At 49.2% G+C, this 57,671-nt stretch carries 50 protein-coding genes, 1 pseudogene and 1 riboswitch (2 of these 52 running past the window's edge); of the genes and pseudogenes, 40 read left to right on the top strand and 11 right to left on the bottom strand.

Features of this window, described 5'->3' with window-relative positions:
- The 4 genes and pseudogenes from mttB to BLT15_RS00760 form a co-directional block, all read right to left on the bottom strand.
- Positions 1-502 (bottom strand): annotated as a pseudogene (gene mttB, locus BLT15_RS13475) ([trimethylamine--corrinoid protein] Co-methyltransferase) (it extends 971 nt beyond the left edge of the window).
- Between the two features lie 371 nt (positions 503-873).
- The gene (locus BLT15_RS00770) at positions 874-2,427 is read right to left on the bottom strand and encodes a glutathione ABC transporter substrate-binding protein (protein WP_089757699.1); all 1,554 of its coding nucleotides are present in this window, start codon (positions 2,425-2,427) and stop codon (positions 874-876) included.
- An 84-nt stretch (positions 2,428-2,511) separates the two neighbouring features.
- Positions 2,512-3,321, bottom strand: a complete 810-nt coding sequence (locus tag BLT15_RS00765; RefSeq protein ID WP_234985447.1) for a metal ABC transporter permease — start codon at positions 3,319-3,321, stop codon at positions 2,512-2,514.
- Positions 3,322-3,380: 59 nt separating this feature from the next.
- Entirely contained in the window at positions 3,381-4,133 is a 753-nt protein-coding gene (locus BLT15_RS00760) for a metal ABC transporter ATP-binding protein (RefSeq protein WP_200769654.1), read from the bottom strand.
- 745 nt (positions 4,134-4,878) lie between these two features.
- On the opposite strand from BLT15_RS00760, the gene BLT15_RS00755 reads away from it, so the two are divergent.
- The 12 genes from BLT15_RS00755 (at position 4,879) to thiM (ending at position 15,680) form a co-directional block, all read left to right on the top strand.
- The gene (locus BLT15_RS00755) at positions 4,879-6,201 is read left to right on the top strand and encodes an extracellular solute-binding protein (protein ID WP_089757695.1); all 1,323 of its coding nucleotides are present in this window, start codon (positions 4,879-4,881) and stop codon (positions 6,199-6,201) included.
- Between the two features lie 102 nt (positions 6,202-6,303).
- Positions 6,304-7,182: a carbohydrate ABC transporter permease gene (locus BLT15_RS00750; RefSeq protein ID WP_089757692.1), complete on the top strand. Its 879-nt coding sequence runs from the start codon at positions 6,304-6,306 to the stop codon at positions 7,180-7,182.
- The gene (locus tag BLT15_RS00745; RefSeq protein ID WP_089757690.1) at positions 7,175-8,011 is read left to right on the top strand and encodes an ABC transporter permease subunit; all 837 of its coding nucleotides are present in this window, start codon (positions 7,175-7,177) and stop codon (positions 8,009-8,011) included. The genes BLT15_RS00750 and BLT15_RS00745 overlap by 8 nt, the downstream gene beginning before the upstream one ends.
- A gap of 65 nt (positions 8,012-8,076) precedes the next feature.
- Positions 8,077-8,982, top strand: coding sequence for a cobamide remodeling phosphodiesterase CbiR (gene cbiR / locus BLT15_RS00740; RefSeq protein WP_089757688.1), 906 nt, complete (start codon positions 8,077-8,079; stop codon positions 8,980-8,982).
- Positions 8,983-8,997: 15 nt separating this feature from the next.
- Positions 8,998-10,278 (top strand): MFS transporter, encoded by a 1,281-nt coding sequence (locus tag BLT15_RS00735; protein WP_089757686.1) that lies wholly within the window; start codon positions 8,998-9,000, stop codon positions 10,276-10,278.
- 160 nt (positions 10,279-10,438) lie between these two features.
- Positions 10,439-11,170 carry a glycerophosphodiester phosphodiesterase gene (locus BLT15_RS00730; protein ID WP_089757684.1) on the top strand — a complete coding sequence of 244 codons (732 nt, stop codon included), beginning with the start codon at positions 10,439-10,441 and terminating at the stop codon, positions 11,168-11,170.
- Between the two features lie 31 nt (positions 11,171-11,201).
- Entirely contained in the window at positions 11,202-11,765 is a 564-nt protein-coding gene (locus BLT15_RS00725) for a glycerol-3-phosphate responsive antiterminator (protein WP_089757683.1), read from the top strand.
- A gap of 216 nt (positions 11,766-11,981) precedes the next feature.
- Positions 11,982-12,188, top strand: a complete 207-nt coding sequence (locus tag BLT15_RS00720; protein ID WP_089757681.1) for a tautomerase family protein — start codon at positions 11,982-11,984, stop codon at positions 12,186-12,188.
- Positions 12,189-12,254: 66 nt separating this feature from the next.
- The gene (locus BLT15_RS00715) at positions 12,255-13,016 is read left to right on the top strand and encodes an HAD family hydrolase (protein ID WP_159429746.1); all 762 of its coding nucleotides are present in this window, start codon (positions 12,255-12,257) and stop codon (positions 13,014-13,016) included.
- 30 nt (positions 13,017-13,046) lie between these two features.
- Positions 13,047-13,155: riboswitch (TPP riboswitch) on the top strand.
- A 137-nt stretch (positions 13,156-13,292) separates the two neighbouring features.
- Positions 13,293-14,165 (top strand): bifunctional hydroxymethylpyrimidine kinase/phosphomethylpyrimidine kinase, encoded by an 873-nt coding sequence (thiD, locus tag BLT15_RS00710; RefSeq protein WP_089757677.1) that lies wholly within the window; start codon positions 13,293-13,295, stop codon positions 14,163-14,165.
- On the top strand, positions 14,162-14,827 hold the full coding sequence (thiE, locus tag BLT15_RS00705; RefSeq protein ID WP_089757674.1) for a thiamine phosphate synthase: 666 nt from the start codon (positions 14,162-14,164) through the stop codon (positions 14,825-14,827). Before thiD ends, thiE begins: the two co-directional genes overlap by 4 nt.
- Positions 14,808-15,680, top strand: a complete 873-nt coding sequence (thiM, locus tag BLT15_RS00700) for a hydroxyethylthiazole kinase (RefSeq protein WP_089757672.1) — start codon at positions 14,808-14,810, stop codon at positions 15,678-15,680. Before thiE ends, thiM begins: the two co-directional genes overlap by 20 nt.
- A gap of 233 nt (positions 15,681-15,913) precedes the next feature.
- Here thiM and BLT15_RS00695 read toward each other — a convergent pair whose 3' ends face one another.
- Positions 15,914-16,609, bottom strand: a complete 696-nt coding sequence (locus tag BLT15_RS00695) for a class I SAM-dependent methyltransferase (protein WP_089757671.1) — start codon at positions 16,607-16,609, stop codon at positions 15,914-15,916.
- A 195-nt stretch (positions 16,610-16,804) separates the two neighbouring features.
- Here BLT15_RS00695 and BLT15_RS00690 point away from each other — a divergent pair, with 195 nt between their 5' ends.
- The 10 genes from BLT15_RS00690 to BLT15_RS00645 all read left to right on the top strand — a co-directional run bounded on the left by BLT15_RS00690 (position 16,805) and on the right by BLT15_RS00645 (position 28,824).
- Positions 16,805-17,554 carry a DeoR/GlpR family DNA-binding transcription regulator gene (locus tag BLT15_RS00690; RefSeq protein ID WP_143422983.1) on the top strand — a complete coding sequence of 250 codons (750 nt, stop codon included), beginning with the start codon at positions 16,805-16,807 and terminating at the stop codon, positions 17,552-17,554.
- Between the two features lie 116 nt (positions 17,555-17,670).
- Positions 17,671-18,819: a glycerate kinase gene (locus BLT15_RS00685; protein ID WP_089757667.1), complete on the top strand. Its 1,149-nt coding sequence runs from the start codon at positions 17,671-17,673 to the stop codon at positions 18,817-18,819.
- A 46-nt stretch (positions 18,820-18,865) separates the two neighbouring features.
- Positions 18,866-20,557 carry a dihydroxy-acid dehydratase gene (gene ilvD / locus BLT15_RS00680; protein WP_089757666.1) on the top strand — a complete coding sequence of 564 codons (1,692 nt, stop codon included), beginning with the start codon at positions 18,866-18,868 and terminating at the stop codon, positions 20,555-20,557.
- 101 nt (positions 20,558-20,658) lie between these two features.
- Positions 20,659-21,171 carry a flavin reductase family protein gene (locus BLT15_RS00675; RefSeq protein ID WP_234985446.1) on the top strand — a complete coding sequence of 171 codons (513 nt, stop codon included), beginning with the start codon at positions 20,659-20,661 and terminating at the stop codon, positions 21,169-21,171.
- Positions 21,172-21,279: 108 nt separating this feature from the next.
- Positions 21,280-22,614 (top strand): GntP family permease, encoded by a 1,335-nt coding sequence (locus BLT15_RS00670; protein WP_089757664.1) that lies wholly within the window; start codon positions 21,280-21,282, stop codon positions 22,612-22,614.
- A gap of 172 nt (positions 22,615-22,786) precedes the next feature.
- The gene (gene ilvD / locus BLT15_RS00665) at positions 22,787-24,448 is read left to right on the top strand and encodes a dihydroxy-acid dehydratase (RefSeq protein WP_089757661.1); all 1,662 of its coding nucleotides are present in this window, start codon (positions 22,787-22,789) and stop codon (positions 24,446-24,448) included.
- Positions 24,449-24,504: 56 nt separating this feature from the next.
- Complete coding sequence (locus tag BLT15_RS00660; RefSeq protein ID WP_089757659.1) at positions 24,505-25,836, top strand: four-carbon acid sugar kinase family protein; 1,332 nt, start codon at positions 24,505-24,507, stop codon at positions 25,834-25,836.
- Positions 25,837-25,839: 3 nt separating this feature from the next.
- Positions 25,840-26,853 (top strand): 4-hydroxythreonine-4-phosphate dehydrogenase PdxA, encoded by a 1,014-nt coding sequence (pdxA, locus tag BLT15_RS00655; protein WP_089757657.1) that lies wholly within the window; start codon positions 25,840-25,842, stop codon positions 26,851-26,853.
- A 321-nt stretch (positions 26,854-27,174) separates the two neighbouring features.
- The gene (locus BLT15_RS00650; protein ID WP_089757655.1) at positions 27,175-28,152 is read left to right on the top strand and encodes a TGS domain-containing protein; all 978 of its coding nucleotides are present in this window, start codon (positions 27,175-27,177) and stop codon (positions 28,150-28,152) included.
- 42 nt (positions 28,153-28,194) lie between these two features.
- The gene (locus tag BLT15_RS00645) at positions 28,195-28,824 is read left to right on the top strand and encodes an HAD family hydrolase (protein ID WP_089757653.1); all 630 of its coding nucleotides are present in this window, start codon (positions 28,195-28,197) and stop codon (positions 28,822-28,824) included.
- A gap of 29 nt (positions 28,825-28,853) precedes the next feature.
- Here the strand turns inward: BLT15_RS00645 and BLT15_RS00640 are convergent, their stop codons facing one another.
- Both BLT15_RS00640 and BLT15_RS00635 read right to left on the bottom strand, forming a co-directional pair.
- Positions 28,854-29,993: a site-2 protease family protein gene (locus BLT15_RS00640; protein WP_089757652.1), complete on the bottom strand. Its 1,140-nt coding sequence runs from the start codon at positions 29,991-29,993 to the stop codon at positions 28,854-28,856.
- Positions 29,994-30,024: 31 nt separating this feature from the next.
- Positions 30,025-31,944 (bottom strand): LTA synthase family protein, encoded by a 1,920-nt coding sequence (locus BLT15_RS00635; protein WP_159429744.1) that lies wholly within the window; start codon positions 31,942-31,944, stop codon positions 30,025-30,027.
- Positions 31,945-32,167: 223 nt separating this feature from the next.
- On the opposite strand from BLT15_RS00635, the gene BLT15_RS00630 reads away from it, so the two are divergent.
- The 3 genes from BLT15_RS00630 (at position 32,168) to BLT15_RS00620 (ending at position 37,884) form a co-directional block, all read left to right on the top strand.
- Positions 32,168-33,619, top strand: a complete 1,452-nt coding sequence (locus BLT15_RS00630; RefSeq protein WP_089757648.1) for a metallophosphoesterase family protein — start codon at positions 32,168-32,170, stop codon at positions 33,617-33,619.
- A gap of 20 nt (positions 33,620-33,639) precedes the next feature.
- A complete protein-coding gene (locus tag BLT15_RS00625; protein ID WP_089757646.1) occupies positions 33,640-36,549 on the top strand; it encodes an AAA family ATPase in 2,910 nt (969 codons plus the stop codon).
- A 189-nt stretch (positions 36,550-36,738) separates the two neighbouring features.
- Positions 36,739-37,884: a pyridoxal phosphate-dependent aminotransferase gene (locus BLT15_RS00620; protein ID WP_089757644.1), complete on the top strand. Its 1,146-nt coding sequence runs from the start codon at positions 36,739-36,741 to the stop codon at positions 37,882-37,884.
- 24 nt (positions 37,885-37,908) lie between these two features.
- Here the strand turns inward: BLT15_RS00620 and BLT15_RS00615 are convergent, their stop codons facing one another.
- Positions 37,909-38,961: a PTS sugar transporter subunit IIC gene (locus tag BLT15_RS00615; protein ID WP_089757642.1), complete on the bottom strand. Its 1,053-nt coding sequence runs from the start codon at positions 38,959-38,961 to the stop codon at positions 37,909-37,911.
- A gap of 137 nt (positions 38,962-39,098) precedes the next feature.
- Between BLT15_RS00615 and BLT15_RS00610 the strand changes: the two genes are divergently transcribed.
- Both BLT15_RS00610 and BLT15_RS00605 read left to right on the top strand, forming a co-directional pair.
- On the top strand, positions 39,099-39,914 hold the full coding sequence (locus BLT15_RS00610; RefSeq protein ID WP_089757640.1) for an alpha/beta fold hydrolase: 816 nt from the start codon (positions 39,099-39,101) through the stop codon (positions 39,912-39,914).
- On the top strand, positions 39,911-40,816 hold the full coding sequence (locus BLT15_RS00605; RefSeq protein WP_089757638.1) for an MBL fold metallo-hydrolase: 906 nt from the start codon (positions 39,911-39,913) through the stop codon (positions 40,814-40,816). Before BLT15_RS00610 ends, BLT15_RS00605 begins: the two co-directional genes overlap by 4 nt.
- Positions 40,817-40,819: 3 nt before the next feature.
- On the opposite strand, the gene BLT15_RS00600 is transcribed toward BLT15_RS00605, so the two are convergent.
- Positions 40,820-41,371: an ECF transporter S component gene (locus BLT15_RS00600; protein ID WP_089757636.1), complete on the bottom strand. Its 552-nt coding sequence runs from the start codon at positions 41,369-41,371 to the stop codon at positions 40,820-40,822.
- A gap of 71 nt (positions 41,372-41,442) precedes the next feature.
- Complete coding sequence (locus tag BLT15_RS00595) at positions 41,443-42,090, bottom strand: class I SAM-dependent methyltransferase (RefSeq protein ID WP_089757634.1); 648 nt, start codon at positions 42,088-42,090, stop codon at positions 41,443-41,445.
- Positions 42,091-42,394: 304 nt separating this feature from the next.
- On the opposite strand from BLT15_RS00595, the gene BLT15_RS00590 reads away from it, so the two are divergent.
- The 5 genes from BLT15_RS00590 (at position 42,395) to BLT15_RS00570 (ending at position 46,954) form a co-directional block, all read left to right on the top strand.
- Entirely contained in the window at positions 42,395-43,660 is a 1,266-nt protein-coding gene (locus tag BLT15_RS00590; protein ID WP_159429743.1) for an MFS transporter, read from the top strand.
- Between the two features lie 23 nt (positions 43,661-43,683).
- Positions 43,684-44,982, top strand: a complete 1,299-nt coding sequence (lysA, locus tag BLT15_RS00585) for a diaminopimelate decarboxylase (protein WP_089757786.1) — start codon at positions 43,684-43,686, stop codon at positions 44,980-44,982.
- Between the two features lie 474 nt (positions 44,983-45,456).
- Entirely contained in the window at positions 45,457-46,071 is a 615-nt protein-coding gene (locus BLT15_RS00580; protein WP_089757631.1) for a hypothetical protein, read from the top strand.
- A 111-nt stretch (positions 46,072-46,182) separates the two neighbouring features.
- Positions 46,183-46,623: a NusG domain II-containing protein gene (locus tag BLT15_RS00575; RefSeq protein ID WP_089757629.1), complete on the top strand. Its 441-nt coding sequence runs from the start codon at positions 46,183-46,185 to the stop codon at positions 46,621-46,623.
- A 55-nt stretch (positions 46,624-46,678) separates the two neighbouring features.
- On the top strand, positions 46,679-46,954 hold the full coding sequence (locus tag BLT15_RS00570; RefSeq protein WP_089757627.1) for a hypothetical protein: 276 nt from the start codon (positions 46,679-46,681) through the stop codon (positions 46,952-46,954).
- 6 nt (positions 46,955-46,960) lie between these two features.
- On the opposite strand, the gene cls is transcribed toward BLT15_RS00570, so the two are convergent.
- Positions 46,961-48,379: a cardiolipin synthase gene (gene cls / locus BLT15_RS00565; protein ID WP_089757624.1), complete on the bottom strand. Its 1,419-nt coding sequence runs from the start codon at positions 48,377-48,379 to the stop codon at positions 46,961-46,963.
- Positions 48,380-48,639: 260 nt separating this feature from the next.
- On the opposite strand from cls, the gene BLT15_RS00560 reads away from it, so the two are divergent.
- From BLT15_RS00560 to acsC, 8 genes are all read left to right on the top strand, one after another.
- Entirely contained in the window at positions 48,640-49,179 is a 540-nt protein-coding gene (locus tag BLT15_RS00560; RefSeq protein ID WP_089757622.1) for a nitroreductase family protein, read from the top strand.
- A gap of 29 nt (positions 49,180-49,208) precedes the next feature.
- The gene (locus BLT15_RS00555) at positions 49,209-50,159 is read left to right on the top strand and encodes a helix-turn-helix transcriptional regulator (RefSeq protein WP_089757620.1); all 951 of its coding nucleotides are present in this window, start codon (positions 49,209-49,211) and stop codon (positions 50,157-50,159) included.
- A gap of 2 nt (positions 50,160-50,161) precedes the next feature.
- Entirely contained in the window at positions 50,162-50,323 is a 162-nt protein-coding gene (locus tag BLT15_RS13155; protein ID WP_159429742.1) for a hypothetical protein, read from the top strand.
- A 56-nt stretch (positions 50,324-50,379) separates the two neighbouring features.
- Positions 50,380-51,291 carry a bifunctional enoyl-CoA hydratase/phosphate acetyltransferase gene (locus tag BLT15_RS00550; protein ID WP_089757618.1) on the top strand — a complete coding sequence of 304 codons (912 nt, stop codon included), beginning with the start codon at positions 50,380-50,382 and terminating at the stop codon, positions 51,289-51,291.
- A gap of 516 nt (positions 51,292-51,807) precedes the next feature.
- The gene (locus BLT15_RS00540; protein WP_089757614.1) at positions 51,808-52,560 is read left to right on the top strand and encodes an ATP-binding protein; all 753 of its coding nucleotides are present in this window, start codon (positions 51,808-51,810) and stop codon (positions 52,558-52,560) included.
- Positions 52,561-52,715: 155 nt separating this feature from the next.
- Positions 52,716-54,707: an anaerobic carbon-monoxide dehydrogenase catalytic subunit gene (gene cooS / locus BLT15_RS00535; RefSeq protein WP_089757612.1), complete on the top strand. Its 1,992-nt coding sequence runs from the start codon at positions 52,716-52,718 to the stop codon at positions 54,705-54,707.
- 55 nt (positions 54,708-54,762) lie between these two features.
- A complete protein-coding gene (gene acsB, locus BLT15_RS00530; RefSeq protein ID WP_089757610.1) occupies positions 54,763-57,003 on the top strand; it encodes an acetyl-CoA decarbonylase/synthase complex subunit alpha/beta in 2,241 nt (746 codons plus the stop codon).
- 201 nt (positions 57,004-57,204) lie between these two features.
- Positions 57,205-57,671: the start of an acetyl-CoA decarbonylase/synthase complex subunit gamma gene (gene acsC / locus BLT15_RS00525; RefSeq protein WP_089757608.1), read on the top strand. It continues 895 nt past the right edge of the window; the window shows 467 of its 1,362 coding nt (coding positions 1-467); it begins with the start codon at positions 57,205-57,207; its stop codon lies off the right edge, out of view.

The raw sequence follows: 57,671 nt of genomic DNA, 5'->3' as shown, positions 1-57,671 counted from the left end.
AGGCTTCGGCTTCATGCAGGTCTACATTGTCACTGGGGCAATCACCACCGGTGACAGCATGTGAGTAGACATCGACCTGATCGAGATAATCGGCCAGAAGGGCTGTATCGGCCACATCCTGCTTGGTAGTGTCGCGAAACTCCCCCGTCTCGTGATCGATGATGTGAACGCCGGCTCCGAAGGTGGTGAAGTTAACCCGGCTGTCTCCAACCACAACGTCGTTTTCCGGATCGCGGCCGGCTAAAAGCACTTCCGGCGGCGCCGAGCGCAGCGCGTCATCTATCATATAAGGTGGAATCTTGACCCTTCCGCTGTCTCTATCGACATCAGCGCCGGCATCGGCAAAAATGTCAAGAGCTTCGTCATTGGTGATGTGCATACCCATCTCCGTCAAAGTTTCCAGAGTGGCGTTGTGTATCTGTCTTATTTCCGCATCGGAAAACATATCCACACTGAACCCGTTCTTGACGGGATAGTCACTTTGAGGATTTCTGGTGCTCATAAAAATTACTCATCCTTTCCCCTACTGTTGGTTGTTTTTTTATTTGTTTTTTTCCGGTTTACAGCAATTTCAGTCATTTAAAAGCTTCCGTTTTTTCTGACTGTTATTTTGGTACCACCCCCTTTGCCCCATGAAGCGGGCGGGATAATCATGATTATCACAAAGGATAAAAAAGCAATGGAGACAGCAGCATAAAACTACCTCAACTTAATTAATTGCCTCCACTTAATAAATTTGATATTCAGCTCAAAAATCCTCCTCCGCTAAAAAAAAAGAGGCGGCCGGAAGCCGGCCTCAACCACCCTGAAATCGGGAAATGATAGAAAAGTTGCTGGCTGCGGCCGCCCTGTTCCCGGGATAATTTTCTGAAGTCACTCGCTCAGATAGGCATCTATAGCTATAATATTTTCGCGGGGATGATGTACCAGCCCTTCTACACCTTCGCGTACGGCATTGATCTGCACTTCGCTGTGCAGAAAGAGCCAGGGAACTTCATCCCAGATGATTTCAATGGCATCGGCGTAAAACTCCTCGCGCAGTTCGGGCTCAGGATTGAGTCTGGCTTTTTCGAGCAGCTCATCAACTTCGGGATGGTCGAGATAGGAAAGATCCCAGCCGTAAGGAGCCATCTGTGAACTGTGAAACATGGGATAGAGCCCATAATCGGCATCACCGGTGACAGCACCCCAGCCCATCATATAAAGCTCGTGCTCGGCCTCCTCCGGGGCGACCTGCAGGGTTTCCAGATAGGTTGCCCATTCCATGGTGATAAGCTCAGCTTCGACTCCGACATCGTCCAGTTGACTTTGTATGGCCTGAGCTATTGTATCATCCATCATATAGCGGCCGACAGGGTGATGGAAGGTTGTTTCAAAACCGTCCTCGTATCCGGCTTCAGCCAGCAGTTCCCGAGCTCGATCTGGATCGTATTCATATTTTTCCTGGCCTGAATGACCGAATATATCGGGGGAAATAGGTGCGTCCGAAGGTCGGCCGGCTCCCTCCAGAATCTGTTCGACAATAGCGTCGTTGTCGACAGCATAGTTGAGAGCTTTTCTGACCCTTACATCATCGTAAGGTTCTACCTCGATATTGAAGCCGGTGTAAATCGTTCGGAGACTGGTAGCCTGCACTGTATTCACCTCGTCCACCTCATCCAGACGAGACTGTTCCCGGGGCGGTACGAACATGGCGGCGTCGGTCTCTCCGGTTTCTACCTGCACGACCCGGGTGGAGTCTTCGGGAACAATACTGAAGTTGAGGCGATCGAGATAGGCGTTTTCGCCCCAGTAATTCTCGTTGCGCTCCATGACTATTTTATCGCCGCGGGTCCACTCTACAAACTCGAATGCTCCGGTACCGACAGGATTGACGGCAAAATCCTCACCGTATTCCTCCACCGCCGACGGGCTGGCCATGGCCACCAGCTCGTGCGAAAGATGATTGATGAGTGGGGCGAAGGGCTCCTCGGTGTGGAGTCTGACGGTATAATCGTCGACGATCTCGATTTCGGTGACCTCGTCGATTAAAAAAGAAAAAGGGGCTTCTTCGTCCAGAAAGCGCTCCAGATTGAACTTTACAGCTTCGGCATCGAAATAGGAGCCGTCATGGAATTCGATGCCTTCCCGGATATAAATATCGTACTCCAGCCCATCTTCAGAGACTTCATAACCTTCAGCAAGCAGCGGCTCAATCTCACCTTCGGGTGTCATACTGAAAAGCGATTCCATGGTATGCAGCATGGCCATCGAAGCCGGTGCTGATGAAGCTTCGATCGGGTCCATGGCTTCCGGATCTGCTCCCATGGCGATGGTTAGTTCGCCGCCTTCTCTGGCTTCACGCGCCTGGATAGTGCCTGCGGTGATGGTCAGAGCCAGCATTAAGATTAGAATTAGAACGGATAAAGATCTTCTATCTGCTCGCATAATTTGCTGATACTCCCTTCAAAAATTATTTTTCAGGCTCATCATTATTCTGATGCTTGATATTTAATTCCCGACTGCAATGATTTATTCCTGCAGGCGCTGCCAGCTCAAAACTGCTGCCAGCAGCATAACGCTGACCAGAATTATGGTTCCGCCGGGAGCAATATCGAGCTGGAAAGAGAAAATCAATCCCAGATTGACGGAGATTATACCGGCTGCGATGCTGATGATCACCGTCCGCTGGAAACTGCTGCCGATTAGCATGCCGGTTGCTACGGGTATTGTTATGAGCGAGGAGATGAGCAGGGCGCCGACTATCCGGATCGACAGCGCCACCGTAATCGAGACTATAATCATAAACACTGTATTCAGAAAGCCCACTGGAACTCCGGCCAGCCGGGCTTCCTCTTCATCGAAAGCCAGATAGAAGAAACCGTAGTAATATCGGGCTATAACAGCCAGGATGAGGAAGAAAAGAGGAATTATGGTATAGATATCTCGACTGGCCACAAGCGAGATACTGCCGAAGAGATAACTATGTATACCGGCAGTCTGTTCGGCCGCCGAGATAAGAATCACAGCCAGCCCCAGACCGGTGGCCAGCACCACCGCCAGGGCGAGTTCGGCATAATTTTGATAATCCCGCCGCAGTTTTTCCACCGCCAGAGCGGCGATGATGGAAATAATGATGGCGGTATAAATAGGATATACGCCCAGATATATGCCCAGAGCTACTCCGGCCAGTGCCACATGTGATAGGGTGTGGCCCAGCAGCGACAGCCGGCGTAGATTTAAGAATACTCCTACCAGCGGCGCTATTATGCCGATCAGATTGCCGGCCAGAAGAGCCCGGCGCATGAAACTGAAGGCAAGTATTTCTGTGATAAAATTCATCCTGTCATCCTCCCGGAGCCTTAATTTCTGCCGAAAGATTTTTGGCGCTTTTTCTGCTTTTAGTGATCATGATCGGGTACGATTTGCAGGCTGGAATCCCGAATTTCATCCAGATAGCTGTCATAATTAAATTCGTCGGATCTGTGCAGATGAGCCCGCCCATTCTCAAAGCAGACCACGTAGTTGGCATGGCTGCTGATAACGTTTACATCGTGGGAAACCATTATGACTGTCTTATTCAGCTCGGAATTTATATCGCCTATTATACGGTAAAACTCATCCTGGGTTTTGATATCCACACCGGAAAGAGGTTCATCCAGCAGAATCAGTTCGGGATCGTTGACCATCATGCGGGCGATAAATACCCTCTGCTGCTGGCCGCCGGAAAGGTTGCCGATGCGCCGGCCCCTGAAATTTTCCATATCGACGAGTTTCAGAGCCCGATGGATTTTTTCTTCCAGCCGGTCGTTGAGAAAGCGAAAAAATCCCATCTCATTATATAGATTGCTGCCAACTATTTCTCTGACGGTGGCCGGAAAGCTCTGATTGAACTCCCTTACTTCCTGAGAGATGTAACCTATATCTGTCCAGTCTCTGAGTCGGGTTACATCCTTTTCCAGGACTTCAACCCGGCCTTCATCCGGTTCCAGCGCGCCCATCAACATTTTGATGACGGTGCTTTTGCCCGAACCATTGGGTCCGATGAAGGCGGCAAAATCTCCTTTTTCCAGTTTTAAGTTTACATCTCTAACTGCTTTCTCCTCTTCGTAAGAAAATCTCACATTTCTCAGCCTGACCGCCTCCACGCTCATCCCTCCCTAAATCGTTCTGACCGAATCCAATTCTTTTCTTTTACATTATCATGTTTATACTTAGTTGTAAATTATATGAATTGCAGGCCCAAAATGAATTTGACAGCTTGAAAAGCATTAGGTATAATTAAAATTGCAAAAATTTATATTATAAAGCTGAGAGTTAGAGAACTCAAGAGATAACTCCGCAGTCGCTCATACTTCACCACCGGTATGTCAATTTTGATGAGGAATGGGCCTGGCTGCTTCATTTTTTATGTCTTTTACTTTTTGGGATCTTCTTGTTTTCAGTTGTTTTCAGTTGATGGATATCGTATAAGATCACTATCATGAAAATAATGGCTGGAAGATATAAAGCAAAGTGATGCTCGAAATTTTTCCAAACTCAGGTTAAGTCCATGGCCAAAAAATAGTGTCCCCGGCTCAGGATGTGCCGGGCTGAGCGTGTGCTCAGGGATAAGCTTTTGCGAATTTGCGAAGGAAGCGCAATTTTTAGGCCGAAAACTAAACTTAAACCGGGGAAAATTTCATTGTGTCATTGTGAACGAAGCTTTATATCTTACACTACAACTAAACGAGGTTTTTTACACACCTTTTAATCAACTGAATACAAGAAGGTCCTAAAATAACAGCGGCATAAGGGGGGATAAAAACTTCTTTAAGCCGTCAATCCGATCATAATTCATCAAATAGTGGCTTTTTGAAATTGGCATCAATATTTAAAATTAATGGGGGTATTTAAGTGATGAGAAACATATTTAAAATTTCAATTGCTCTTGGTCTGGCTCTGATGCTGGTCTTTTCCGGTGTGCAGCTGGACGATATGACGGCCGAATCAACAGTAGAGGCTGCAGAAGTCGAGATAGACTTCTGGTATGCTCTGGGCGGAGATCTGCGCGAGCGAACTGAAGAGCTAATCGATGACTTTATGGCGGAACATCCTGAGGTTTATGTTGATAAAGTCCATCGGGGATCATATGCTGAAGCACTGACCACTGCCATTGCTTCCTATCGAGGCGGTTCCCCTCCATATCTGACACAGGTTTATGAAGTCGGCACCATGACCATGCTTGATAGCGGAGCCATCAACCCGGTTTATGAACTGATCGATATTGACCCGGAGGAATTTATCGGTCCGGTCACCGAATACTATTCAGTCGACGGCAATCTTTATTCGCTGCCCTTTAACTCATCAAACCCCATTATGTATTACAACAAAGATATGTTCGAAGAAGCCGGTCTGGATCCGGAAGATCCTCCTGAAACTTTTGCCGAGGTGGAGGAATACAGCCGGCAGATCATAGAGAACACCGACGCCGAAGCTGGCTTTTCCACAGCCTGGCCTTCCTGGGTGCTGCTGGAGAATATGCACACCTGGCACGATCAGCCCATAGCCAATCAGGCCAACGGCATGGAAGGTCTTGCAACTGAACTTTACTGGGATGAAGATTTTGGCATTGAACTATTGGAGCAGCTGGGCGAGTGGAATGAAGAAGATATATTCACCTATGAAGGACGTGAGGGCGATCCTGATCCGGTCTTTCTGGGAGAACAGGTAGGCATGTATATGCAGTCGACCGCGACGCTGGCAGGCTTTATGGAAGACGCCGACTTCGAAGTCGGTACAGCCATGCTCCCTCATATGGGCGGAGAATACGAAGTAGGCAATGCCCTAATCGGAGGCGGAACCATCTGGGCTTATGACGGTCACAGCGAAGAGGAATTTGCAGCTATGTCCGATATGCTCAATTTCATCTCCCAGCCCGAAAATCAGGCCTGGTGGCACAGAAATACCGGTTATCTGCCTGTAACTTACGAAGCAGTTGAAATGCTGGAAGAAGAGGGCTGGTTTGAAGAGAATCCTCAATTTGAAACTGCTATCGAGCAGTCTACAACCTATGACGAATTCAGCGGCCTGCGTCTGGGCAATTACACCGAAATAAGAGATATTAATCTGGAAGAGCTGGAAAACTTCTTTGCCGGCGATCAAACGGCTCAGGAGACAGCAGAGAATATGGTCAGAAGAGGCAATCGAGTGTTAGAGCGTTACGAACGAGCTCAGCAGTAAATGAATTTTGAGATTATAGGTTAAACTGTCACTTCCCCTGGCTGAGAGATTTACATCAGCCAGGGGCTAGTTCTTTTAAACTCTGTTGAGGAGGAATATTGAATGGATCGGGATAAATTTAAATTTCCCAATCAAATCTTGCCTTACCTTCTGGTCTTACCTCAGGTAGTAGTGGTCCTTATTTTTATCGTCTTTCCCACCTTTGAATCCTTTCGAATGAGTACTTATATGAGCGATGCTTTTGGTCATGGTCGCGTATTTGTGGGCCTGGAAAATTATATCGATCTTCTAACTTCAACGGAATATCAGCAGACCATCATTGTCACCCTGATATTTACCCTGGCGGTCACTTTTATAGGTCTGGCTCTGGGGCTTATGATAAGTCTTCTGCTCAACCGCAAAATAAAAGGCCTGTCATTTTACCGTACCGCTCTCATCTGGCCTTACGCACTCTCTCCGGCCGTTGTGGGCGCTATCTGGATGTTTTTATTTCATCCCTCCTATGGTGTGTTAACCTACATCTCACCTCTTTATCTAAACTGGCTGGAACGGGGATCTCATGCTCTAATTCTGCTTATAATTGCCGCTATCTGGAGAAATTTGGGCTACAATATTGCTTTTTATCTGGCCGGGCTGCAGAATATCCCCCAGAATTTGCTCGAGGCTGCTTCGATAGACGGTGCGGGGGCTATAGGACGTTTTCGCAAAATAATTTTTCCGCTTATCTCCCCGACCACCTTCTTTCTCTTCACCATGAATTTAATTTATGCCTTCTATCAGATTTTTGGCCTGGTTCATACTGTCACCAAAGGAGGTCCCGGCGGGGCTACCAACGTCATGGTTTATTCAGCCTATCGCGACGGAGTTACCCATCTGATGCCGGGCTTTTCCGCAGCTCAGTCGGTGATTATGTTTGTAATAGCAGTTGGTCTGGTCTATCTGCAATTTAAATACGCGCAGAGGGGAGTCTATTATGCTTGATAGACTTAATGCCATAATTGAGAGCAATATATTTGTTCATATTCTTTTGATATTGCTGTTGATTGTCATAATTTTTCCGGTTTATTACTCTTTTATCGTCAGCAGTTCAGAGAGAGTTGAAGTTTATGAGAGGCCGCCGACCTTCACCCCCGGTGATCAGCTGGTGACCAATTTTTACAGAGTATGGCATGGGACTGATCTTCCCCGGGCTCTTTTCAACAGTACAGTATTCTCTCTGTCTGTGACCTTCGGGAAATTGATAATATCGCTGATGACGGCTTATGCCATCGTGTTTTTCGATTTCAAGCTGGCGGCTCCGGTATTCTTCCTGACTCTTTTTACTCTTATGATGCCGGTTCCGGTCAGGCTGATGTCAACTTATGAGGTGGTATCATCGCTGGGAATGATTGACACCTATCAGGGTTTGATACTGCCGATGATAGCTTCGGCAACCGGAACATTTTTGTTCCGGCAGATATTCAAGACAATACCCAACGAGCTGGCTGAAGCCACTGTTATTGATGGAGGCGGGCCGCTTCAATTTTTCTTTCACGTTCTCCTGCCCCTCATCAAAACCAATGCCGCAGCTCTTTTTGTCATCCTCTTCATCTGGACCTGGAATCAGTATCTCTGGCCGCTTTTGATAACGACCAGTTCTGAGATGAGGGTGGTTCAGCTCGGAATAGAAGGGCTGATTCCAGGAGGCGGTCAGCTGCCGGACTGGACTTTGATTATGCCCTATGTGGTTTCGGCCATGGTGCCTCCGCTGGTAGTTATTTTAGGTTTGCAGCGTTATTTCGTTAAAGGACTTATCGAACCCAACAAATAAAAGATAGGCTCTTCGCAGCGCCAGGAGATTTCACAGCTATCTGGAAAGTAGATGGTGATTTTGATATGCTAAAAGAACTGGAAGCAAGGATGGGAGTTAACGACTGTTTTACATTCGATAGACTGCGCCGGGAAGGCGGCGAGGAATACAGGCTTGAGCCGGCCGATTATCTGGCCGGCCTGGAAAATATGATCGAGCTGGGTTTTGAACAGGTCGAGATTTTAAGCGATACTCTGCGCCATACAATGTCAAAAGCTGACCGGGAAGAATTATTTTCCCGGCTGGCCGGCTACCGGCAGGAGAATGATATCAGTTTTTCCCTGCACCTGCCTTTCTGGTGGACCGATATCGACAATCCCGATAAAAGAGTCAGGAAAGGTGCTCTAGAGGCCATAAGGCGGAGTATAGCCATAGCTGAACCGGCTGAACCCGAACAGCTGGTGCTGCATGTCTTTCAGAATATGGAAGAAAGGGCGCAGGGGCTGGTTTCCGACATCAGCGTCAGGCAGAGTTTTCTTAAGCGTGTTATGGAAGCAGCTTCCAGAAGTATAGCCGGGATAACCGCCGATCTTGATAAAAGTCGCCGGCTCTGCCTGGAGAATCTGGTAAAAACGGACCCGGATCGTCTGCTCGAGCTGAGCAGGCGTCATGATACTTCTCTGACCTATGATGTCGGCCACGAATTCATCAGGGATGAAAATATTAAACATTATTTTCAGCAGCATCAGAGGCGGATAGCTTCTCTGCACATTCACAACATAAAAGCGGGTGAAAGGCTGCCGGACCGCCCTAAAACCTGCCAGATGCAGGACCACCGGCCGCTGGAGCAGGGTCTGATCGATTATGAGGAGTTTTTATCGTTCCTGGCCGATCTGAGCTTCTCAGGATCGCTGATTACTGAGGTGACAGGCTTAAAACCGGCCTCAGCTTCGGCTGAATACCTCAAGAAGCTGGGACTTATCGGTCCGTGAGGACGGTGAAGTCAGGTGCAGGAATTTAAAAATATCTGCCGCCGCCACCCGGATAAATTGATTTTGTTTGTTATTCTTGCTTTTTCACTGCTCGGAGATTCGATGCTGTATGCTGTCCTGCCTGCTCAGGCCGGCATTATAGGTCTTTCTGTGGGCCAGGTAGGAATTTTACTCAGCATCAACCGGATTATCAGATTTGGTTCTAACTTCTGGGCTGCCTCAATATTCCGGCGCTTCGGAACTGAGATACCTTTTGCCGGGGCGGTTGTGGCCGGCACGGCTACCACAGTGCTGTACGGCTTTCATCAGGGATTTTTGTATCTTCTGGCGATGAGACTTATCTGGGGAATCAGTTATTCTCTGATGAGATTAAAAATTCTTGTCGACATTTTTTCGGAAGATGAATCCGATAGCCGGTCTTCGCAGGAGAGTTCAAAGCCTGAGGAAAATAAAAGTAAAGAGGGCAGGCTTTCAGGTCTATTTCAATCGGTGACCCGAACTGGCGGCCTGGCCGGAATGATTTTAGGCGGTTTTCTGGCCGGTGGTTTTAATTTTACTCTGGCTGCTTACCTGCTGGGAGCTGTCAGCGTGGTAGGTGCGGCACTGCTGCTCTATTTTTACTTTCGCTTTTATGGTGGTGAAGTAAATGATGAAGAAAAGGGTGAGGTGGTGGTCCCGGAAAAAAGTGGTCTGACCTCTCTTTTAAACCTCATTCGCGATCCATCCTTCGCTGCCCTGCTGGCAGCCGGTCTGGCCGTACATTTTACCGCCAGAGGTGTGATAAATTCCAGCTACGGTTTTTATCTGAACCAGCTTTATGGCGATGAAATCGGTATATTAGTCTGGACTGTGAGTATTGCTGCTGTCAGCGGCATGGTGCTATCTTCCCGCTATCTTTTTGATATAGTTTTCAGCCCGTTTATGGGTTATCTCAGCGATATTCTCGACTCCCGGGCACTGCTGAAAATAGCTCTGATCGCACAGGGTATTCTGCTGTTTATCTTTGCCCTGGTCGATATACCATTGGTTGTGCTGTTACTGCCCGGCGCTATTTTTTTGCTGACCAGTCTGCTGGTGGTTCTGCTGTATGTCAACACTGGTAAATTTACGGGTTACAGCCTGCGCAGCCGGATGGCGGGGCTGACTACTGCTGGTGATGTAGGAGCTGCCCTGGGGCCGCTGGCTCTTAACCTGGTCGGACTGGGACTGCCGGTGCAGCGCCTTTATATTCTATGCGCCCTTTTTCTTCTGGGAGCGGCAGCACTTTATCATAGAGATTCGCGACCTGACGGCTGAAAAACTTTGTTTCTTCTTATCAGTTGATAGATATCGCATAAGATCACTATCATGCCTATTTACCGGCCGAAGACAGGGAAAATCAAAATTTTTTTGTGAGTTTGAGTTTACAGAGCTTTAAGAAGTTAATCATAACGATAATGGAGGTTTCACAATAAAAATGAGTTCAAAGATAATTTATCACAGGGGCGATGAGAACAATGCACCGGCCAATACAATTCTGGCCTTTGAGCAGGCGGCTAAAGGCGATGGAGATGGAGTAGAGCTGGATGTGCAGTTTACAGAAGATAACGAGCTGGTCGTTTTCCATGATCAAAAGATCGACAATCATACTAAAGGCAGCGGTTATGTGAGCGATTACAGCCTGAGCGAGCTAAAAAAGATCAAGCTGGAAACGGGCAGCACTGAAAACGGCGAACAATATATCCCCACTCTGGAAGAGACTCTGGCCGTGGTGGAAAATATGGACATGATCAATATTGAGCTAAAACAGCGCGACGGCGATGATCTTGAGCAAGAAAAGAAGCTGGTTCAAGCTCTGGCGGCCCGGGGATTGGAAGAGAAAACCCTGGTTACCAGCTTCAATCACTATACCATCCATAATCTACATGAGATAGCTCCTGATATTAAAAAGGGCATCTTATACTATTCCCGGCTTTACAGGCCCTGGGATTATGCGCGTCAGCTCGGTGCCGACCATCTTATCCCTATGCACAGAACGGTGACCGAAAAAATGCTGTCCGGTGCTCACCGCAACGGGCTGAAAGTCGCTGCTTACGGAACCAATGACCATGACCGCATCGAAAAATTGATCGAGCTGGGTGTCGATATGATCATCACCGATGAGGCGGAGGCTGCCCTTTCACTGCGCGAGGAGTTGACCGGAGAATAAATTTTGCTCGAGCAAAGCGGGAGGAGATAGCATGCAGCATCTCAGTAATTATCTGGAGGATCACCCCGTGATAGCAGGCGTGCGGGGAGAGCAGGCTTTAAAAAGAGCTTTAAATAGCGATGTGATCATTATATTTTTGCTCGAGGCCGATCTTATAAATATACCGGAGATGGTCCGGCGCATTAAAGAAAACGATCAGCTTGTTTTTATTCATCTCGATCTGGTCAAGGGATTGGCCAATGACAGGCAGGCTGTTGATTATCTGGCCGAAAAAGAGCTCTGCGATGGTCTGGTCTCCACCCGGGGCAACGTGATCAGGGCGGCCCGGGAAAAAGATCTTATGGCCGTGCAGAGGCTGTTTTTGCTTGATTCGGCAGCTATCAAAAGCGGCCGGGATATGTTAAATAGCAACAGACCTGACGCGGTAGAAATTTTACCGGGGATAGCCGCTCCCTACTTCATCGAAAGCGTCAAAAAATCCTGTCCCGTAATTGGCGGAGGGCTGATACGAACAAAGGATGAAGTTCAGGAGCTCGTGGATGAAGGTTTATTCGCTGTTTCGACCAGCAAACAAAAACTCTGGCATAAGGACTGATCGACCTGAATTTTTTGCTGATTTTTTGCTGGAACAAGCCGGAGGGCGATAGATCAGGATGTCAGCTTGCAAATTTTACCTAAAATTTATATAATACCCACCGCAGGCAGGTCAGCCTGGCAGCTTTTAGAAGTGGGTAATAGAAGTGGGTAAAAAAGCAGGTAAAAGAACCGGAGAAGCGCTCCTGATAAAAACAGCGATAAGGAGGCTAAAAATATGCCAACTATTCATTTTTACTGCCCTGAGCTGGACGAGGAACAAAAACAGGAGGCCATCGAAGGGCTTACCGAGGTTGGAAGCGAGGTTACCGGCATAGATGAGGATAATTTTGTTGTTTATCTGGAAGAGCGCACGCCGGATATGGTAGGTGTGGGCGGTCAGAAGCTGTCGGATATGCTGGCCGCACAGGAGGAACAGGACTGACTTCTGAGCATTTTCCGGAATCTTTTCGGTTTAAACTTCAGTATTTGTCTACAGGAGGTTTTTGCTTTGTCCGACATCAAGGGAATAGTCTTCGATAAAGATGGTACCATAATAGATTTTTATACCCTCTGGCTGCCCATGGTGGAAAAGACCGCCGAAAAAATCATAGCTGAATTCACCCCGGTAGAGCCCGGCGCGTCTGAATACGAGCGGCTGGAAGCAGGGATTATGGACATTTTCGGTATAGAGACCGATGAAAGCTATATCGATCCCGACGGCAATCTTGCCCAGGCCACGGTTGACCGATCGGCCCGGCAGCTTACTGATTATCTGCTGGAGCAGGATTTTCAGGTCGGATGGTCCAGAATAGAGCTGGAGGATAGAATTTACGGGATAATGGAAAACAGCGTCGATGAGGTAGATTATACTGAAAACCTGCGCGAAACAGCCGATCTGCATGAGCTTTTTTTCAAACTGAAGGAGCGCGGTTATCGGCTGGGACTGGCCACAGCTGATACCAGACCTTCAACTCTGACCATAATGAAAGAGCTGGATATTACCGATTATTTTGAATATATAGCCTGCGGCGATGATGAGATCCCTGACAAGCCCGATCCGGCTGTTCTGGAGAATTTCTGTTCTGAGACGTCTCTGGAATGTTCAGAGGTCGCGATGGTCGGAGATACTCCCACCGATCTAAAAACCGGCCGCCGGGCCGGAGCCGGTCTGGTAGTCGGGGTTTTATGCGGAGTGGGAACCCGGGAAGATCTGGAAGAGCTGGCCGATGAGCTGATTGAAACTCCCAAACGGATTCTGGACGTTATTTGAATCGCTGAAAAGCAAATAAATTTTATATTTGAGCATGACTGGGGGAGCCGGATGATCTGACGGCTGAGACGGGAATTTACCCGATCCCCTCGAACCTGAACAGGATAATGCCTGCGCAGGGAAGTTATGTCCCGGCTTCTGAGATCATCAGCCGGACGGTGAAAATCACGGGGACATAGCCCACCTGCACGGGTTTACAGGGCTGTGTCCCCGTTTTTAAATGTGCATAATGATTTCAGGTTTTTTAACCGGTAAAATCAAAGGGAGGAGATATTCATGGCTGAAACATCCGGATTGAAGAAAGATCCACCCAGAATCCTGACCATTGCCGGGTCTGACTCAGGCGGCGGGGCCGGAATTCAGGCCGATCTTAAGACAATGACAGTACTCAATACTTATGGCATGTCGGTGATAACTGCGGTCACCGCCCAGAACACGCTGGGAGTGCAGGCTGTCAGATCTCTTTCTCCAGAATTTGTAAAGGAGCAGCTGGATTCGGTTTTTTCCGACCTGAACCCAAAAGCCGGTAAGACAGGCATGCTGGCCGATGCGGATATAGTGGAGGTTGTGGCCGATAAATTGAGTGAGTATGATCAATTCGATCTGGTGGTCGATCCGGTCATGGTGGCCACCAGCGGAGATCTGCTGCTGGCAGAGGAGGCGGTGGAAACAGTCCGCCAGAAACTTCTGCCGCAGGCAGCGGTCATAACACCCAATCTGCAGGAGGCCAGAGTACTTTTGTACGGCCAGAAAAAAGCGAAAAAAGAATTTTCGCCGGATAAACTGACCGCCCGGGAAGAACGGGATCTGCTGGCAGAACTGGCCCGGGGACTTTTTGAGATGGGGCCGGGGGCGGTGCTGGTCAAAGGCGGCCATCTGGGAGGAGATGAGGCTTTTGACCTTCTTTTTGATGGAGAAAAAACCGGGGTATTTTCCGCTCCCAGGCTGCCTTCTAACAACACTCACGGAACAGGCTGCACCTATTCTGCCGCCATAGCTGCCTATCTGGCCCGGGGACTGGAGCTGGAAAAAGCGGTGGCGAAGTCCAAAGAATTTATCACCAGCGCTATCAGAACAGGTTTTGAACTGGGCGCGGGTATCGATCCAGTCAACCATCTGGCTGCAGGTGAGGAGGTGGATAAAATATGAGCTCGATTGCCGACCGGGATCTTTATTTGATCACGGAATCGGTTCTGGCTCCTGAGTATACCAGCGTCGACGTGGTGAAAAAGTCTCTGGCCGGCGGGGTGCGTATGGTTCAGCTGCGGGAGAAGGATCTGAATCTGCGCAGTCGTTATCAGCTGGGTCAGAAGCTGCGAAAGATCACCCGGGAGCAGGGGGCCGCTCTGGTAATCAATGACAGGGTCGATCTGGCTATGGCGCTGGAAGCTGACGGCGTGCATCTAGGCCAGCAGGATCTGCCCTATCAGGAGGCCAGAAAATTGCTCGGCCCGGATAAAATCATCGGGGTTTCTGCTTCCAGTCCGGAACAGGTAAAGAAGCTGAATGAGGAGATAGTGGACTATATAGGATTTGGCTCTGTCTTTTCCACGAAATCCAAGCGCCTGGATGCAGAGAGGCAGGCGGTAGGCCTGAAAAAACTCAAAAGAGCAGTTCAGCTCACCGATCTGCCGGTAATGGCTATTGGCGGAATAGCCCCCGATAATGTCGGGGAGGTCGTCCGGGCTGGGGCCACAGGAGCGGCCGTGATAAGTGCTCTCAACCAGGCTGATGATGTGAAAAAGACGGCTGAAGAGATGATCGATAGGATTAACAGGGCCGGGAAAGGGGATGAAGCCGATGTCAGCTGAAGGTGGTTCGAATATCATCGCCGAAAAACTGCTGAAAATTTTGGAAGTTGAGAATCCGCTGGTACACGCTATAACCAATTATGTGACGGTGGCAGATGTGGCCGAGGTGATCAGACTCTGGGGAGCTCTGCCTGTAATGGCTCACTCCCCTCAGGAAAGCGGTGAGATGGCCGCCTCGGCTGAAGCGCTGGTTCTCAATACCGGCACGATAGATGAGAATACCTGTGCCGGCATGCACCGGGCTGCCGAAAGCGCGGCCGCAGAAGATATTCCGATAGTTCTTGATCCTGTAGGAGTCGGATCTACCTCCTATAGAACGGATTTTGTGCGAGAGCTTTTACAGACCCATCACCCGGATATAATCAAGGGAAATGCGGGCGAGATAAGTACTCTGGCCGGCAGGAAAGCCCGGGTAAGAGGGGTTGAATCTCTGGGCGAACATCAGGAGCTGGAAAAAAGTGCCCTTTCTCTGGCGGAAGAATTCAGCTGCGCTGTACTGGTCACGGGGGGTATGGATCTGGCAGTTGATGAGGATTACATATGCCGGCTGGAGGCCGGCAGTCCCCTTCTGGGAAGGATAGTGGGAACAGGCTGTATGCTGGCCGGCACGCTGGGGGCAATGGCAGCTGCTCAAAAAATCCAGAGTGAAAGAGAAAAGAACCGACAGAGAGAAAATTCAAATCTCAGAACAGCTCTTACCGGGGCTGCTGCATTTGCGGCCGCGGCTGATTTGGCTGCAGAAGAAGAGAGCAGTCCGGCCTCGTTCCGCCGGGCTCTGCTGGATAGGATTTATGAGGTCGAGCCCGCGGAGATCAAAAAGTTATCCGAAGTGACCATAATTTCCGGCCCATAATTTCCGTCGACAGGTTTAAGAATTTACAAACGAGCTCAGGGTTATTCTGAGGACAAAAAAGTTCCCGGGAAAAGGGGGCAGTTATTTCCCGGGGTGGTAAGGTCGTAATAGCTGTGCTGCAAAGGAAGTTCGGAGGCACCTCCCCCGACAACTTCCCTCAACTTAATTATACCATAAATTTTAGAGCAGGGGGAGGTATTTTTCAATTTTTTCGGAAACTTCCATCATGGTTTTCAACAGCCGGGTTTTTGCCAGAGCGAACAGAAAAAGCCTCCTCTGACTTCTCTTTTGGCCAGTTCGTTTTCGCGCTCTAAAGAGATCTCCTGGCTTTCGGCATCAGGAGGGATGAAAAGGCATTCCCTGCTTTCCTGAAGAAGCTCTTTTTCTATTTCATTGAGTTCTTCGGGCGAGGTGAAATGAGCCTCGGAGAAAATTGAATCCCGCTTTTGAGCTCTTTCTCTGTAGGCCTCTCCCCAGGCGGAATTTTTATTGATCGTGCCGATCAAAACTTCACCGCCGGGCTTGACCGTTTTCAGCAGTTCCCGCACGAACTTTTCCTTGCTGTCGTCCTCAATGAACTCCACAGCCGCCATGGAAATAGCATGATCGAAACTTTCCGCCGGAAACTCCAGATCGATTGCGTCCATCCTGGCGAATTCGATATCCAGATCTTCATCCAGTCTTTCAACTTTATTCCGGGCTTTTTCGAGCATGGACGCGGAAACATCGACGCCGACCACGCTCAGACCGCGGCGGGCTAATTTTATGCTGAAATTCCCCGTGCCGCAGCCAGCATCGAGCACTCTGCTGCCGGCCTCAGGTTCGAAGAGAGAAAAAGCCAGCCGGGTTTCTACTTTATCAGCAAAAGCCCCCAGTTCGGTCTCGTACCAATCATCATATTCTTCAGCTTCTTCGTCGTCAAATATCATAATCTCCTCCTTTGCTTTATTATTCGTGATTGAAGCTGGATGTGCCTGCCAGAAAATCCGGAAAAGTAAATCCTCTTCAATCTCAAACTTTTTAAGCAGTTAAAGTATGAGCACTTGACAGTAAAATTAAAAATTTTTATAATAAACATATATTGTTTTTGCAGAAAACATGATATTTCAGTCCGGGGTGATATTATGGGCAAAACGAACAGGCGAAAGAGTATTCTGGAGAAATTAAAAACGGATGGCAGGGTCAGAGTCAAAGAGCTGGCCGAAGAATTTCAGGTTTCCGAGATGACCATAAGGAGAGATCTGGAGTATCTGGAGGATAAAAATGAGATACTCCGGACCAGGGGAGGGGCAGTCAGCCGGAGCGAGACGCCTTTTCCCAGAAAACGCATCCGCAATATGGATAAAAAAAGGCAGATAGCCGATAAAGCCCGGGATTTCATAGCCTCCGGTCAAACTCTCATTCTGGACGCCGGCACAACCACTTTAGCTCTGGCGCAAAATATAAAGTTCAGCCAGGAGCTGACGGTAATAACAAATGATCTCAATATAGCGGGGGAGCTTTTCAGCTTTGCCAACATAACTCTCTACTTTGCCGGAGGATTGATACAGACGGAAGTGGGTTCGGCCATCGGACCTCATGCCGAGAAATTTTTTGATGAATTTTACGTCGATTTAGCCTTTATCGGCACTTCTTCTCTGACGGAGGATTTTGATCTCACCACTCCCACGCCCGAAAAAGCAGCTCTCAAAAGAAAGATGATAGATTCGGCGGACAGATCTTTTCTGCTGGCTGATCATACCAAATACAGAAAGAAATCGGTGCACAGGGTGTGTCATCTGAGCAGTCTGGATTATTTTATCTGCGATGATGAGAAAACGGAACTTTTAGAGAAGAGAATAGCAGATGAGGCCCCGGAAATTGAATTGAATTAAAGTTGAACTTGATTTATAAATCATAAAAAATTAAAAATATTACAAATTAGAGCCCCTTCTTCTTATCAGTTGATAGATATCGTGAAAGATCACTATCACAGAGGAGATGATAACAGGTGAAAATTGTGATTGCTCCCGATTCTTTTAAAGGAAGTCTAACAGCTCTCGAGGCCGCCCGGGCTGTCAGTGAGGGCATAAACCGGGTCGAGCCCGAAGCAGAATGTATAGAAGTTCCGATGGCTGATGGCGGCGAAGGCACCGTACAGGCTCTGGTCGATGCCCATCAGGGCGAAATCGTTCACAGAGAAGTTACCGGTCCGACCGGAGAACGGGTAAAAGCCCATTTTGGCGACCTGGGCGATGGTCGTGCGGTTATAGAGATGGCGGCCGCGTCCGGAATAACCTACGTCGATGTCGAAAGCGTCGATCCCGGGCGAACTACCACTTATGGCACCGGCGAGCTCATTGCCGCGGCTCTGGACAGAGGTGCTGAACATATTATCGTCGGCATTGGCGGCAGCGCCACCATGGATGCCGGGGTGGGTATGCTGCAGGCTCTGGGTTATGAGTTTAAGACCGAGAGCGGCGAAGAAGCAGAATTTGGCGGCGGCGAGCTGGGCAAAATAGTCGAAGTAAAGACCGGAAACGTCGATGAAAGGCTTGCCGGAACAAAGATAGAAGTTGCCTGCGATGTCTCCAATCCTCTTTACGGACCTGAGGGAGCCGCCCGGGTTTACGGCCCCCAGAAAGGGGCCATCCCTGAAATGGTGGAAGAAATAGATGAGAACATGAAAAAATTTAACGAGAGAATTTTTAAGGAGGAGTTTGGAATCGACGCTCAGCAGGTATCCGGAGCCGGAGCGGCCGGCGGATTGGGGGCAGGATTTTCCTGTGTGCTGGAGGCTGAAATGAGGCTGGGTGCTGAGATTGTGAGCGAAGCCAATGAGCTGAAAAAATATCTGGAGAGCGCAGAGCTGGTGATCACCGGTGAGGGTCAGATAGACAGTCAGACCGTACATGATAAAGCTCCCAGACATGTCACCGAGACGGCGAAGGAAGACAGACCCGGGCGGCCTGTGATCTGTATAGCCGGATCGCTGGGGGAGGGATACAGGAAGAATTACGAGTACGGTCTGGAGGCGATTTTTTCTATCATAGACAGACCGGACAGCCTCGAATCGATAGGCGTCCGGGCTGAAAAACTTCTGGCCGACACGGCTGAAAATGTCATGCGTCTGGTCGGCCTCAGCCGGGAACAGGTTTGAAATTTCAGGGGTTTGAATAGGATTTCAATAACAGAGGAGTGATAGCATGAAAAGGCGCAGCGATGAAGTGACCAGCATACCGGAGAATTCGATGCAGCGCGGACTCTTTAAATCGATGGGATTTGACGATGAAGCACTGGAGCGTCCCCTGATCGGGGTGGCCAACAGCTGGAATCAGCTGGTGCCGGGCTCATATAATCTCGATCGGGTGGCAGAAGCGGTTAAGGACGGCATCTGGCAGGCCGGCGGGACGCCGCTGGAATTCGGAGTTATCTCCGCCTGTGATGGCATAGCGCAGGGCAATGATGGCATGCATTATATTCTGCCGACCCGGGAGGTGATCGCCAACAGCGTCGAGCTCATGGTTCAGGCCCATAGGCTTGATGCGGTGGTGCTTCTGGGTTCCTGTGATAAAATCGTACCGGGTATGCTGATGGCGGCCGCCCGGCTGGAGATCCCCTCCATCCTGCTGCCCGGAGGTCCCATGGAGGGAGGCATGTGTTTTGACGGCCGCACATCGGATATCACCTCGCTGACCGAGGCTCTGGGCATGCTAGAAAACGGCGAGATAACTCTGGAGGAGTACCGGGAGCTGGAGGATAAAGCCGGCCCCACCTGCGGTTCCTGTTCTTTTCTGGGCACAGCCAACACCATGTCGGCTCTGGCCGAGGCACTGGGCATGACGGTGCCCGGCGGCGGGACAGCGCTGGCGACCTCGGCCCGGCGGACGAGGCTGGCCCGTAAGACCGGCCGCAATATCGTCGATCAGGTGGAAGAGGACATAACTTCTGACGAGATCATCACCGAGAAATCTTTAAAAAACGCGGTGCGGACCATTATAGCTTTCGGCGGGTCGACGAATGCCGTTCTGCACCTGATGGCGCTGGCCAGCGAGGCCGGGGTCGACCTCTCTATCGATGTATTCGAAAAGTACAGCCGTGAAACTCCCTATCTGGCCAGAATCTATCCCTCGACCGATGAATACAATGTTCCTGATTTTGAGCGAGCCGGCGGAGTTCAGGCACTTTATAAGAGTCTGCAGGATTATCTGGATGGCGATGCTCTCGCCGTCAACGGCTGCACTGTGGAGGAGAATTTTCGGGGAGCGGAAATAGAGAATGAAGATTTGATTCGGACGCCTGACAACCCTCATGAAGGAGAGGGGGGAGTGGCGATACTTCGGGGCAATATCGCCCCCAACACCGGCGTTTCCAAGCCTTCGGCCATACATCCTGATATGCATAAATTTACCGGCCGGGCCAGGGTATTCAACTCTGAAGAGGAGGCCAATCAGGCCATCAGCGGGGACGAGATAGAATCTGGCGATGTGCTGGTCATAAAGTACGAAGGGCCTAAAGGTGGACCCGGCATGAGGGAGATGTATAAGCCGCTCAAGCTGCTTTACGGTAAGGGGCTGGCTCTAAAGACAGCTCTGATCACCGACGGACGTTTTTCCGGGACCAACAACGGCTGTTTTGTCGGCCATATCTCTCCCGAGGCCTATGAAGGTGGGCCGCTGGCCGCCGTGCAGGAAGGCGACAAAATAACCATAGATATTCCAGAACGCTCACTCCATCTGCATGTTGATGATGAGGAGATTTCCCGCCGGCTGGAGGAGTGGGAGCGTCCCTCCCTCAAAATAGATAGTGGTTATCTGGCCACCTACGCTTCGCTGGCCGAATCGGCTGATAAAGGAGCGGTCATCCGACCTGAAACATCCACGGAAGGCGGCAGCTGAGAGATTTAAAATTTCTGCTGCTCGCTTCTTGCCGGGATTGATGGCTTTTAATTCCGGCAGAAAAAGCCGAAAGAATCTGCAGCGGGAAAGGAGGTGAGAGATTGCAGCTGACCGAAATCGAATACAATGAATATCTGACTGAGGTGACAGAAGCCCTGGACAGCGGAGGCTTTCTGACGGTTCAGAACAGCGGCGAACTCAACACAATGACCATAGGCTGGGCTTCTCTGGGAATCATCTGGCGGGTTCCGATGCTGCTGGTTCTGGTGAGAGAGTCGCGTCACACTTTTAAACTGATCGAAAAAGCCGATGAATTCACCGTCAGCATACCATTTTCCGGCCTGGAGGAGGAGCTTGAGTTTTGCGGTTCCCGTTCCGGCCGCAATTATGACAAGTTCGCTGAATGTGACCTGGAAAAACTTTCAGGAAATGAGGTACATACTCCGCTCATCGGTGGCTGTGATGTTCATTATGAATGTTCGCTGGAATACAGTCAGAGCATGGATAAGGAGCTTGTTAAAAGCGAGGTGCTGGAAGATTGTTATCCAGACTGGGATATGCACACGCTTTATTTTGGCAGAATACTCAATTGCCTGCGCGAAGAGACCGGTTAAAACTTTAAGCAGCTGTCAGCTGATTGCGACAGGATCATAAGTCCTCTTTTTGAGAAGAGCGCAGTAAAAATGTCGGATTTATAATTCAACGAGGGGTGTAATTAAATAATGCTGCTTTTACACGTTGGAATTGCGGTTTTCATAATTCTTATTTTGATAATGAAGTTCGAGCTCAATCCTGCCATGACCCTGATCATAGCCTCGATCTATTATGGTCTGGCAGTAGGACTGGGTTTTGAAGCGACTGTAGACGCCATCGGCACCGGTTTCGGGGATATGATGGCATCCATCGGCCTTCCCATCGGTTTCGGTATCATGCTCGGTCAGCTGCTGGCAGCCTGCGGTGGAATTCATTCCATCGCCAATAAGCTTCTGGATATTTTTGGCGAGGATAAGGCTTCCTTTGCCACCGCCGGCACCGGATTTATAGGATCAATTCCTGTATTTTACGATGTTGTTTATGTTATAATTATTCCCATCGCCCGCAGTATGTCCAAGCTGACAGGCAGGACCATCGCTCTTTTTGTAGCAGCTCTGGTTTCCGGAGCGCTCGCAACTCATATGCTGGTTCCACCTACTCCCGGTCCGCTGGCTCTGGCCGAGATGCTGGAGATAGACCTGGGTCTGATGATAGGAGTCGGCGCGGTGGCCGGCGTGCTGCTGGTCATTCTCTCTGTTTATATCTACAAAATTTTCTTTCTGGACAGAGGCTTTTTCAATCCTGAGAAGGATCTCGATCATGCCGCCATCGAAGATATGGAAGAAGCTGATGATATGAGACCTGAAGAGCTGCCCGGATTTGCCAGCTCCATGCTGCCGATTTTAGCTCCGGTACTCCTGATTCTGACAGGTACTGTGAGCGAGGCTGTTTACGGGGAGACACCTCCTTTCATTCACTTCATCTCCAGTTCGACCATAGCTCTGCTGATAGGTGCTCTCCTGGCCTATATGGTGGCCTCCTCTCATCTGGATAAAGATGCTGTCAATCAGGCGCTCTCAAAGGCTATGTCTTCCGCTGGTCTGGTGCTTTTGATAACAGGTGCCGGCGGCAGCTTCGCCGAAATGCTCGATGTTTCGGGAGTAGCAGAAGTTATAGAATCCACAGCGGAAGGATTTGGTATTAATCTTATCCTTCTGGCCTGGTTGACCGCATTTTTGCTCAGAATCGCCCAGGGATCTGGTACCGTCGCCATACTGACTGCCGGCGGACTGATGGCACCGGTTATCGGCGGTACAGACGTCAGCCCCATCTGGGTGGCTATGGCCATAGGTACCGGCGGTCTCTGTCTCGGGCATGTCAATGACAGCGGTTTCTGGATAACCACCAAACTTTCCGGTCTGACCACCCGGGGAGGTCTCAAAACCTACACGGTTGTGACGGGAATCATAGGTGTGCTAGGTCTGATTATTGCATTTTTGGGATCGCTTATTATCCCTATTTGATCACAGTTTGGAGCTGAGATAATCTCAGGTCAGGCGCGGTTCGCAAATTGAAATTCGGCAGAAAATAGCTTAATCAGGCAGCCCGGAATTTGCAGATCATCTGAGTTTATCAGGGTCTGCTGAACGAATTTCGGGCTGCCCCAAAATTTTGTCACCAGGGAGATGATAAACAGTGCGCAGTGATAAAGTTAAAAAGGGAGTGGAGAGAGCTCCTCACCGCAGTCTGCTCAAAGCTTCCGGTTACAGTCAGGAGGAGATTTCCCGCCCTTTTATCGGTGTTGTAAATTCTCACAATGAGATAGTTCCCGGTCACGTTCATCTCGACCAGATCGTGGACGCGGTGAAAAATGGCGTCCGGGCCAGCGGAGGAACGCCGCTGGAATTTCCCACCATAGCGATCTGTGATGGCATAGCCATGAATCACAGGGGAATGCTGTATTCGCTTCCCAGCCGCGAGCTGATAGCGGATACGATCGAAGCTATGACCTTAGCTCACGGTTTTGATGCTCTGGTCATGGTGCCCAACTGCGATAAGGTGATACCGGGTATGCTGATAGCAGCAGCCCGCCTCAATATACCGGCCCTGCTGGTCAGCGGCGGTCCCATGTTGGCCGGTAAATGGAAGGGGCAGCGGCGGGATTTAAAAGATGTGTTTGAGGCTGTCGGCCAGGCCAAGGTCGGAGAAATCGATGAAGAGGAGCTCAAAGAGATCGAGAGCCATTCCTGTCCCGGCTGCGGTTCCTGTGCCGGCATGTTTACCGCCAACACGATGAACTGTCTGACCGAGGTTTTGGGTATGGGGCTGCCCGGCAACGGCAGCATACCGGCTGTCATGGCCGAAAGAAAGCGGCTTGCTACCCGGGCAGGAGGTCGAATAATGGATCTGCTGGAAAAGGATTTAAAGCCCCGAGACATAATGCAGAAGGAAGCGTTTGAGAACGCCATCGCTGTAGATCTGGCCCTGGGCGGATCGACCAATTCTGTGCTGCATCTACCCGCCATAGCAGCTGAAGCAGAGGTGGATCTCGATATATCTCGCTTCGATGAGATCGGGCGAGAAGTTCCCCACCTCTGTAACATGAGTCCCGGCGGTTCGCATTACATGGAGGACATTTACTATGCCGGCGGCGTCCAGGCTGTAATCAAGAGGCTTACAAAGCTGGAGGTCATCGATGAAGAGACCAGAACGGTTAGCGGTCAGACTCTGGGCGAGATTGCCGACGAAGCCGAGGTGCTGGATGAAGATGTGATCCGCTCAGCCGATAACCCTTATCACGAGGAGGGGGGGCTGGCAATTCTCGAAGGCAATATAGCCCCGGACGGCTGTGTGGTAAAACAATCGGCTGTAGCCGAGGAAATGCTGACCCATAGCGGACCGGCCCGGGTTTTCGAGAGCGAAGAGGAAGCTGTGGAAGCCATGTACGAAGGCGAGATAGAGGCCGGCGATGTGGTTGTGATTAAATACGAAGGACCCAAAGGCGGTCCCGGAATGCGCGAAATGCTCGGACCTACCTCGGTTATAGCTGGCATCGGCCTCGATAAAGAGGTGGCGCTCATAACCGACGGCCGTTTTTCGGGAGCTTCCCGGGGAGCTTCGATAGGCCATATATCACCCGAAGCCATGGAGGGCGGTCCGATTGCCGCCGTCGAAGAAGGAGATGAGATAGAGATAAATATTCCGGAACGCGAGATAAATCTGCTGGTCGAAGATGAGGAACTGCAGAGCAGGCTGGAGCAGCTGGAAACAATCGAGCCCAAAGTCAAAGAAGGCTATCTGGCCCGCTATTCCCGGTTTGTTACCTCCGGGGACAGGGGAGCTGTTTATGAAAAATAGTCTCGGACTGTCGGCAGCTGTAGATTTTGTCCCGCCTGGTGCCGGGAGGTGATTGTATGGTTGAGGTGCTGGTTATTGCCGATGACCTGACCGGGGCCAACGCCACCGGAGTTCTGCTCTCTAAAGAGGGTTTTCGCACCGCTTCTTTTGATTATCCGCTCCCGGATTTTGAATCGGAGCTGGCTGATTTTGCAGCTGCTGCTGTGAATACTGCCAGCAGAGGCATTGCTGCCGGGAAGGCACGTGAAAGGGTTGAAAAGACGGCTGCTGATATTCTTGAAAGCGGTGAACTGCCCGAATTGATAAACAAGCGTCTGGACAGCACATTGCGCGGCAATATTGGCGCTGAACTTGACGGGCTGCTCGCCGCTCTGGGGGATGATTATGCGGCGGTGGTTGTGCCGGCCTTTCCCTCATCCGGCCGCATCTGTGTGGGCGGGTATCTGCTGGTAAATTCACGCCCGCTGGAGAGAACCGGGGCGGCTGAGGATCCTAAAACTCCGGTAAATAAAAGTTTCGTTCCAGAGATTATCTCGCGGCAGACGGGCCGTCAGATAGGCCGGGTGGAGCTCCGCGAGGTTCTAGCCGGCGGTTACCGGCTTGAAGAGGCTTTAAGGCGGCGCCGACAGGAGGGCTGTGAGATAATTGTCTGTGATGCCGTGGAGGAAGAGGATATAGATGTTATTGCCCGGGCTCTGCAGAATATAGAATTTAATTTTGTCACTGCCGATCCCGGGCCTTTCACCCGGGCTGCTGCCAGCCTGCTGCCGGGCAGAAAGAAAGCCCCCTCTTCTAAAAAGGTGGTTATGGCAGTCGGCAGCGCCACCGAAATTACCAGAGAACAGCTTGATTATCTGGAGGTTAACCGAGATCCAGCTCTGGTGAAAGCGGATGTTAAAAAGCTCCTGCAGCCGGAGCTGAGAAAGGAGGAGATCAGCCGCTGTCAGAATGATCTGCGGAAGAGAGCGGGAGAAAGCTCTATTATAGGAGTCGTGAGCGCCCGTACCCGCGACGATGTTCTGAGCGATGAGGAGCTCGAAACTTTTGCTGATTTTGATGAAGATATAAACCAGCTCGAGCCGGGAGAAGAGGAAGAAATTATGGAACGGGTCACTTCCGGGATAGCTGAGATTGCTGCCGGGCTACTGGCCGGGCTCGAGGAGCCAGCCGGAATTTTTGTCAGCGGTGGTGACAATGTCAAAGCTATGCTCGAGCGTTTGAACGCCCGGGGCATCGAGGTTGAAGAAGAAATTATTCCCCTGGCTGTTCGCGGACGTCTGATAGGGGGAGAATTTGCCGGACTTTCCTTTGTCAGCAAAGGAGGTCTAATCGGAGACGAGGATGCTATGGAGCTCTGTATAGATAAAATTAAGGCGGAGGAGGAATGATCTGTGAAGCACAGAATAGGTTTAACCATGGGCGATCCGGCCGGCATAGGCCCGGAAATAACGGTGGAAACACTGGCTGACAGCGAAATAGCCGAAATGGCGGAACTGATAGTTTTTGGTGACAGAGAGGTGCTGGAAAAAGCCCGCGAAATCGCTGAAGTCGATAAGGAGATCAGGGAACTTGACGAGGAATTTGCAGATTATGATTCCGATTATATAAATCTTTACGATATGGATAATATCGATATAGAAGAGATAGAATTCGGTCAGATCAGCGGCGGAGCCGGACAGGCCTCCTTTGAATATATAGAGAGAGCCTGTCAACTCGCTTTAGAAGGTCGGCTTGATGGAATTGTCACCGGCCCGATAAATAAAGAGTCATTAAAAGCCGGGGGAGTCGATTATATAGGGCATACGGAGATGCTGGGTGATCTTACTGATACTGATTATCCCCTGACCATGTTCGAAGTTCACGATCTGAGAATTTTCTTTTTGACCCGCCATTTATCGCTCAGAGAAGCCTGCGATCAAATAACTGAAGAGAGGGTTTATGAGAATATCGTCGAAAGCAATCAGGCTCTGGAAAGGCTGGGAATATATGAGGCCAATCTGGCCGTAGCCGCGCTAAATCCTCATGGAGGTGAAAGAGGACTTTTCGGCACCGAGGAGATGGAGGAGATAAAACCTGCGGTCGAAAGAGCACGACAGCAGGGTTATGATGTAGAGGGCCCTCTGCCGGCTGACAGTGTTTTTCATTTTGCCCTGCAGGGACAATATGATGCGGTGATCTCTCTTTATCATGACCAGGGACATATAGCGGCCAAAATGGTCGATTTTGAGCGCACAGTTTCCCTGACCAACAACCTGCCTTTTCTGAGAACTTCGGTAGATCACGGTACAGCCTTCGATATCGCCGGAGAGGGTATCGCCAGCCCCGTGAGCCTGAAAGAGGCTATCAGGGTGGGTGCTCGTTATATACCCTGTTTTCAGGAAAAAGAAGAAAACTGTCACCTATAAAGAACAATGGTAAAAATTTCTTGCAGGAGTTTTAATGCTGAACCAGAAATATTATTTTAGAGTCCGGCAGAAAACGGGCTCTAAACCCCTTCAGATATTAGCTGCCCCCCCGGTAGCCGTCTGGATAGGGGTAAATTTTCAGCCCGGCGTCTGATCTCCTATCAGGCGGCGGGCTGAACATTTTCAAGAAAACTTTTGCGAAGCTTATAGAGATATGTTGTTTGGTGCTAACGGATCCTGCGGCTGAAAGGCGGATGTGATGTTTTTTGAAGACTGTGTTATAATAATTTATGATAAAATTTATGGGAGGTTTTAAAATAGATGCCTGCCAATCTTCCGCCGGAATATTATGAAGCTGAAAAAGTCTATCAGGAAGCCAGCTCTCCCGATGAAAAGCTGGCTGCATTGAGGGAAATGCTGGCCGTTATGCCCAAACATAAGGGCACAGATAAACTTCAGGCCGAGCTGAGAAGCAAGATATCCAATATCAAAGAGCAGAAAGAGAAGAGCGATGAGAAGGCCCAATATAACCCCTACAAGATCAAAAAAGAAGGGGCCGGGCAGATAATCGTGCTGGGTTATCCCAATACCGGCAAATCTTCGCTGCTGGCATCTCTCAGCAACGCACCCGTCGAAGTGGCAAATTATCCTTTTGCAACCAATAAACCTCAGGCTGGAATGGTTAAATATGAAGATGTACAGATCCAGGTGATAGATACACCTCCACTGGTACCCGAGGATGTTCCCGGGCCCATGATCGGCGCTATCCAGCGGGCTGCCTTTCCGGTTATAATGATAGATGCTGCTTCGGAGAATTGCCTTGATCAGATTTCCGGCACCCTCGATTTTTTGCGCAGCAAGCGCATAGTTCTGGATGAAGTACCTGAGGGTGTTAAAGCCTTCACTCCTTCGGAACTGACCATCTTTGCCAGCAAGGTAGATCTGGAAGGAGCAGAGGAGAACCTGCAGGTCGTTCGCGAACTTTTTCCCCAGGTGGAGATAAAACCTGTTTCCTTCGAGGACGGTACAAATGTCGATAGGATACCGGAGATGTTTTATGAGAGGCTTAATATAATCAGAGTATACAGCAAAGAGCCCGGCAAAGAACCCGAGCCCGATCCTTTCACCCTCGATAGAGGAAGCACGGTCAGGGAGTTTGCCCGTTCTATTCACAAAGATCTGGCTGCTAATCTGAAGAAAGCGCGGCTCTGGGGTTCGGCTCGTTTTCCCGGCCAGCCGGTGCCTCAGGATTATGAGCTAGAGGATGAGGATACGGTGGAAATCCATGCTGAAACTTAAAAACTATACCAGGTCAGGTTTAACTGCAGGGAGGTATAAATAGTGAAAGAAACCGAAGAGGGAGTTTTGATCAAAAATATCGTGTTCGATGTAGGCGGTGTCCTTCTGGAATATCCCCCCGTAGATTATTACGGCAGATATGTCGATTCGGAAGAAAAGGCCCGGGAGCTGGCTAATAAGACTTTTTTCTCGGATGACTGGGAAAAGCTGGACAGAGGACTTCTGGAGAGGCGAGAGATTATCAGGATTTTTTGTGATAAATATTCCGATGAATCTGAAACTATTAGAAAAGCAATCGGCAGCTGGTCTAAAATGATGAGGCCGATCGAAGAAAATGTAGAGGTGGCCCGGGAACTGGATGAAGCCGGTTATCCTCTTTACATACTCTCCAACTATCCGTCTCAGGGCTTTTCCGAGGTTAAGGAGAAGTTTGATTTTTTCGAGCTGTTTCGCGATGAGGTGATCTCGGGTGAAGCTACCTACATAAAGCCTGAGGATGAAATTTATCAGATAATGCTCCAGGAGTTCAGACTGGAACCGGAACACACCCTGTTTATAGACGACGGTAAAGAGAATATAGAAGCTGCCCGGGAGAGTGGAATTTACGGCATCCACTGCGCCGGGGATACTGATCTGCGCCGGGAGCTGCAAAGATTAAACGTCAGTGTCTAGAAGCCGATTTGTCATGAGAAGAAGTCAGCTCAGAAATTCAGCTCGTCACCGTCCCGCCTCTTATCCCTGATGCTCTTAAGCTGATAGGCTTTCATTATATCCGAGCGCGTCAGTATGCCGACCAGTTCTCCGCGGTCGTTGACGACCATAAGTCTGCCGATATCCGCCCGGGACATCTTTTTAAAAGCGTCGAAAAGCTTGTCTTCCGGCTGCACCTCGATTAATTCGCAGGACATTATCTCTTTTATCTGTTTGAGCTCCTGATTTTCATCGGGAAACTCCTCTATATCTTCCAGCGTGACGCATCCTTCCAGTTCGCCCACTTCATCCACTACAGGATATCCGGAATGCTTTTCCAGCAGCATCTTATCGAGCAGTTCTCCGACTGTCATGTCTTTTTTTACAGTTATAACATTTTCGGTCATCAAATCTTCAACCCGAAAATCTGCAAAAGCATCGCGGACCAGATTGAATTTGTATTCCTGGCTGGCTCCGATATAAATGAAAAAAGCTATGAGCACCAGAATTATCTGGCCGTTGAGCAGTCCTAAAAGCCCCAGCATCACGGCAAAACCCTTGCCTATATTGGCAGCTATTTGGGTGGCCCTGAGGTAGGAGGTTTTGCGCGCCAGAAGGGAACGCAAAATTCTGCCCCCATCGGAGGGGAAGGCTGGCATCAGGTTGAATAGAGCCAGAAAAATGTTCATAAAACCGAGATAAAAAATTATCAGACGCAGATCGGCGCTCCAAAAGCCGGTTATCGGCCTGATGACAAAAAGCAGCAATATTCCTAAAGCCAGACTCAAAAGAGGGCCGGCGAAGGCCATTTTGGTCTCTGCTTCCGGCTCCAGCGATTCATCTTCGATCTGAGCCACTCCCCCTAAAAGCATCAGAGTTATATCTTTTATTTCCATGCCCTGAGTGCGGGCTACAAGCGAATGAGATAGTTCGTGCAGGGTGACGCTGACAAAAAGCAGAACTGCCAGTATAAATCCGAGCAGATAGGGGGCGAAGCTGAGTTCGACTCTTTCAATGCCGGCCAGCCCGGCTATCTCTTCGATGTTGTTTCCGATAGCTACGGCCATAAAAGGCAGGATGAGCAGGAAACTTATGTGAAGTTTGATCGGTATGCCGGAAATTTTGAGAATGGTCAGAGAACTTTTAAACATAACAGCAGGCCTCCCTGGCTGAAAATTTTAATCAATCTTCATCTTCCCGGGCGCGAGCCGGCATAATCTGGCGCATATAGTCGATTATAGCATCCAGTTTATCGGTATCTATTTCGTGTTCTTCTATAACCCTTCTGGGGTTTTCCCGGCTGCCGATTTTTTCAAGGTGATCGGGATACCGCAAAAACAGATTGTCGTAATAGAATATCTGCGGAACTTCGTGCAGAAAGAAGACAGGCTTTTCATCACCTTTTAATAGAGACCTGCCCAGAAATTCATAGGGTTTTTCCTCAGCCCCCAGCAGATCGAGAATGGTGGGGCCCAGATCAGTTATCGTTCCGGTATTTTCTATCCGATCCGGTTCGAGGAGAGGATGTTTAATCATAAGGGGTATCTGTTCCGGTTTTTTGACCTCCCGGTCGAGCTCAAAATCCACGCTCGAGCTGTAAAGTTCGGTATCTACGCTGGCATCGTGATCGGAATAGACGACAAAGAGGGTATTTTCGGTCATGTTTCTCCTCTCCAGTTCCTGATAAAAACGCCTGAATGCCCTGTCGGTAAAGGAAATTGACTGAAAGTAATCATGGAGAAACTGAGCATCTATATCGGAAAATTCTTCGACATAATGATTTCCCGGATAGGAGTCAAAGGGGGTGTGGCTGGTTACAGTTATAAAATAACCGAAGAAGGGTTCTTCTGCCCTCTCCAGTTTGTCGATCGACTGCAGAAAAAAGTCATAATCGTTGATGCCCAGATAAAAATCCTCTTTATCCATCACTTTATCTTCCAGCGAGTAATCAGCTTTGCCGTAAAATTTATCGAACCCCAGCTCGGGATAAGCTTTATCCCGATGGAAAAATGATTTATCGTTGCCGTGGAAAGCCAGGGTTTCATATCCTTTATCGTTGAGTTCATCGACGAGAGAGTCGAATTTGCTCATGTCATTATCGCGGAAAGCATAGGTGCGGTTTAAGGGATAAAGAGAGGTGAGCAGGGAAAAATCGGCATCAAAACTGCCGTTAACATGCATGGCATAGAAATTTTCGGCATAAATGCTCTCCTCTTTAAATTTATTGAAAAAAGGCACGACTTCTCTGCCTCGGTACTGAAAATCCATAACCTGTTCGTCGAGTGATTCTACCTGAACCACTATGATATTGGTTTCGGGAGGGATTTTCGCCTCCCCATCGAATTCATCTTCGAGAATGAAAGAGGGAAGATCCGCCATCTCGGGATCTTCCGGAGGCTGCCGGCGGGCCTGGATCAGATCATAGACTTCGAATAGATAGAGAGAGGAGATACCGAAAACATTGACAAAACCGGGGGCGCTCTCCCGGTAAAGCTTTTGGGGGTTTTGGTTGCCCAGCTGGAAATTGGTCAGGAGCGTCTGGCTGAATATAAGCAGCAGGACCATCAATATCACCACAGATTTTGTAGTTCGGCTGCCCGGAACCAGATCGCGCAGCTCTGCTCCCTCTTTTTGGTCGGTGACTGTCTGTGCTCCGGCCTCCGGTTTCTTCTTACGAAAGGCGGTCATGATGATTATATCGATAAAGAAGATGATATCGCCGAAATTGATTAATTGCCTGAAGATGATCATCGGGTTGCCTATATCTTCGCTGCCGATCAGGTCATTCAGGCTCAGATAATTGCCAAAGTAGCGGTTATACCAGAGATTGGCGGCAAAAAAAGCTGTGAAAACGGCCATCGTTCTGAGCAGAACTTTGCGCCCGCGGCGCTGTCGAGTTAAAGGCAGCAGGAAATATCCGATGATCACCAGAAAGGCTATATTGCGCAGAATCAGGCCTGACAGCGAGGGGACAACAAAAATTCTCACCAGCAAATAATTGTATTTGAGCAGAAAACCCAGCAAAAAAGCATAGGCGAACCAGCGCTGGCGTCTGTTGAAGCCAGCATATTTTTTATCGACATAATTTTTCTCGTTTTCCATACAATCACACCATTCTCCTGACAATATTTGTTGGTTTTTTCTTCTGAGCAAACAAGGCTTATCCTGTATAATCAATTTTATCATTTATGTTGATAAAAAACCAGTATGTTGATAAAAAACCAGACCGAGCGGAAGCAGGAAAATCGACTGAACGGAGAGAAAATTATAGTCAGTGGCCGAAAGAAGCGGAAAGAAAGCGAGAAGAGGAAGGAAGTTGTGCGTTATGAGCGATAATCTGAAATTTATACATACGGCTGATATCCATCTGGGAAGGCCTGTAAAGCACGGGGGCAATCCTCCGAAAAGGGTAGAAGAACATTTTAATCAAGCGGGATTAAAAGCCTGCCGGCTTATGGCAGCAGCGGCGGTGGCTGAACAGGTCGATTTTCTGCTTATCTCTGGTGATCTGTATGATCGCAGGGCCCGTTCGGTCAAAGCCAGCCGTTTTCTTCGGGATCTTTTTGCCGAATTAAAGCGGGAGGGTATTGCGGTCTATATTATCTCCGGCAACCATGATCCGGGAGGGGCCGAAAATGAACCCTTCGAGCTTCCGGATAATGCAAAAATTCTTGCTCAGGACGGGGTGGAGATGATCAGGCATCCGGAATTTCTGGAAAGGAATAAACCAGCTGAAGCAGAGCTACCCTCTAAAGAGAAAAACAGCCGGGCCCGGGTTCTGGGACAGTCCTATAGATCCAGATTCGAGGAGCGGAGCATGTACCGTTATTTTACCGTTCCCGATCAGACCCGCTACAATATCGGTATGCTTCATACGCAGCTGACTGCCGACAGCAGCAGGTATGTGCCGGTCTCGAAGTCCGATCTGCGGGATAAGTCGGGTATTCATTACTGGGCTTTGGGTCATCTGCATCGCCCGCAGGTTTTGAATCATAAACCTCCTGCAGTTGTTTTTCCCGGCACACCTCAGGCTCACAGTATCGGTGAGCGGGGACTCAAAGGCTGCTTTTTGGTCGGGAATGATCCAGAATATCCTTCCCGGCGCCCCAGTATAAATTTTATACCTACCTCTCCGGTTATTTTTCAGCGTCTTGTGGTCGACATTTCGAAAGAAGCTGAAAAAGGAGGTAAGACGATTGAAACTCTGACAGATCTCAAAGAGAGATTGAAAAAGCGAGCCAGGAAATTTATGGCGCGCAAAAACGAGGATAGAATGGATTTTCCCGGCAGCAGCAGGGTGAATTTGCTCGAACCTGAAAGCAGCTGGTTCTCCGGAAAAAAAATCAAACCAGGCAGAGCCTTTATCGTGCGCTGGGTGGTAGAAGGCCGCGGACCGGTTCACCGGTACATAAAGGATAACTTCGCAGAAGCGGCGGCCGAACTCATAGATGAACTCAATCGCATCTTTGCCGATGCGGGCAGAAAGACTATACTCTGGTCTAAATCGCTCCAGTTTCATACCGGACCGGAGCTTCCGCCGCACAACGAACTCAGGGAGAATGAACTTTATGATCGGGTGGAAAAGATACTGGCAGAGCTTGAAGAGGATGAAGAGCTCAAAAAAGAACTGCTTTCGGAGTGGGGCGAGATCTGGCAGGGATCTGAGGAGCCGGAAGAACGAAGAGATGATAGGTTTTATCCTGATGAAGAAACTCGCCGCGAGATTCTTAGTGCTGCCCGCCGGGAGATTATTACTCTGCTTTTTGACGGCGATTAAATTCGGTCAGGAGGAAAAAAATGAGATTTACGGAATTGTTCATCGGTGATTTCGGTGTTTTTCGCGAGGAAAAGATGACAGATCTCGATTCCGATCTGATTGTGGTGGGAGGAGGCAATCGAGCCGGCAAATCCACCCTCATGAAAATACTGAGATATCTCCCCTGGGGATTCCCTCGCCGCAGGGGGCTTTTGCCGCCGCCGGTTGAAAGCTACCGGGTCAGAGCCGATCTGGTCGGTGCAGATGGTGATCGTTACCAGCTCGGACTGGAAGGATATGGTGATCCAGTTTTGAGCAAAATTGAGGGTGAAACCGGTAAATCGGCGCGGGAGCTTTACGGGGGAATAGATCGCTTTAGCTATCGGCAGATTTTCACCATCAGTCTCAGCGAACTGCAGAAGGTGCCTCCCGGGATCGAGAGTAAAAAGGATAAGCAGCGTCTGCGCTCGGTTCTGCTCGGAGCCGGGCTGGCCAGGCTGACCGAACTGCCCGAGCTGGCCGATAGATATTTTAAAAGAGCCAGAAAGATCGGCGGCAAATACGGACGCACCGATGTGGGGGAATTTAAGAGTCCCCGCCGCCGCCTGGAGTCAGCTGGCGAAAAACTTGAGGAAGCTTTATCTCAGGTCCAGGATTATGGCCGGGCGCGGGATGAGCTCGAAGAGGTCCAGGCCGAGCAGGAGGAGCTGGAAAAGACCGAAGAGAATCTTAAACTGAAAAAAACGCGGCTGGATGTGCTTAAAAACCGCTACAGCTCGCTGGAAAAGCTCAGACGTCTTGAGAAAAAACATAAACGCCATCCTGGCAGCGCGCTCGATCTGAGCAGATATTCCTGCCGGAATGTCGATAGAGCGGAAGAACTTTTGGAGCGCAGTCAGGAACGTCGGCGTGAATTTGAACGTCTGGCTGCCGGAATAAGAAGCCGCCTGGCCGGAGACGAGATCGAACTAAAAAGCTTAATTAAAAGTTTCCGCGAGAGAAAGGAAAAGATAACAGCGGTCGGTGAACAGCTTTCGGGTCTAAAACAGCGGCTGGAAGATTATTTTCAGCTGAAGGAACAGCACGGCCGCAGGTGGAAGGAGCTGAAAAATAAAGCCGGCCAGGTCAATTCGGAATGGGAGCAGAATCTTTTGAATATGATGGAGTTAGAGACTGACAGCATAGAAAAGGACAGGCTGCTGCGACAAATATCGGACCTGGAGCAGATTGAAGCTGAAATCGAGGACAGGGAGGGTAAAAGCGAGGAACTGAAAGCGGAGATCGAAGATCTGAGCTTAAGCCGGGAGAACACGGCCGGTCGGCGGCCGGCTGAAATAAACAGAATTTCATTTATGTTAGCAGGAGGAACTCTGGCGGTTTCGATATTGATTTTTGTCTTCTTTTCCCCCGCAGCCGCTCTGCCGGCCGCAGGACTGGGGTTTGCCCTGGCAGGTGTTTTTCATCTGACAGCGGGCAGCAGGGCCAGGGATAGAGACCGAAAAATTGAGGAGCTGGATGCCCGCCTGGAGGCAAAGAGAAGCCGGCTTGAGAAAAAGAAAAAAGAGCTGGAGAATCTTCGTGAAAAAAAGCGGGAAATTCAGAAAGATCTCAACTTTTATCGCAGCAGGCTGGGGCTGGCTGAGGATGCTGGCCCGGAGCTGATAACAGACTATTTTAATTCGCTGCAGAATCTGCAGTCGGAATTTACCCGGCTGCAGGATGAAAAGAAGACTGTAAAGGAGAAAGCAGAGCGGCTTAAAGACGAGCTTTCCGGGATACGACAGCTTTTAAAGGAGATAGAAAAAGATGCGGGGTTAAATCTTTTCGTCCTGCCTGAAAAAGAGGAGCTTCTGATCGGAGGGGAAAGGATAGCAGCCGCCGCCGGGCAGTGTAAGGAGCATATGGAGGAAATCAATAGCCTGGCTGAGGCCCGGAGAAATCTGGAAAATCTGCAGCAGGAGACGGCGGAGGAATTTATACATTTTGATCCCGAGGAAGATGAGCTGGAAAATTTTTTGCAGCAGCATATCGAAAAAGGGAAAGAGGCACTCGATTATAAAGAATTGAGCGAAGAAGTTAAGAGCTTAAGAGAGCAGCTGCGGGATGCCCTGGCTGCTTCTGACCGCATCAGGCGATCCTTCCAGGATTTCGCTGCTGAGAAGTCTTCGCCCGGTAAAAAAACAGATCTTCTCGCCAGTTTCCGCAGTTTCTCAAATCTTTATGCATCCAGCGATGAAATCGACGAGGAATACGAAAAAACCAGAACAAAACTCAAAAATTTGCAGGACCGCAGTGAAACGCTGACCGAAGAAAAGCAAAAACTGAAAGACAGAATGGAAGAGCTTTCATCTCCTGACCGGCTCAGAAAAGCTCATTGTGAGCTCGATGAAGCCCGCAGTAAGCTTAGAAAGCGCGCTGAGAGTTATGCCCTGCATAAAACAGTCCATTTTTTGCTGAAAAAAGTCAGGGAAAGGGAAGTCGAGAGAGCCAAAAAAGAACTGTTAAAGCCGGCCGGGGAACTGCTGTCCGAAATGACTTCGGGAGAATATCAGGAGATAAAACCGGCCGATGAATCGGCGGAAATAGATTTTCGCGCCTCGAATGAAAAGAGCGGGGTCAAAAAGAGAGCTGAAGAACTCAGCCGCGGGACAAAAGAACAGCTATTTCTCGCGGTTAGACTGAGCAGGATACGAGAAATAGAACCTCCGCTGCCGGTTATATTTGATGATTCACTGGCCAATCTCGACCGCAGGCACCTGCTCGGTGCGCTCAGAATTATCGTCCGTCTTTCGCAGCGCAATCAAATATTTTTGCTGACCTGTCATCCTCATCTGATCAGGATGCTGAATGATGAAACAGAAAAAGGCCAGTACTGGCATCTTTGTTCCGGCGACCTTGAAAAAGTGGCAGCCGACGAGCTGATAGGCAGGCTTTCGGAAACTGATTTTTGATCTCTATCACAATGAAATTTTTCCCGGCCTCTTACCACCTGGGGTTTGCTGGTGTCGGTGGATGAAGGTCTTTTAAAAAAAATACAGAAGTTAATTAATGAGCCGGCTGAGCGATTACAGTCCGGCCTGCTTTTTTGTTTATAAAAAAACTTAAATAGAACCGCCAACCCGCAAAAGGAGTGAAAGAAAATGAGTCCTGAATGCGATGTTTCAAAGCGATGTCGGGAAATCCCTCCCTTTATTGCCATGGATGTGCTGGAAAAAGCAGAAGCTCTGGAAGAAAAAGGCCAGGATATCATACATCTTGAGGTGGGAGAGCCGGATTTCAATACCCCGCCGCCGGTGCGAGAAGCTGCCGCTGAAGCTCTGGAGGACAACAGGACACATTATACCAGCAGCAAAGGTTTAAAAGAATTGAGAGAGGCCATCGCCGAACATTATCGGCAAAGATATGATGTGGAAGTTTCTCCTGAACAGATAATTGTGACCACCGGATCTTCGCCGGCCATCCTGCTTATCTGCTCTGCTTTATTGAATCAGGGGGAGGAGATAATAGTTTCCGACCCGCATTATCCCTGTTATCCCAACATAATCGAGTCGGCCGGAGGGGAGGCGGTGAAAGTTCCCGTATATGAAGAGGATGCTTTTCAATATCGGAGAGAGGACATCGAGGAAAAAATAAGTTCTGAAACAAAAGGAATTTTTGTAAATTCACCTTCCAATCCGATGGGAACTTTGAGTACCGCCGAAGACCTGAAAGCACTGGCTGAACTGGATCCCTATGTTATTTCCGATGAGATTTACCACGGACTCGTGTATGAAGGAAAGGCCCGATCAATTCTGGAATTTACCGACCGCGCCTTCGTGGTCAACGGTTTTTCCAAGCTTTATGCCATGACCGGCTGGAGGCTGGGATATGCCATTCTGCCCGAGGAATTTGTGCGTCCTGTCCAAAAAATGCAGCAAAATTATTTTATCTGCGCCGGCTCCTTCGTTCAACATGCAGGTATCACTGCTCTGCAGGAATGTAATGAGTACGTGGAGAATATGGTGAATACATATGATCGTCGCAGGCGGCGTATAATTTCGGGGTTGAAAGATCTGGGATTCGGGATAAAAAATGAACCTACAGGAGCTTTTTACGTCTTTGCCGATGCCAGCAGATTCGGTGAAGATTCCTATGAACTGGCCTTCGATATTATGGAAGAGGCCGGAGTGGCGGTAACTCCCGGAATAGATTTTGGCGAGAATGCTGAAGGGTATCTTCGTTTTTCCTATGCCAATTCCCTCGAGAATATCGAGGAAGCATTAAATCGGCTGGAAAATTACCTGTAAAACCTGGCCGGCAAAGGGAAAAAATCAAAGATCAAGAGTCATATCGCCCTCTTTTATCAGATTTTTTTGGCGCATGAAGCTGCTGATCAGCAGCGCTATTACAGCCGGCAGCAGAAAATGGAGCAGAGCTATCTGACCCAGCACGGAAAAACTAAAACCCATAACATCGACAGTTCCGAACTGACCGACCAGGCCGGAAGTGCCCATGCCGGAACCGACGGGGCTGTTTTCCATACCCAAAATCACTGTGGCCACAGGTCCGAGCAAAGCCCCGGTTATAGTTGAGGGGAGCCAGATTAGCGGATTGCGCACGATATTACCGATCTGCAGCATCGAGGTGCCCAGCCCCTGGGAGACCAATCCCTCCAGGCCATTTTCGCGGAAACTGGTCACGGCGAAGCCGATCATCTGGGCCGAACAGCCGGCCGTGGCTGCCCCGGCGGCCAGACCTTCCAGCCCCAGCATGATTCCGATTGCGGCACTGCTGATGGGCAGAGTTAGGGCCATGCCCATGAGCGTGGAAACGATAATCCCCATGGGCAGCGGATGCAGATAGGTGGCATAATTTATGGAAGCTCCCAGAGCGGTCATAAAAGCATCAACGCCCGGACCCACAAATTCAGCCACTGTTAGGCCTATTATGATGGTCGTCATGGGAGTGATGACTATATCAACAGGGGTTTCTCCGGAGACAGCCTTGCCGAATTCCGTTCCGGCTATAGCTGCCAGAAGAGCTCCTACCGGTCCGCCGAGAGCGGCCCCGGCTCCCCCTGTAATAACCGAGGTGAAAACCACGAGTCCGGGAGCCTGCAGGCCTGATGCCACCGCAACGCCTATGGCCGGCCCCATCATATCCTGAGCCGTGCCGCCAAACTCGACCAGAAGTTCTATGCCGGCGGCATCTCCTATGACATCGAGAATAAGTCCAACGATCAGCGAAGCGAAAAGCCCTTTGGCCATAGAACTTAAAGCATCTATTCCGTATCTCTGCAGTGAAATCTCTATATTTTTGCGCTGTAAAAAGCCGGCTTCTTCCTGGCTGGATTCATCCGGGCCGGCACCCTGATTTCTTGACATTGACATCACTCCCGAAGATTGTTAATCAAAACTCAAGTTTTTTTAAGTATAATACAGCTCCCAAATTCTTGCAAACGGGGCAGAACCAGTTCGGCAAATATATATTACTATATTTCGGCAGGAGGATACAAAAAACGATGGCATCTGAACTTAAAAATCCGATGGTGGAGATGAATAAAATCGAACCGGGCGGCATTCCCGCGCTTGAATTCGTGCCCCCTCAAGAGCTTTTATCCGGCGGAATGATATATTATCACGGGTGGTCTTCGTGCAAGGAAAATCAGATATTTCGGGCGAGCACCATGGCTTCTCACGGATGGCGGGTGCTGGTGCCTGACGCCAGAAATCACGGTGAAAGAGGAGAATTAAATTATGATAAGCAGGAAATTGTAGCTGAACATTTTTTTTCAGTTCTGATCAATTCTGTTGAAGAAGCGGATTTTCTGCTCGGTCATCTGGAGGAAAAGCTGGGTGATAGCTCGCCTCTGGCTGCGGCCGGTCACTCGATGGGAGGATTTACGGTGTCAGGTATTTTGACAGCTGATGCAGGTGCGAAACTCGCTTCTGCCGTCTGTGTGAATGGCTCTGGAGCCTGGCTCAAAACAGTCGATATGCTGCTGGAGGAGGCGGCGAGAAGAGAAGGGGAGGAAGACAGCGGTGATCCCGAAGATTTTGAGGTCGATGTGGATAAAAGCGGGCTCGAAAAGCACGATCCCTTCCATTCATCTGAAAGGCTGGCCGGTGTACCGCTTCTGCTGCTTCACGGCGAGGATGATAGCTCGGTGCCGCTGGCAGCTCAGCGCCATTTTTATGAAAAAGCTTTAAAAGTTTATCGGGAACGAGGACGGGAAAAGCAGCTGGAGCTGGAAGTTTACGAAAATCTCAATCATTATTATACCACCGGAATGCTGGCCCGAACCATATCCTGGCTGGAAGAGAGGAGTCAAATATGAGCTTTCACAGCATCAGCGGTCGGGTCAGCTATATTAGCGGCGGCACGAAAACAGGAGTGATTGAGCTGGAATCCGGCGGAGCTTTTTTGATCGACTGCGGCCTGGATAAACGCAATGCCGAACGGATTATGAGCGAACTTCGCCGGGAAGGACTTCATCCGCTGGCGGCCGCCATAACCCACGGCCATGCCGACCATTCCCGGGGCTGCAGTTTCCTCAAAGAGGAGACGAACCTGGAAATAATTGCTTCCAGAGAGGAGTCCGTATTTATCGAGCATCCCCGGCTTGAGCCTCGTTATCTGTTTGCCGGTGCTCGTCCGCCGAAAGAGCTCAGAATTAAATCTCTGGAGGCAATCGGCTGTCCTGTCGATCATAAGCTCGAGCTGAAAGAAGATGCTCTGCAAATTTTCGATGAACGAATTGAGGCAGTTCCCCTGATAGGGCATACTCCCGGCCAGCTGGGTTTTGCCTGCGGAGAAGTGTTTTTTAGCGGAGACAGCTTTTTTACTCCTAAAACTTTAAACAGGCATCCGCTTCCCTTTTTTCTGGATGTCACCAGAGCGCTCGAAACTTTTGCTAAAATAGAAGACAGAACGGAAAGGTATTTCGTGCCCTCCCACGGTCAGATTGTAAAAGCTGAAGATCTTTCCCGGGTTCTGGAGGAGAACAGGCGGAGGATTGACGACGTCAGCGACATATTGATCAGGATATTGCAAAAGCCGAGACTGACTTCAAAATTAGGAGGGAAGGTCTGCCAGGAACTGAGTATAGAGATAAATAATCTTCACGAAGCTGTGGTCAACCGCACGGCGCTGATGGCTTTTTTGAGTCATCTCAAGGAAAAAGGCATAATAAAAGCAGAACCCTCCAGCGAAGGAATTGTCTGGAGGGGCGTCGATTAATTATCAGCTGGATCGATAGCGTCTAACCGCTCCGGCGATCAAGTTGGTCAGCAGGGCGGCCAGTATCATCTCCGGTATTCCCTGCATCACTCCCGTGGCCAGAGCTGCTTCGGTGGGCAGATAACCTCGAAGGGCGGTAAGACCCAGCACTCCGACCGTGTTAACCAGTGTACCGACTGCTCCGGCTGCCATAAATCCGGCGTTTTCGCTTCTGCTGCTGAGAGACCGGTAGATATAATAAGCTGCCACCCCGATGAAAAGACGGGGTAAGATGGCTATGGTGGGATCGGCGAAAAAGGGCGTGGTGGCCCGGGTGAAGCTGAAAAGGCCAAAAATGAGGCCGATCAAAAGCCCTACCAGCGGTCCTTCCAGAACTCCGCCGAGGATGGCCGGCACATGCATTATGGTGGCATGGGCGGCGGGGGTTGGCACAGGTATAAAACCCAGGCCGGAAGCTCCCAGCACTATAGCTACAGCTCCCAGCATGCCCGCTACCACTATTTTGCGGGTGGAAAACTGCCAGGCTCCAGCCCCGCTTTCACTGTTGGTCTGCATAATATACCTCCTACACATTAATTATATTACATAATCAATAAGCCGGCAATAGGAATTTATTCTTCTCTTATTTATTCTTTCTGCCAGACTATGCGTTTTTCGCGATCAGAGATTGCAACCTGCAGAGGGAATCTGCGGCTGATCCACTCTATTGTTTTCCAGCTAAAAAAAGTCACGTGGGTGCGATCGAGATGATAATGCCAGCCGGTGAATTTGTCGAGACCGGGATGCAGAGAGGTCATAACGGCCAGATAACCGCCTTCCTTTAAAAGCCCACACAATAGACTGATTTCATCGGCCGGATTGAAAAGATGTTCCCAGACCTCGGTGGAGGTAATGAGTCCGTATTGATTTTCTCGAAAATCTTCACCCGGGAAAAAATAAGGGTCGTATATATCCACTTCTGACAGCTTTTCTGCCAGCAGAGAGGCCAGTACCGGTCCGGGGCCGCAGCCGAAATCCAGGGCCCGATCGATTCCGGGCAGAAAAGGTCGGAGGAAACTATCAATGAACTCCTGCATCATATCTACATAACCCGGGCAGTCGAAGGTGTTATCATGTTCGAGATAGCGCTCGCGTTCCGCCTCCGGATCAGGTAGATGTTTTTCGGCGAGAAAAATCAGATCACATTCCGGACAGTGGTAAAAATCACATCCGGATTTTTCTTTTGTGCTGCTATGGGCTGAGAGATTCTGGTTGTGGCAGAGTTTACAGCGCATTTTTAAATTTTTCACCTGCCCGGGACCGTTTTTTTAGGCTCTTCTCCGAAACAGCTGATAAATATCGTATAAGATCACTATCACGGTAATAATGGCTGGATGATCCTAAAATATCACCACGGAATTCAATTTTATCACGTTATGGCGTGAGAAAGCAAAAAATACCTGTATACAAAAAAGATTTTTTGCTGTCCGCTTAAAATTTTCCCGCTTTTATTCTATAATTATAGATTAGAAGTTCAGAGTCGGGTCTGCTAAAAGGCTTTATTTTTCGTCTGGGCCGGGAAATGAGGAGGTCAGGATATTGTCCGGAAAAAACGATAATACAGAAATTTCCCGGCGGCGATCTGATCGAATACTGCTGCTGCTCGGAATAATATTATTTTTGAACGGGCTGGGCAGCGGGGTCGCTTTCCCGATCATACCGCTCTTAGGGTCTGTAATCGGGGTCTCACCCTTTTTTATCAGCATGATCATCTCAGCCAACCGCATTTCCCGGGTGATATTTAACACTGCTATCGGTGAGCTGGTCGATCGCTACGGGTGTCGAGGCCCCCTGATATGGGGACTTCTGATCAAAGCATTGAGCGTAGCCGGATTTATATTTTCCATCTGGAGCCCGGTAATTCCCGGTCATCTCTTCTTTATATCGCGCTTTTTATATGGGATAGGCTCGGCTATGGGCTTTATCACCACCTATGCCTTTATGTTTCACCTGACCGACAGAAGCAATCGAGGCAGCAGAACGGCCTATATCAGGACTGCCGGGCTTTTTGGCCTGCCTTCAGGTCTTTTCATCGGCGGTCTATTATCCGATTACTTCGGTTATTCAGCAGCTTTTGCTTTTTCGGCTGGATCTTTGTTTCTTTTCACTCTGCTGGCCTACAGTTTGATCCCTGGAGATATAGATTCAACTCCCGAGACCGAGGTATTGGGTCCTGTCAGAGCGGTCAGGCTGGCCCTTACCGACAGCAGGGTGCTCAGGATTTCATCGGCTAACTTTTTGGAATGGTTTGCTGTCCAGGGAGTTTTTCTATCTACGGCTGCCCTCTTTGTTGAAAGGATCGATCTGAGTCTTGGGGGTCTGGGGGCCGAGGGGATGAGCGGGCTTTTGATGGGCGTTATGATGTTCACCAAAGGCCTTTCTACTCTGATACTGGGCCGATTTATAGACGGGGCCAGCACCAGGTCTTTCTTCAGCCTGGTGGGAGCGTCGATGGGAGTTCTGGCATTTCTGAGCTGGGCCTTATTTAGATCGCTGGCTGCAGTCACTCTGGGTCTTTTGCTGCTGGGAACCTGTTCTGGAATCACCAGCAGTCCGCTTTTGACTCTTCTGGGAGATGTATCCCGGCCGGAGCTGCGCGGTAAGTCCCTGGGTATTTACAGAGTTTTCGGTGATGCGGGGGGCATGCTGGGCCCCATCTTCGGAGTCAATGCGGCTGAAGGCATGGGTTTTACCCCGACCTATCTGATTCTGGCTCTGGTGATGACAGCCATAATGGCTATAATACTGCCGCTTTATCGCAGAGAACGCCGGGACCTGCTAACAAATCCGCAAAACAGGAGCTGATAAATTTGCATAAGCTGGGAACGATGTCTGTATCGGAATCAGGCAGTCTGGAGATAGGAGAAGTTAAAGCAGAAGATCTGGTCGAGGAATATGGAACTCCACTGCTGGTCTTTGATGAGAAAGAGCTGAGAAAAAACGCCCGACTCTATTATCGAACTCTGGCCGAGTCCTATTCCGGGCAGTTTAAGGTTTTTTACGCCAGCAAGGCTTTCGCCAGCAGGACCCTGTATAGAATTCTGGATCAGGAGAACCTGCATGTGGAGGTAGTGTCAGGCGGCGAGCTCAACCGGGCACTCCAGGCTGAATTTCCGAGCAGAAAAATATTTTTCCACGGCAATAATAAAAGCCGCGAAGAACTCGTAATGGGTCTTGAAAACGAAATAGGCGGTTTTTTCATCGATAATCATGAGGAAGCGGAGATGCTGGAAAAAGCCGCCGAAGAGCTGAACACTCAAACTGAGGTTATGATAAGGTTAAAACCGGGGATCGAAGCCCATACCCATGAATATATAATGACCGGGCAGAGCGATTCCAAATTCGGAGTCGGGATCAAAGACGGTGATGCCCGGCAGCTGATAGAGCGTTTGAGCTCCTCCGCTGTATTAAATCTGACCGGGCTGCATGCTCATATCGGTTCGCAGATATATGAACAGGAAGCCTATTTAAGACTGGTCGAAATAATGTTTGATTTTATGGACGAGATAAAAAGAGACCTGGGGCTGGAATTTTCCAGCCTGAATCTGGGCGGCGGCCTGGGTATTCAGCAGAATGAAGAAAATCCCGAGGTGGATGTCGAAAGATATCTCGAGCTTATCAGCGAAAAGGTAAGTGAGGAGGCAGATAAGAGAAATTACCGGCTTCCTGAGATTATGGTTGAGCCGGGACGCTCGATCGTGGGAACGGCAGGCACCACCCTTTATAGAGTTGGAACGATAAAGAGGGTCAGCGAGAACAAAAAATATATCGCAGTCGATGGAGGGATGGCCGATAACATCAGGCCGGCCCTTTATGACGCCGAATACAGCGCTTTTCTGGCCAATAGGGCCGATGAAGAACCGATCGAGTCTGTTTCGGTGGCGGGCAAATTCTGCGAATCGGGGGATATTTTGATCGATGAAATCGATCTTCCCCGGGCTGAGCGCGGAGATATTCTGGCTGTGCCGGCCACCGGAGCCTACACCTATCCTCTGGCCAATAATTACAACGAGGCCTGCCGTCCTGCTATTGTTATCGTCAACCAGGGTAAGGCCAGGCTGATCGAACGCCGGGAAACCTATGAAGACCTTGTGCGGCGGGATATTATTCCGCCCGAATACAGGTGAGATAGGCTGTAATGAAAAATTTAGAGCATTAAATCTTCCAATAAGCAATATATAATTATGACTGCAGCTATGTCCTGCCAGCTGAAAGAGAGAAAATTTCTTTGGATTAAATATCCGCAGGGTAAACCCGGGCCTTATTTTATGGGCCCGGTTTTTAAATTTGGATCTTCCTCTTATCAGTTGATAGATATCGTATAAGATCGGGGAAAAATTTCATTGTGAACGAAGCTTTATATCTTAACGAAGCTTTATATCTTACAGTACAACTAAATGGGGTTTTTGACACACCTATTTGCCAACAGAAGACGGGAAGATCCTTAAATTTCAGAATAACTTGTATAAAGTGGGGGTTCTTTGATAAAATGATCTCGGTAAGGCATTGATTTAATTTTTGGTGATCGTATCCTGCTGAACGGGACTAAAAATAAAAATTTTGATTTCAAGAAAAATTTCAGCAAAGGAGGCTGTCATATTATGATCGCTGATAATGATGGAGACAGAATAAAAAGCGCCTATGAAAAGGCTATGGAGCGAGCTGAAGATATGATCGAGGATACCGAGGGGAGCATTAACTACGAGCGCCGGGAAGAGATCAAACCCAAATTAAGCCGCTATTTTCAGGGGGGGATCGATTCGGACGAGCTCTGGCAGGAGTTTTCTGGAGCAGAGGAGGATGAACTCAAGATGGCCCAGGAGATGATAATAGAATCTCTCGGCCTGAATTCCAGCGAAGAGGAGATCGAGAAAAGACGCCAGGCAGTTCTGGCCCTGGAAGATCTTAAAGACAGTTCTCAGGTCAGAACAGCAGAAAGAGCACTTGATCAGGCTTCTAAAGTGGTCCAGCAGTACAACAGCGAACAGGAGAGACTGCGCAGCAAACTCAAGGATATGATGAGACAGCAGATGCAGGACCAGCAGCAGCGGGGACAGTTAAATGGTGATGCAGTTACCATGCAGGCAGTCCAGAATATGGACGAAGAGACGCGGCGGCGCATAGCCCGCACCCGTGAGCAGATGGAGAATAAATTTCAGGAACAGTGGGATGAGGTCAAAGGACAGCTGCTGGACGCCCTGGGACTGGAGAAATAATCCTGTTCCAAAAGTTTCAGGAGTTATTAAGGCAGAAGGTCCTGGTATTATAATTTTAATGAAGGGTGCCAGGGGCAAAAGCCAGCACCTTACTAGAGGTGGTGTTAGTTTGTGAATGTTCTCAGTAAGATTTTAAAAAAGATGACCAGAACGGATATCGTGCTGGTTGTATTGATAGTAGTTCTGTCCCTGGCCGGTATAATCTTTCCCCTTCTGCATACTTCCGAAGAGCATGATGAACTGCAGCTGGTCATAGAGCAGGGGGGCGAAGAAATTTTGCGTCAGGAACATCCCTATCAGGAATCGGGAGTGCAGAAGATCGAATTCAGCTGGGAAAGTGAAGAATATGTAGCCCGACTTGAGCATGACGGCAGCCGGGTCAGGTTAAAGCGTCTGGAGAAGGACGTCGTACCGCTCCCCATTCATGTCGATATGGGCTGGATAGAAGAGCCAGGGGAGATGATTGTAGCTTTGCCGGTGCAGATGGTGGTTGAACTTGAGGGCGATACCGGCGAAAGAGAGCTGGATGGAGTTTCTGGCACCTATAATTAAGCCTGAACGGCTGCCTGTGTACTGTGGAGGGCTGGGCTGGAAGGGAGGGAGATAGATGGAATTTTTGACTGCGGAGGTTATTCTGAGGGTTTTAGCTGTGCTTTCCGGCATGCTGCTGGCTCGTTTTTACGCCCGGAAGCGGGTGAGCCATCTCAAGGCTATTCTGCATGCAGTTGCTGTTTTGCTGGTGGGGTCTTTTTTGATGACCGTCCTTACCCGGCTTGCCCTCCCCGAACTGCTGCTCGATGCAGCTGATCTTCTGGTTTCTTTTGCCGCCGGCTGGGTTTACGGAAGACATAGACTCGACAGCAGTATATTTAGCCGGGATTGATCTGCTTTACAGCACAGGTGCTATCAGTCTATAGAGAGATTCCTTGAATTTCATATTCCAGCTTCTGGAATCATAAAGCTCGGGGGTGATCTCGATGGAATCTTCCAGATCGCGGCGGAATATTTCTGCCAGTTCGGCTGAAGTTTCCTGATCATAAATAAAGGCGTTGATTTCAAAGTTCAGCTTGAAACTTCTGACGTCCATATTGGCTGTCCCCACAGTTCCTATCCTTTCGTCGATTACCATCATTTTGCTGTGCAAAAATCCTTTCCTGTAACGGAAGCAGCGGGCACCTGCTTCCAGCATTTCTCCCACAAAAGAATTGTTGGCTGCATAAACAAAAGGATGATCGGGCTGCGCCGGTATCATTATTCTCACATCCACCCCGGTTTGAGAGGCCACCTTGAGTGCTTCCAGCATGGACTCATCGGGTATGAAATAAGGTGTCTGAATATAAATAGAGTCTGAGGCTCCATAAATCATCCGCAAAAACATGATTTTTATCTCCTGTGCTTCTGAATCGGGACCGCTGCTTACTATCTGAACCTCGGCTTCCCCTTTTTCTTCTTTTGAGGGAAAATAAACTTCCTCATCGAGCAGCTCCTCTCCGCAGGCAAAACTCCAGTCGAGCAAAAACCTGTGCTGCAGGCTGTCGACGCTGTCACCGCTCAATCGCAGATGAGTATCGCGCCAATCTCCAAAACGATCAGTCTCGCCCACGTATTCTATTCCAACATTGATGCCGCCGATGTATCCGTGCTGACCATCTATGATTACATTTTTGCGGTGATCCCGATAATTTAAGTCTACCAGAAATGGAGCGAACTTTACTGCTCTGCCCCCGGCTGAACGCAGCTTTTTCAGAAGATAATCGGGCAGATTGCGGCAGCCCATTCTGTCGTATAGGAGCCTCACCTCGACTCCTTCGCTGGCTTTGTGAGTGAGGATGTCGAATAATTCCTCCCCGAGCCAGTCTCCGTTGATAGCATAGTAGTTGATATGGATAAATTTTTCGGCCTGACGCAGATCCTGGAAAAGATCTCTGAATTTATCCTCGCCATGAGTATATATTTTAATATTATTTTTCCCCACCAGCGAGGGAACACGACTGTTAAAACCCAGTTTGATAATGCTTTTTTCCAGAGTGGCCCGGGTTCCGGATTGATCTTCGGGAGCGAAAAAATCACGGTCGTTGGGAGTTATCATTTTTTTGCGGTCGTGTTTTTGTTTTTTCTGAAAATACCTGCGTTTGCGGGGCGAAAGGCCAAAAAAAAGATAGACCAAAAAACCCACGAGCGGCAGCAGAGCCAGAATCAGGACCCAGGCCCAGGTGCTGGAGGGATCGCGTCTTTCGAAGAAGATAAGAATTATGATGAATATCAGGTTTAATCCGAGTATGAGCAGCGGCAGCGAAGTAATATCCATGGCGATCTTATTTCCTTTCCTCTGCCGGGTATTAACCCGAAAAATGAATTAAAAAAAGCAGTTCGGTAGGAGATCTGCAGCCAGTGCAGAATAGTAATAATGGATGAATACCGGTATATCAAAAAATACGGCTCTGTATTTAATATTAAATACAGCTGCCTTTATCTCCTTTAAAACCCTGCTTACTTCAAGATTATATCAAAAACTATCACAGACGTATCAACATATTTTATCTTTATTAGCGGAGGGGGTCTGATAAAATGTATCTCGATTTGCTCAAAGAGAGAAGAAGCATAAGAAATTACAGCGGCAGAGAGGTTGAAGGCGAGGATATTCAGCAGATAATTCAGGCTGCTTTGCTCTCGCCCACCTCGCGGGGCAGTCGCCCCTGGAGGTTTGTGCTGGTTGATGACCCGGATCTTTTAGAAGATCTGGCCGCGGCCAAAGAGGAAGGATCTGAATTTGTATCCGGAGCAGAAATGGCCATAGTGGTGGCAGCCGATCCGCGGGCCAGTGATGTCTGGATTGAAGACTGTGCTATCGCAGCAGCCAATATGCACAATATAGCTGCCGGTATGGACCTGGGATCATGCTGGGTGCAGATCAGGAGGCGTAAATGTAAAGATGGTAAGAGCTCGGAGAAGTACGTCCGGGAACTGCTGGGACTGTCCGAACAGCTGCGAGTGGCCTGTTTTCTGGCGGTGGGATATCCAGAGGATAATAAAGAGTCCCGTCGTCTTGAAGATTTATCCTATGAGAAAGTCCACTATAATTATTACGGGCAGGACATTCCCGAATGAGGAGGGACAAATATCGCGGAGGTTGAGCAATGATGTCTGTCGATAGATTGCTGGCCATAATTTTGAAACTTCTTCATCATGAAAAACTGACAGCCCGGGAGTTAGCCTGCGAGCTGGGGGTTTCAGAGCGAACGATATATAAGGAAATGGCAGTTATCGATGACTCGGATGTACCAGTAATAGCTGAGCCCGGTCCTGATGGTGGATATTCGCTGCTGGAAAGCTTTCATTTGAACAGGGATTTTCTCTCTCTTGAGGAGCTTATCGATCTTTTGTTTGATCTGGCCGCTCTTGAAGAAGAGGAGCCCGAACTGAATAACGCCGAGGCGGTGGCGATTATCCAGGAGGCAATGCCGGAAAAGGGAGGCCGGAACCTTCTGGAAAAGACCGAATTTGCCATCGAACCTTCAGGCTATACCGATCGGAGACTGACCAAGCTCTGTGATTTTTATCGGGCTGTCCAGGAAAAAAGAACTATTGTGCTGGGATATCACGACCGGCAGGAAGGATTCAGCCGGTATTCCGTTGAACCTGCCGATCTTATTTTTAAGGATCGGGAATGGTTTCTTTCTGGTTTCATTCAGGATACGGAAACCTACGAACATCTTGCGCTTGCTGATATAGGAAATTATGAGCTCGGCAAGAAAGGGATCTCCATTTCAGGGGTTCATGGCGGGCTTCAAGAGGATGATACTCCAGCAGAGCGCCAGAAAGAAGTTGAACATATGATCTGTCATCTGCTTTTTTCCCGCCGGGCAGAGCCCAGGGTGCGCAAACTTTTTCCGGAGGCCGCCATAGTCGAAGAAAGAGGTGATGAGATCCTGGTCACTGTCCGCTGGCCCAACAACGAATGGGTTAAAAGAATCATTTTAAGCTTTGGCAGCAGAGCAAGGGTGCTCGCCCCTGCCTGGCTGGCTGCCTCGATCAAGCGGGAAGCAGAAAAGATTGTCAAACAATATAATCTTAAGCAGGAGGATTAGAAATGGAAGGCCCCGGGCTGCTCTGGTTTTTATTGATAGCTTCAATAATACTGTCCCTGGCCTACAGTCTGGGCGGGCACTTTTTGCTGCGGCCGATGATTCAGGCTGCGCTGGTGGGTCTGGGTATATTTATATTTGTTTCCTTTATCGCGCGATTCTGGTGAATAGTGAACGATGATTGTGAACGAAGAACCGCATATAAACATGGGAGGTAGTTAAGTTGATCAATTCGATAGAAGAGCTGCTGGATGAAGCCAGAAAAAAGACTACTCAATCGGTAGTTGTGGCCGGAGCAGGAGGGAGAGAAGTTTTAAAATCGGTGGCTGAAGCAGAGAGTGAGGAAATTCTCCATCCCATTCTGGTGGGAGATAAAGATCTCATCAAGAGAGAAGCAGAAAGTATAGGTTTTTCACTGGATGAGGAGAGGATTATATCGGCTGAAGGCAAAGCTGAAATTTGCCGCCGTTCGACCGAGCTGCTGGCTGATGGCAGTGCCGATGTTATGATGAAGGGCCTGGTCGACACTTCGAGATTGATGAGAGAAATTTTGAGAGATAAATACGATCTGAAAACGGAAAGGTTGATAAGCCATATTGTGCTGGCCGAAGTTCCGGCCGTCGACCGTTTGTTTTTGATAAGTGATGGGGGAATGAATATAAATCCATCCCTCTCTGAAAAGATAGAGATAATTCAAAACGCCATAAATGCCGCCCGCAGGCTGGGCTGGAGTCAGCCCAAAGTGGCTTTGATGGCAGCAGTTGAGAAAGTCAGGGATAATATTCCCGCCACTCAGGAAGCGGCTATTTTGAGCAAGATGGCTGATCGAGGTCAGGTCGAAGGAGGCATAGTAGACGGACCTTTTGCTCTTGATAATGCACTTTCTCCCGAAGCTGCCAGAATCAAAGGGATAGAAGGTGAAGTAGCCGGGCAGGCCGATATCCTGATAACTCCTGATCTCAATTCGGGCAATCTTCTGGGGAAAAGCGTTATATACATGGGTGGAGGTCGCTTTGCAGCTCTTCTGGGAGGCACCCGCAAACCGATAGTGGTTACTTCGCGTTCGGATTCTGCTGACGTGCGATTTATCTCGCTTTCAGCGGCGGTGGTGATGGCCGAATCTCAGGAGACTTAAGCAGACTTTTCTGGAACTATTTTTTTGACAAGTTTCAATATTTTTTATAGTGATAAATAGAGTTAGTAAGCAGGTAAACGGTGTTTTATAAAGAAATAATAAAGAGGGAAGACAGCTCAAAGCCGTTGTTTTTTACCCACGATAAACTAAATCATAGCAATCTTTCAAACGATAAACTAAATCATAGCAATCTTTCAAACAAATGCTGCTGTGAAAAAAATAATTTTCAAACCCCTTTAAGGAGTATGATAAACGGTTTAAATGCTTTTAAAGTCGATTAGCTGCCGCTATCTTTGCTTATTTTAGCTATTTTACAGAGAAATATGTTTTTTTCAGGTAATTCTAAATATAACTTTACATCGAAGGAGTGGAATGATATCCTAAAGACAGCTGATTTGACGGGAAGTTACCGTCTAAAGATGTCACTGACCGGACCAGGGGAGTAAAGAGATTAGAGCTAACTGATTAATGTGAACGTATTAACAAAATCTGTGTTTTCAGCGGGGAAGTGAAATAATGAAAATAGCAGTATCAGGTAAAGGTGGCGTGGGCAAGACCACCATTTCAGCCAGTATCACCAGATATTTGCAGGAAAACGGTTACGAAGTATACGCAATAGATAGCGATCCTGATGCCAATCTGGCTGCTATGCTCGGAATAGAAGAAAAGGTAAAGCCACTTGTTGAACTCGATGAGGTCATCAAGGAAAAGGTCGGAGAAAAGGGAGGACTTTACACTTTAAATCCCGAGGTCGACGATGTTCTGGAGGAATATGCTGTCAGACAAAATGGTTTGAATTTTTTGAGGATGGGAGAAGTCAAAAAAGCCAGCTCTTCCTGTTACTGTCCTGAAAACAGTTTTCTCAAAGCGATTATGAACTCTCTGGTCTTCACCAGGGACGAGGCAGTGGTTCTCGACATGGGGGCTGGAATAGAGCATCTCACCCGCGGCACCTCGGCCGGTGTCGATCTTATGCTGATTGTTCTGGAGCCCAGCAGTATAAGTGTGGATACGGCCAGGACAATTCAGGGACTGGCTGAGGAGGCCGGAGTAGGCCGAATAGAATTTATCGCCAACAAAGTGAGAAGCGAGGAGGAGCGTTCGCTGCTGGAAGAGGAACTCGGTTCGGATCTTTTGGGAGTGATCGATTTCAAAGAAGAGCTTCTGCGTTCGGGTTTTTCTGCCGAAGATGAGAGAGAACTTCTAGAAGATGAGATCGCCCGGATTTTTCAAAAACGAGACCTCTTCGGCGAGATTGCAGAAGGATAAGTTTCCGATCATCTTAATATAGCACGAAAATTCAAGAGAAGAACTGACCAGGATCGGGAATGACAGTTAAAATTTTGGCGACCAGCATAAGAGCACCAGCATAAGTATTCAGATATAGCAGAACCAAAAATCAGACTATCAGGAGGTTATCAAAAATGTCAGAGGAGAAAAAAAATAATGAAGAAATGACCGATGATATGGCTTCGCGCTCCGCTCTCGAAAATGCCCGGGACAGCGGTGTAAGCACTGCCTGGGACAGATATGAGCAGCAGAAGCCTCAGTGCAATTTCGGCACGGAGGGTATTTGCTGCAGAATTTGTAACATGGGCCCCTGTAGAATAATTCCCGGCCGTCAGGAAGAGGGCGTCTGCGGTGCAGATGCTGCTACGATAGTGGCCCGCAATTTTGTCCGGATGATAGTCGGAGGCAGTTCAGCCCACTCCGATCACGGCCGCGGAGTAGCTCAAACCTTTCTGGAAGCGGCTAAAGGAGAGGCCCCCGGTTATGAGATCAAAAACGAAGAGAAGCTAAAAGAGGTGGCTGAGACTTTCGATGTTGAGACCGAAGATCGCGATATAAATGAGATAGCTATCGAGGTCGGAGAAAAAGCGGTGGCCAGCTTTGGCAGTCAGGAAGGAGAGCTCGAATTTATCTCCCGGGCCCCGGAAAAGCGAAAGGATATCTGGCGCCGCAACGGCGTAGTTCCCCGGGGAATAGATATCGAGAATGTAGAAGCCATGCACCGCACAACCATGGGTGTCGATCAGGATTATAAGAACATTCTCAAACAGGGCACTAAAGCCGCCCTGGCCGACGGCTGGGGAGGTTCGATGATAGCGACCGAACTGCAGGATATTTTATTTGGCACTCCCGGCCAGCCCGAAAAAGGCGGCAAAAAAGATGCGGTAAAGTTCGATGCCAATCTGGGTGTGCTGGATGAGAACATGGTCAACCTTGTTGTGCACGGACATGAGCCCTTAATATCCGAGATGATCGCCATAGCTGCCCAGGAAGAGGAAATTCAGGAATATGCCAGGGAAAAAGGTGCTGAAGGAATCAATATTTCCGGTATCTGCTGTACCGCAAATGAGCTTCTCCAGAGACACGGAATCCCGGTAGCAGGCAACTTTCTGCAGCAGGAACTGGCCATATCGACTGGAGCTGTGGATATGATGATGGTCGATGTTCAGTGCATAATGCAGTCGCTGGAGAGAATGCTGCCCGATTACCACACCAAACTGGTAACCACCACCGAAAAAGCCAAAATGCCCATGGCCGAGCATATCGAATTCGACGAAAGTCAGCCGCTTGAGTCCGCCCGGGAACTGCTCAAAGCGGCCATAGATAACTTCCCCAAGCGCGAAGGAGTCAACATTCCCGAGGAGAGCGAAAAGGCCCTGGCTGGATTTTCACACGAATTCATCAAATACATGCTGGGCGGCAGTTATCGCTCTTCTTACTGGCCTTTAAACAGCAACATCAAGGACGGCAAGATAAGAGGCGTGGCCGGAGTGGTAGGCTGTAACAACGCTGCCATGCCGCTCGATAAAATGCACGTGCCGATGGTAGAAGAGCTGATAGCCAACAATGTGCTGGTAGTTCAAACAGGCTGTGCTGCCATAGCCAGTGCTAAAGCCGGTCTCATGCAGCCGGAAACTGCTCTCGAAAAAGCAGGTGATGGGCTGGCCGAAGTCTGCGAAGCAGTCGGAATCCCTCCTGTGCTGCACGCCGGAGCCTGTGTCGATAACAGCAGAATTCTCAACGCTCTGGCCGAGATGGTAAATGTCGGTCAGGAAAACAGCCGGCTCAACATCGGTGATGACGTCAGCGAACTGCCGGTAGCAGGTGCAGCTCCTGAGTGGATGAGCGAGAAAGCCATCGCCATAGGACATTATTTCGTAACCTCCGGAGTCTATACCGTATTCGGCGGTGACTTCCCCACAGTCGGCAGCGAGGTCTTCACCGAATATCTATTCGATGAAATCGAAGACATTTACGGTGCCACCTGGGATGTGGCTGAGACACCTTCGGAGATGGCCGGCAAGATGATCGATCATATCGATAAAAAGCGTGAAGAGCTGGGCATCGGAGAAGGTGCTGAGAGAGTGCTCTTCGATATGGACATGAGAAGAGAGATGCAGGAATAAATAACCATATAAAAAAACAGAAAAATTGCCTGAATAATGCAAGGAGGTAAAGTAAATGTCAAAGAAAATTGCATCTGCTGCTATTAGAGGCGCAAAAGATGTTTATCAGGAGGCCCGGGAGGAGCTCGACCAGGCTTTAGAAGAATACGATTCTGGAGCCAAAGTAGAATTTCCCAATACGGCATATTTTCTGCCGGTCTATTATTCCATGACCGGAACAGAGATAGATACTGTCGGCGGCCTCAAAACAGTACTCGACGATGTAGAACAGCTGCTGCCTGAAGAGCCGAGCGATGAGCTCTGGACACCCTATCTGGGCCACACGCTCGATGCGGGTATGGCTACCCTCTTCGCGGACGAGGTAATAGAAGGCTTGAAATATGTGGAAGAGCCTATTCCCTATCATATGGAGGAGAACTGCCCGCCGGAAGGCGATGATTTCTGGCTGGGAGCAGCCAATGATAACATGTTCAGAAAGCGCGGTCTTGAGTTTGTTGACGGCAGCGCTCCCGGTTTTGCTGCTATAGTCGGAGCTGCTCCGGATAACGAGACTGCGGTCGATATAGCCAAGGAACTTCAGGAAAAGAACCTCTATGTATTCATGAGCGGCTCCAACCCGGAAGGGGTCAGTTTCGCAGAGCAGCTGCGAGAAGAAGGCGTCCAGATGGGCTGGGACACGCGACTGGTTCCCTTCGGTAAAGACATCACGGCTACCGTTTTCGCCCTCGGATTTGCTTCGAGGGTTGCCATGGCCTTCGGTGGAGTAGAGCCCGGCGATTATAGGCGCAATCTAACCTATAACAAGAATAGAACTTATGCTTTCGTGCTCGCCCTGGACGAAGTCGATGACAGGAAGTATGCTCAGGCTGCCGGAGCCATCAATTTCGGCTTCCCAACTGTAGCCGATACTGATATACCGGAAATTCTGCCCACCGGCATCTGCACCTATGAACACGTTGTGGCCATGCCCAAGCAGACCGATGAAGAGGATATTCATGACGAGATTGTACAGAAGGCCATCGAGGTTCGCGGCCTGAAAGTCGAAATAGATGAAGTACCCGTCCCCGTCTCCTACGGCCCCGCTTTCGAAGGTCAGATTATTCGCAAGGAAGATGTACACGTGGAGTTCGGCGGCCAGCGCACTCCTTCTTTTGAATACCTGCGCATGTTCGATGACTCCGATGCAGTGGAAGATGGGAAAGTTACGCTGGAAGGACCCGATGTAGACGATGTCGAACCAGGAACGCAGCTGCCGCTGGGAATAGTTGTCGATGTTTATGGCCGTGATATGCAGGAGGATTTCGAGCCGGTCATGGAGAGAATGATTCACACCTATTTCAACCAGGCTTCCGGTATCTGGCACAACGGTCAGCGCGATATCAACTGGATCAGAATCTCTCAGGAAGCCGTGGCCGAAGGATTCACCATCGAGCATATCGGCGATGTTCTCCACGCCCGCCTGCATCAGGAGTACGGAGCGGTAGCCGATAAAATCCAGGTCAGGCTTTACACGGAAGAGGAAAAAGTTCTGGAAAAACAGGAGCTGGCCCGTGAAGCCTATAGTGAGCGCGATGACAGAATCAGGGAGATGACCGATGAGGAGGTCGACACCTTTTATTCCTGTGTTCTCTGTCAGAGTTTCGCTCCCGATCACGTCTGCATAATTACTCCCGAAAGATCGGGACTCTGCGGCGGTTATACCTGGCTCGATGCCAAGGCCAACTATGAAATCATCCCCTCAGGTCCCAACCAGCCGGTCAAAAAAGGCGAGTGTCTGGATGAGGTATCTGGAAAATGGCGGGGTGTCAATGAATATCTGGAAGAAGCATCGCGCGGTAATCTCACGGAATTCAGCGCCTATTCGATGATGGATGCTCCTATGACCTCCTGCGGCTGTTTTGAGTGTATAGCCACTCTGGTGCCTACTGCCAACGGAGTCATGATAGTACCGCGAGAATTCGACGGTATGACCCCGGCCGGTATGACCTTCTCCACGATGGCCGGTCAGGTCGGCGGCGGCGTTCAGACGCCTGGTTTCATCGGCATTTCCAAACTTTACATCACCAGCGATAAGTTCATCTCGGCTGACGGCGGACATCCCCGCATAGTATGGATGCCCAAAACCCTCAAGCAGGATGTAGGCGAGCTGCTCAATAAAAAGGTCGAGGAAAAGCACGGCATCGAGAACTTCACCGAGATGATCGCCGATGAAGAAATAGCCACCAAAGAGGAAGAAGTCGTTGAATTTCTGCAGGAAGTCGGCCATCCAGCTCTGGAACTGGAGCCCATGATGTAAAGATGTAAAATAATAGGCGGCTGTCCCCTCCGGGACGGCCGCTTTACACCTTTCAACTGGTTTGTAATAACGCTCACTTTAAAGTTTTAAGCTGCAGCCATCAAACATAAAATATATATAAATTGCTAAATTGGTGTTGATTCTGAGATTATAGATAAAAAAACAGCAATTATCAAGCACAGAACTGGAGGGATGCAAAAAATGGATCTATCTGCAATGGATATTTATGAACTTCTGCCTCAAACCAACTGTGGCAAGTGCGGGCATCCTACCTGTCTTGCTTTTGCCATGCAGCTGGCTAACAAACAGGTATCGCTCGATGAATGCCCGGATGTTTCAGAGGAGGCCAAAGCCGAGCTGGCCAGCGCTTCTGCACCTCCTATCAAGGAAGTGGTGGTCAAAAGAGGTGATCGAGAGCTGCCGCTGGGAATGGAGACAGTTATGTTTCGTCATGAGGAAACTTTCCACAACCAGCCCGGTATAGGCGGCACGCTCAGCGATACTCTTTCCGAGGACGAGCTCGAGGAGAGACTTGAACGCTATAACGATCTGACTTACGAGAGAATAGGTGAGACGATCGAATTCGAGGTGGTCGGCCTCAACGAGGAGAGCGGTGATGCCGATCAATATGCCGATTTTGTAGGTCAGGTGCTCGAGACCTGCGATAG

This window comes from Halarsenatibacter silvermanii (assembly GCF_900103135.1).
GTDB lineage: Bacteria > Bacillota > Halanaerobiia > Halanaerobiales > Halarsenatibacteraceae > Halarsenatibacter > Halarsenatibacter silvermanii.
Note: the sequence above shows the minus strand (reverse complement) of the source record. Positions and strands in the feature narration are given on the sequence as shown.

Excerpts from the sequence above, each read along its gene's own strand:
- BLT15_RS00540 (WP_089757614.1), top strand. The coding sequence starts at position 51,808 with ATGAAAATAGCAGTATCAGGTAAAGGTGGCGTGGGCAAGACCACCATT.
- BLT15_RS00690 (WP_143422983.1), top strand. The coding sequence starts at position 16,805 with ATGGGCAAAACGAACAGGCGAAAGAGTATTCTGGAGAAATTAAAAACG.
- BLT15_RS00555 (WP_089757620.1), top strand. The coding sequence starts at position 49,209 with ATGATGTCTGTCGATAGATTGCTGGCCATAATTTTGAAACTTCTTCAT.
- BLT15_RS00640 (WP_089757652.1), bottom strand. The coding sequence starts at position 29,993 with ATGTTTAAAAGTTCTCTGACCATTCTCAAAATTTCCGGCATACCGATC.
- BLT15_RS00650 (WP_089757655.1), top strand. The coding sequence starts at position 27,175 with ATGCCTGCCAATCTTCCGCCGGAATATTATGAAGCTGAAAAAGTCTAT.
- BLT15_RS00600 (WP_089757636.1), bottom strand. The coding sequence starts at position 41,371 with ATGCAGACCAACAGTGAAAGCGGGGCTGGAGCCTGGCAGTTTTCCACC.
- BLT15_RS00745 (WP_089757690.1), top strand. The coding sequence starts at position 7,175 with ATGCTTGATAGACTTAATGCCATAATTGAGAGCAATATATTTGTTCAT.
- BLT15_RS00630 (WP_089757648.1), top strand. The coding sequence starts at position 32,168 with ATGAGCGATAATCTGAAATTTATACATACGGCTGATATCCATCTGGGA.
- BLT15_RS00605 (WP_089757638.1), top strand. The coding sequence starts at position 39,911 with ATGAGCTTTCACAGCATCAGCGGTCGGGTCAGCTATATTAGCGGCGGC.
- BLT15_RS00670 (WP_089757664.1), top strand. The coding sequence starts at position 21,280 with ATGCTGCTTTTACACGTTGGAATTGCGGTTTTCATAATTCTTATTTTG.
- BLT15_RS00635 (WP_159429744.1), bottom strand. The coding sequence starts at position 31,944 with ATGGAAAACGAGAAAAATTATGTCGATAAAAAATATGCTGGCTTCAAC.
- BLT15_RS00570 (WP_089757627.1), top strand. The coding sequence starts at position 46,679 with ATGGAATTTTTGACTGCGGAGGTTATTCTGAGGGTTTTAGCTGTGCTT.
- BLT15_RS00770 (WP_089757699.1), bottom strand. The coding sequence starts at position 2,427 with ATGCGAGCAGATAGAAGATCTTTATCCGTTCTAATTCTAATCTTAATG.
- BLT15_RS00695 (WP_089757671.1), bottom strand. The coding sequence starts at position 16,609 with ATGATATTTGACGACGAAGAAGCTGAAGAATATGATGATTGGTACGAG.
- BLT15_RS00765 (WP_234985447.1), bottom strand. The coding sequence starts at position 3,321 with ATGAATTTTATCACAGAAATACTTGCCTTCAGTTTCATGCGCCGGGCT.
- ilvD (WP_089757666.1), top strand. The coding sequence starts at position 18,866 with ATGAAAAGGCGCAGCGATGAAGTGACCAGCATACCGGAGAATTCGATG.
- BLT15_RS00595 (WP_089757634.1), bottom strand. The coding sequence starts at position 42,090 with ATGCGCTGTAAACTCTGCCACAACCAGAATCTCTCAGCCCATAGCAGC.
- cooS (WP_089757612.1), top strand. The coding sequence starts at position 52,716 with ATGTCAGAGGAGAAAAAAAATAATGAAGAAATGACCGATGATATGGCT.
- cbiR (WP_089757688.1), top strand. The coding sequence starts at position 8,077 with ATGCTAAAAGAACTGGAAGCAAGGATGGGAGTTAACGACTGTTTTACA.
- BLT15_RS00755 (WP_089757695.1), top strand. The coding sequence starts at position 4,879 with ATGAGAAACATATTTAAAATTTCAATTGCTCTTGGTCTGGCTCTGATG.
- BLT15_RS00720 (WP_089757681.1), top strand. The coding sequence starts at position 11,982 with ATGCCAACTATTCATTTTTACTGCCCTGAGCTGGACGAGGAACAAAAA.
- BLT15_RS00725 (WP_089757683.1), top strand. The coding sequence starts at position 11,202 with ATGCAGCATCTCAGTAATTATCTGGAGGATCACCCCGTGATAGCAGGC.
- BLT15_RS00730 (WP_089757684.1), top strand. The coding sequence starts at position 10,439 with ATGAGTTCAAAGATAATTTATCACAGGGGCGATGAGAACAATGCACCG.
- BLT15_RS00750 (WP_089757692.1), top strand. The coding sequence starts at position 6,304 with ATGGATCGGGATAAATTTAAATTTCCCAATCAAATCTTGCCTTACCTT.
- BLT15_RS00615 (WP_089757642.1), bottom strand. The coding sequence starts at position 38,961 with ATGTCAAGAAATCAGGGTGCCGGCCCGGATGAATCCAGCCAGGAAGAA.
- lysA (WP_089757786.1), top strand. The coding sequence starts at position 43,684 with ATGTCTGTATCGGAATCAGGCAGTCTGGAGATAGGAGAAGTTAAAGCA.
- BLT15_RS00610 (WP_089757640.1), top strand. The coding sequence starts at position 39,099 with ATGGCATCTGAACTTAAAAATCCGATGGTGGAGATGAATAAAATCGAA.
- BLT15_RS00660 (WP_089757659.1), top strand. The coding sequence starts at position 24,505 with ATGGTTGAGGTGCTGGTTATTGCCGATGACCTGACCGGGGCCAACGCC.
- BLT15_RS00560 (WP_089757622.1), top strand. The coding sequence starts at position 48,640 with ATGTATCTCGATTTGCTCAAAGAGAGAAGAAGCATAAGAAATTACAGC.
- thiE (WP_089757674.1), top strand. The coding sequence starts at position 14,162 with ATGAGCTCGATTGCCGACCGGGATCTTTATTTGATCACGGAATCGGTT.
- thiD (WP_089757677.1), top strand. The coding sequence starts at position 13,293 with ATGGCTGAAACATCCGGATTGAAGAAAGATCCACCCAGAATCCTGACC.
- BLT15_RS13155 (WP_159429742.1), top strand. The coding sequence starts at position 50,162 with ATGGAAGGCCCCGGGCTGCTCTGGTTTTTATTGATAGCTTCAATAATA.
- BLT15_RS00620 (WP_089757644.1), top strand. The coding sequence starts at position 36,739 with ATGAGTCCTGAATGCGATGTTTCAAAGCGATGTCGGGAAATCCCTCCC.
- acsB (WP_089757610.1), top strand. The coding sequence starts at position 54,763 with ATGTCAAAGAAAATTGCATCTGCTGCTATTAGAGGCGCAAAAGATGTT.
- thiM (WP_089757672.1), top strand. The coding sequence starts at position 14,808 with ATGAAGCCGATGTCAGCTGAAGGTGGTTCGAATATCATCGCCGAAAAA.
- BLT15_RS00625 (WP_089757646.1), top strand. The coding sequence starts at position 33,640 with ATGAGATTTACGGAATTGTTCATCGGTGATTTCGGTGTTTTTCGCGAG.
- BLT15_RS00760 (WP_200769654.1), bottom strand. The coding sequence starts at position 4,133 with ATGAGCGTGGAGGCGGTCAGGCTGAGAAATGTGAGATTTTCTTACGAA.
- cls (WP_089757624.1), bottom strand. The coding sequence starts at position 48,379 with ATGGATATTACTTCGCTGCCGCTGCTCATACTCGGATTAAACCTGATA.
- BLT15_RS00580 (WP_089757631.1), top strand. The coding sequence starts at position 45,457 with ATGATCGCTGATAATGATGGAGACAGAATAAAAAGCGCCTATGAAAAG.